This is a genomic window from Methylobacterium jeotgali (genome assembly GCF_022179345.1).
Lineage (GTDB): Bacteria > Pseudomonadota > Alphaproteobacteria > Rhizobiales > Beijerinckiaceae > Methylobacterium > Methylobacterium jeotgali.
Genome location: NZ_BPQR01000011.1, coordinates 56,494 through 109,471 on the forward strand (window position 1 = coordinate 56,494; position 52,978 = coordinate 109,471).

Sequence of the window (52,978 nt, forward strand, 5' to 3'; positions counted from 1 at the left end):
GGCTTCACGTTTTCGCGCAGGACCCGACCGGACGGTATGAGCGACACCCGCGCGATCCTCCTCGGCGAGGCCGAGACCCTGGTACGCCGGCAGGGCTACTCTGGATTCAGCTATGCGGATCTCTCGGCCGCGGTCGGCATCCGCAAGGCCAGCATCCACCATCATTTCCGGACGAAGGAGGACCTCGCGACGGCCCTGCTCGCCGCCTACGAGGCACGCTACCGGACGGCGCTCGACGGGATCGAGAGAGAGGCCTCGAACGGGCTGTCGGGGATCCTCGCCTACGCGCGCCTCTATCTCGGCGGCGCCGAGCAGGGGCTCGGCTGCCTCTGCGCGGCCTTCGCGACGGAGGGCGAGCGCCTGCCGGAGGGGTTGCGCCGGGAGGTCGGCGCCTTCTTCGCCCGTCACATCGCCTGGATCGAGACGCGGCTGCGCCAGGGGCAGGCGGATGGCAGCGTGCGTGCGAGCCTCGAGCCGGCCGCGCAGGCGCGGCTCGTCGTGGCGGGGCTCGAAGGCGCGCTCGTCACCGAGCGTCTGCTCGGCGGGGCGGAAGGGTTCGGCGTGGTGATCGAGGCCCTGCGCGAGAGCCTGACGGGTCAGGCCTCCTCGGCGACGAACCGCGCGTAGCCGTCCGCCCGTAGGCGGCAGGCGGGACAGGTGCCGCAGCCGTAGCCCCAGTCATGCCGCGTGCCGCGCTCGCCGAGGTAGCAGGTGTGGCTCTCCTCGACGATGAGGTCCACGAGCGCCCCGCCGCCGAGCTGCTGCGCGAGCCGCCAGGTCGCCGCCTTGTCGATCCACATCAGCGGCGTGTGCAGGACGAAGCGGCGCTCCATGCCGATGTTGAGCGCCACCTGGAGCGCCTTGATCGCGTCGTCGCGGCAGTCGGGATAGCCGGAGAAGTCGGTCTCGCACATGCCGCCGACGATGTGGCGCAGGCCTCGCCGGTAGGCGAGCGCGGCGGCGAAGGTCAGGAACACGAGGTTGCGGCCAGGCACGAAGGTGTTCGGCAGGCCGTCCGCCGCCAGGGCGATGGCGGTGTCGCGGGTGAGCGCGGTATCGGAGACGGCGCCGAGCGCATCGAGCGACAGCGTGTGGTCCGGCCCCAGGCGCCGCCCCCAGGACGGCTCGATCCCCACGATCCGGTCGCGGATCGTGGCGCGGCCGTCGAGCTCGATGCGGTGGCGCTGGCCGTAGTCGAAACCGAGGGTCTCGACCTGCGGGAAGCGGTCGAGCGCCCAGGCGAGGCAGGTCGCCGAATCCTGCCCGCCGGAGAACAGGACCAGTGCGCCCTCGGCCTCCGCCATCGCCCTACTCGCCCTCGTACTGCGCCCAGGACATCGGCGTCTCGTAGAGCCTCACCGAGGCCAGCGCCGGCAGGTCCGGCTTCGTGCGATGCCAGATCCAGGCCGCGATGTTCTCGGCGGTCGGATTCTCCAGCCCCGGCACCTCGTTGAGGCAGTGGTGGTCGAGCCGCTCCAGGATCGGCGCGAAGACGCGCTCAACCTCGTAGAAGTCGACGATCCAGCCCGTGACCGGATCGACCGCACCCTTCAGCGTTAGCTCGACCCGGTAGGAATGGCCGTGCATCCGCGCGCAGCGGTGCCCCTCGGGGACATTGGGGAGGCGGTGGGCCGCCTCGAAGGTGAAGGCCTGGGTGATCTGCATCGTGGTCGCGTTCGATGGACCGGCGGAAGCGCTCCGCGCCGGCAGGGGCGATATGTCATCGAACGCACCGAAATGCACCCTTGCCCCGAACCGGGCCGCCCCGCGCCCAGTGAAGGTCAGGGGATGCCGATGATCTTGTGCGTCTGGAGCGAGAGCCGCCAGCGGGCGTCCGTGCGGCAATACGCGACGGCGGCCTCGGTGTGCGCGGCCCGGTCCGGACCGTCCATCGGCTGGAGCCAGCGATGGTCGAAGGAAAGATCGACCAGGGCGGCGGGGTCGACGCCGGCCTGCGGGAAGACGAGCTTCAGCTCGTGCCCGCTCTTCTGGACCAGCGGGTTGCGGCCCTTCGGGCTGACGCAGATCCAGTCGATGCCCGGTGGGGCCGGCAGGGTGCCGTTGGTCTCCACCGCGATGGCGAAGCCGCGGGCGTGGACCGCCGCGATCAGCGTCTCGTCGAGCTGGAGCAGCGGCTCGCCGCCGGTGAAGACGACGTAGCGGTGATGCGCGCCGCCCGCCCAGGCCGCCGCGATGGCATCCGCCAGCGCCTCCGCGTCCCGGAAGCGCCCGCCGCCCTCGCCGTCGAGCCCCACGAAATCCGTGTCGCAGAAGGTGCAGGCCGCCTCCGCCCGGTCCTCTTCGCGGCCGGACCAGAGATTGCAGCCGGCAAAGCGGCAGAACACCGCCGCGCGCCCCGCCTGGGCGCCCTCCCCCTGCAGGGTGTGGAAGATTTCCTTGACCGCGTAGCTCATGATCCGCCGCACCGGGCGACCGGCTCCTGCCCGATCGCAGGCACATAAGCCGGGAAAACCGCCCGCGCCACCGGCCCTTGCACAGGAACCGCCATGCTCTCGCCACGGAGATCGCCTTGATCGGTGGCGTCGACGGCCCGGTCGGGCCAAGGTTCGCAGGGCGGGTTCCTTCCGGCTCGGGGCGCGGGGGCGGTCCCGCCCGGCGTCGCGCCATCCCGTTCCCCACGTCGTGACGCGGTCGATCCCCGCGCAGACGCCTTCGAGACGAGATCCGATGCTACACGCACCCGCGAGGCGCTTCCTGCTCGGGCTCGCCGCGACGCTCGGCCTGACCGGGGCGGCGCAGGCGATCCAGACGCCGACGCTGGTGGTCGACGCGGATTCCGGCAAGGTCATCTACCAGCGCGCCGCCACGGACCCGTGGTATCCGGCCTCGATCACCAAGCTGATGACGACCTACGTCGCCCTCGACCTCGTCCGCCAGGGCCGCGCCTCCCTCGACACGATGATCACGATCTCGCCCGAGGCGGCCGCCGAGGCGCCCTCGAAGATGGGCTTCCGGGCGGGCACGCAGCTCACCCTCGACAACGCCCTCAAGATCATCATGGTCAAGTCGGCCAACGACGTGTCCCACGCCATCGGCGAGAGCCTCGGCGGCTCGATCGAGGGCTTCGCCGAGATGATGAACCAGGCCTCGGCCCGCCTCGGCATGCGCGAGAGCCGCTGGTTCAACCCGCACGGCCTGCCCGATCCGCGCCAGTGGACCTCGGCCCGCGACATGGCGATCCTCGGCCGCGCCCTGATGCGCGACTTCCCCGAGCGGCACGACCTGTTCTCGATCAGCGCCATCCAGTTCGGCACCGCCGTGATGGCCAACCACAACGGCCTGCTCGGGCGCTACGCCGGCGCGGACGGCATGAAGACCGGCTTCATCTGCTCCGGCGGCTTCAACGTGGTGGCGAGCGCCACCCGCGGCGGCCGGCGCATCATCACCGTCGTCATGGGCCAGCCGAGTGCCCGCGAGCGCGACCTCAAGGCCGCCGACCTGTTCGACTACGGCTTTACGCAGAGCGCGGGTTGGACGAGCGACAGCGTCGAGGCGCTGGCGCCCTCCGCCGTCGCCGAGCCGCCGGACATGCGTCCCTACGTCTGCCAGCGCAGCAAGCCGATGCCGATCGACGAGGGGCCGGGTGCGATCGCCGCCCCGGCGCCCGGCACCGGCGACCAGACGCACGCGCAGCTCGCGGGCGCCACCGGCGCGTCCTCGGCGCTGGCGCTGGCGACCTTGAACAACGGGCAGCTGCGCACCCGCAGCCTGCCGCCGCGGGCGCCGCTCCAGCCCATCGCGGTCTGGATCGGGCGCAGCCCCGCCGAGGGCCAGGCGATCCTCGCCCAGCAGGCCGAGGCGGCGAAGGCCGAGCAGGCCGCCGCGCGCAACGCCCGCGCCGAAGCCCTGAAGGCCAAGCGCGAGGCCTCCCGTCAGGCCAAGCTGGACGCGAAGGCCAAGGCCGACGCCCGCAAGGCCGAGGCGAAGGCGTCCGTCCCCGCGCCGAAGACCAAGGCCGCCGCGCTGCCGAAGAACGCGGCCGCCTACACGGCGGCGGAGGGCGGCAATCCCGGCATCCCGCAGGCCGGAATCGGCAAGCCGCTTCCGAAGGGAAAGCCCGCCGCGAAGGCTGCCGAGCCGAAGAAGCCGGCGCCCAAGGCCGCCGCTGCCGCCAAACCGACGACCGCCAGGTCGGCCTCGGCGCGCAAGCCCGCCGCCGCCGACGAGTAGCGTGAGCGCCAACCCCTCCGGCCTCGGCGCGGACACTTCGCGCCGGCCCGAGCCCATTCCGCTGACGGTGCTGACCGGCTTCCTCGGAGCCGGCAAGACGACGCTGCTCAACCGGTTGCTGCGTGATCCGGCGCTCGCCGACACCGTGGTCATCGTCAACGAGTTCGGGGAGATCGGCCTCGACCACCTCCTCATCGAGCGGGTGGACGAGGACATGATCCTGCTCGGCGCGGGCTGTCTCTGCTGCAGCGTGCGCGGCGATCTGGTGGCGGCCCTGGAAGACCTCCTGCGCCGACGCGACAACGGCCGCATCACGCCGTTCCGCCGAGTCGTCATCGAGACCACCGGGCTCGCCGATCCCGCCCCGATCCTGCACGCGGTGCTCGGCCATCCCTACCTGTCGCTGCGCTACCGGCTGCAGTCGGTGATCGCGGCGGTCGACGCGCTCCACGGCCTCGCCTCCCTCGACGCGCAGCCGGAGGCCGTCCGGCAGGCGGCGATGGCCGACCGGATCGTGGTGACGAAGACCGATCTCGCGGGCGGCATGCCGGACGCGCTCGTCGCGCGTCTGCGGCGGCTCAATCTTGGGGCGCCGATCACCGGAACCGACGTGCCGGTGGCCGAACTGCTCGGCGGCGCCTTCGGCCTCGACGGCAAGATCGCCGAGGTGCGCGACTGGCTCGGCGAGGAGGCCGTCGCGGCGAGCGGCAGCGCCCAGGAGCCGGGGCTCCGCGACCGCCACGACGCCTCGGTGCGCGCCTTCGCGCTCACCAGCGACACGCCGGTGCGGCCGGCGGCGCTCGAGATGTTCCTCGACCTCCTGCGCTCGGGTCACGCCCGCGCGATCCTGCGGCTGAAGGGCCTCGTGGCGCTGAGCGACGATCCCGCGCGGCCGCTCCTCGTCCACGGGGTCGGGCACACCCTGAGCGCGCCGGTCCGGCTGGCGGAATGGCCCGATGCGGACCACCGCTCGCGGCTCGTCCTCATTGTGCGCGACCTCGATCCGGCCTTCGTCGGGACGCTGTGGGACGCCTTCCTCGGCAGGCCCCGCGTCGACGCGCCCGACGCCGAGGCGCTGTCGGACAACCCGCTCGCGCCTCCGGGTTTCTGACGGAGGCCGTCCCGTCGCGAGGCTCCCGCCTTCGGCATTGTCCTTGAACCGTCCTCTCCAGACGGCGCGGATGCGGCGCCGAGGCGTCCCGATTCGGGACGGATGGCAGGGATCGGGACGATGGCGGGACGGTTCAGGGTGATCGACGGCGGGATGACGGCGACCGAGAGCGCCCTGGCTCTTCCCGTTATGGTCCGCGCCGCCAATGCACCGGCGGAGGCGCGCTACGCCGACCACGTCGCGGCGGCGCTGCGGACGGAGATCGTCCGGGAGACATCCGGTCGTACGACCGCGCGGCGCGCTGCGAGCGAGCGCCGCCAGCCGATCCCGGCCGCCAACCTCATCGAGGTCGGCGCGGCCTGACCCCTACTCGTCCTCGCCGAAACGGTCGGCGAGAAGCGCCTCGATGGCATCGAGGCAGGCGGCGGCATCCGAGCCCACCGCCGTCACGCCGATGACCGTGCCCTTGGCGGCGCCCAGGGTGAGCAGGCCCATGATCGAGCGGCCGCCGACCGTCTCGCCGGCCCGCGTCACCGCGACCGTCGATTCGAAGCGCTCCACGGTCTGCACGAACTTCGCCGAGGCGCGCGCATGCAGCCCCTTGCGGTTGACGATGGGCAGCATGCGCAGGAGGCCGCCTTCCGGAACCGGGATCTCGGAGGGCTCGTCGGTGTAGGTGGTGTCGTCCATCGCCGTGCGGAGAACCTCGGTCGGGCAGGCGGGCGGACCGCCGGAATGGGCGCCGGCTCCTGCGAAGCGCGGCTTCAGCAGACCCGTCAATCCACTGAGGACAAGGCGAAAGTCGGGCGCGGCGCCCGGCGCTACTTGCCCGCCAGCACGCGGGAGGCGACGTTGATGTACTTGCGCCCCGCCTCCTGGGCATGGAGCACCGCCTCGCCGAGGCTCTCCTCGTCGCGCACGCTCGCGAGCTTGATCAGCATCGGCAGGTTGATGCCGGCCACGACCTCGACGGCGCCACCGTTCATGCAGGACAGGGCGAGGTTCGAGGGCGTGCCGCCGAACATGTCGGTCAGCACGACGACGCCGGCGCCCGAGTTCACCCGGCCCACGGCCGCGATGATGTCGCGGCGGCGCAGTTCCATGTCGTCCTCGGGCCCGATCGTGATGGTCTCGATCTGCTCCTGAGGTCCGACGACGTGCTCCAGCGCGGCCTTGAACTCGGTCGCCAGAAGGCCGTGGGTGACGAGCACCATTCCAATCATCGAAGCGTGTTCCGACGCCCTGTGAGAACGGGGCCGCCATGTTGTGCGCCGCACGGGGCAACGCAAGGCGGTCGCGACGTTTTGCTCATAACGTCCGCATCCATAATGCCATGTGGAACCATTCCGCGCTACGGGCGCAGGTCGAGAACCATCTCGCCGGTCCGGGAGTGCGGCTGCGAAGACACGGCGAGCGCCCGCAGGACCAGCAGCGGCGCGAGCCCTGACCGGCAGAGCCCACGCTCGAGCACGAGGCGCCGCAGGCGGACCCCGTGGAGCGCCACCGTCCCGTCGTCCTCCGGCACGCGCGGGGCGCTCGTCACGAGGTCGACGACGAGACGCAGCGGCGCCTGCGCGCAGGTCTCGACCCGGCAGAGGCCGACGCCGCGCATCTCGATGAGCCCCTCGATCGCCGGATGGCCGCGCGCGACCACCACCGCGCCGACCGTCTCCAGCGCGACGCGGTCGTCGCCGACGAGGGCGGCGGGAACGCCGTCGCCGCGGCAACGCTCGAGGAGCTGGAGCGCCAGCACCGACTTGCCGGCGCCCGGCTCGCCGCGAATCAGGATGCCCTCGCCGGCGACGGCCACGCAGGTCGCGTGGATCGTCGGCACCGCGGCGGTCATTCCGCCGCGATCTGGCGTGGCGCCAGGGGCAGGCGGACGATGAAGCGGGCGCCGCGCACCGTCGGTTCACCGTCCTCGTCGGCGGGGCCCGGCCGGTTCTCGGCCTGGATGGTGCCGCGATGCGCCTGGACGATCTGGCGGGAGATCGACAGGCCGAGCCCCGAGTTCTGGCCGAAGCCCTGCTCCGGGCGGTCGGTGTAGAAGCGCTCGAAGATGCGCTCCAGGGCGTGCTCGGGGATGCCCGGCCCCTCGTCCTCGCAGACGAGCTCGACATGGCTCTTCGTCCGCCGCAGGGCGACGCGGACCTTCGCGTCCGGCGGCGAGAAGGAGCGGGCGTTGTCGAGGAGGTTGTTGACGACCTGCCCGAGCCGGCTGTCGTGCCCGACGATGGCGAAGGGGCCGTCGCCCTCCGCGGTCGGCGTCTCGATGTCGAGCTGGATCGTAGCGTCCTTCGGCCGGCGCCGCTCGTTGGCCACCGAGACGACCGTGGTGATGAGGCGGCGCATGTCCACGCGCCGCGCCTCGGCCCGGGACAGCTCGGCGTCGAGCCGCGAGGCGTCGGAGATGTCGCTGATCAGCCGGTCGAGGCGCTTCACGTCGTGCTGGATGATCTCCAAGAGCCGGCCGCGGGATTCGTCGCTCCTGGCGAGCGGCAGGGTCTCGACGGCACTGCGAAGCGAGGTCAGCGGGTTCTTCAACTCGTGGCTGACATCGGCCGCGAAGCTCTCGATGGCGTCGATGCGCCGGTAGAGCGCCTGCGTCATGTCGCGCAGCGCGCCCGAGAGGTGGCCGATCTCGTCGGTGCGGTAGGTGAAGTCCGGGATCTCCTGGCGGGACTTGATGCCCTGCCGCACCCGCTCGGCGGCGTCGGCGAGGCGGCGGACCGGCCCGGCGATGGCGCCGGCGAGCAGGATCGAGAGCACCACCATCACCGCGGCGGCGATCAGGAAGACCTGCAGCAGCCCGAAGCGCTCGGAGGCGATCACCCGGTCGATGGCATCGCCCTGCGTCGAGACCATCAGGGCGCCCCGCACCGTGCCGGCCCGCTGGATCGGCACGGCCACCGAGACGATCGTCTCGCCCCGCTCGTTCCGGCGCACGATGGAGCCGCGGGCGCCGTTGAGCGCCATCTGCACCTCGCGGAGCGACCGGCCGTTGGCGGGGCCCGCCTCCTCCGTCGACGGGCGCCGGTCGAAGGGTGCGAGCAGCCGCTCCTGAAGGTAGGTGTAGGCGCGCTCGATGAAGCTCGGCGTCGGGGGCTTTGCCGCCTGCGGCTCGCCCTTGGCGATCTCGGGCCGGGCCGGCAGCGTGCGCGTGTCGAACAGGAGGCCGCCCTCCTCGTCGTACACGCGGGCGCGGTTCCCGGTCGGTGTCACGAGGCGGCGCAGGAGCGGCGCCACCTTCTCCGGATTGAGGGAGAAGGCGAGCGGCGACGGCTTCTCCTCGCCTTCCCCCGCCTGAAGCTGGAGGAGCTTGTCCGGATCGATGCGGATCGTATCGGTGTCGACGGAGGCCGAGGAGGCGATGGCGCTGGCGATGATCTCGCCCTGGATCGCGAGGCTCTGCACCCGCGCCTGGATCAGCCCCTGGCGGAACTGGTTCAGGTAGAGGAACCCCAGCAGCAGGACGATCAGCCCGACGAGGTTGAGGACGACGATGCGGCGCGTGAGGCTGGAGGCGGCCCGCTGGCCGATCGACCGCCACAGGGCGCGCGGCCAGGCGAGCAGGCCGGCGCGCTCCTTCGGCTCATCGTCGGTTTCGGGCGCGGCGGCGCGCAGGGGGCTCGATGACACGGGCGGAGGGTTCCGGCGTCTGCGTGGCGGTCCCTCAGGCCTCCTTGAAGCGGTAGCCGACGCCGTAGAGCGTCTCGATCATGTCGAAGTTGTTGTCCGTCACCTTGAACTTCTTGCGCAGCCGCTTGATGTGGCTGTCGATGGTGCGGTCGTCGACATAGACCTGATCGTCGTAGGCCGCGTCCATCAGGGCGTTGCGGCTCTTCACGACGCCGGGCCGCTGCGCCAGCGCCTGGAGGATCAGGAACTCGGTGACGGTGAGCGTCACCGGCTCGCCCTTCCAGGTGCAGGTGTGGCGCTCCGGGTCCATCATCAGGGCGCCGCGCTCGAGCGAGCGGGCGGCCGCGTCCGCCTCGCGGTTGGCAGTGCCGGCCGGGTCCTTCGGGGCGAAGCGGCGCAGGACGGCCTTGACCCGCTCGACGAGGAGGCGCTGCGAGAACGGCTTATGGATGAAGTCGTCGGCGCCCATCTTGAGGCCGAACAGCTCGTCGATCTCCTCGTCCTTCGAGGTCAGGAAGATCACCGGAAGGTCGGATTTCTGCCGCAGGCGCCTGAGAAGCTCCATCCCGTCCATGCGCGGCATCTTGATATCGAAGATCGCGAGGTCCGGCGGGGAGTGCTTGAGCCCGTCGAGGGCCGAGGCGCCGTCCGTGTAGGTCTGGATCCGGTAGCCCTCGGTTTCCAGGGCGATGGAGACCGAGGTGAGGATGTTCCGGTCGTCGTCGACGAGGGCGATGGTCGGCATGCGCGTTCCTTGAGTCAACGGTGCGGCGGGGGTCTCTTGTCGGACCGCCCGCGTGTCCGCCTCCGGCCCCGGGGGCTGCGGCGCGTGAGAGGCCGCGCATGGGAACTGCGCCGATCCTGCTTCGCGCCGCGAAGAACCGTCACTTATAAACATCACCCGCAAAAAAGCGAGCGCCCGGCGTAGCTTGGCCGTGTGGGGGCGATGGGCCGCGCCGGGCGGGGCTCGCGGAGCGTCCTACCGGCGGACTATGCTGCGGGCGGATCACGGGTTTCTACGGGGGCGGGCATGGCGGCGGAGGATGCGATCGGACCCGTCCGGAAGGGGCCGGCGGAGCCTTTCCCGGCAGCGCAGGCGCCCTTCGATGCGATCGGAATGGCCCGAGGCTTGCTGCGCTCCGTCCCCTCCGGCGCCCTGGCGACTCTCGCGACCGACGACGGCGCGCCCTTCGCCTCCCTCGTCACCATCGCCACCGACGCGGACGGCACGCCGCTGATGCTGCTGTCGCGCCTCTCCGCCCATACCCGCAACCTCGAGGCCCACCCGCGCTGCTCCCTGCTCTTCTCGAAGGGCGGCAAGGGCGATCCCCTCGCCCACCCGCGGCTAACGGTGACGGGCCGCGCCGAGCGCACCGACGACCCGCGCGTCCGCGCCCGCTTCCTCGCCCGTCACCCGAAGGCCGAGCTCTACGCGGGCTTCCCCGATTTCGGCTTCTTCGCCCTGCGCCCGTCCGCCGGCCACCTCAACGGCGGGTTCGCCAAGGCCGCGACGCTGACCGCGACGGAGCTTCTCCTCGACCTCGAAGGCGCAGAGGCCCTCGTCGCGGGCGAGGCCGGCGCCGTCGCACATATGAACGCCGACCATGCCGACGCGCTGGGGCTCTACGCGGCAGCTGCGGGCGAAGGCCCCTGGCGCCTCACCGGCCTCGACCCGGAGGGCATGGACCTCGTCTCCGGCGAGCGCACCGCCCGCGTCCTCTACCCGGAGCCGGTCCGCGACATGGGCGCGCTCCGCAAGAGCCTCGTGGCGATGGCCGCCGCCGCGCGGGAGGGACGGTAGCGCCCACGCTTGGCCTTATCCGGCCGCGCTGCTATCTGCGGACCTGAATTTCCCGACATGCCGCGGTGACGCCGGCGCCGCCTCGACAGGCGCGCGGCCGGACGCGCCGGAGCCGAGACCCGATGACCACCTCGCCCATCGAGAACATCCGCAACTTCTCCATCGTCGCGCATATCGACCACGGCAAGTCGACGCTCGCCGACCGGCTGATCCAGGCCACCGGCACCGTGGCGCTGCGCGACATGAGCGAGCAGATGCTCGACTCCATGGACATCGAGAAGGAGCGCGGCATCACCATCAAGGCGAACACCGTCCGCCTCGAGTACAAGGCCGAGGACGGCAAGGACTATGTCCTCAACCTGATGGACACGCCCGGCCACGTCGACTTCGCCTACGAGGTCTCCCGGTCGCTCGCGGCCTGCGAGGGCTCGCTGCTGGTGGTCGACGCGAGCCAGGGCGTCGAGGCGCAGACGCTCGCCAACGTGTACCAGGCCCTCGACGCCAACCACGAGATCGTGCCCGTCCTCAACAAGGTCGACCTGCCGGCGGCCGAGCCCGAGCGGGTGAAGGAGCAGATCGAGGAGGTGATCGGCCTCGACGCCTCGAACGCGGTGCCGATCTCGGCGAAGACCGGTCTCAACATCGAGGCGGTTCTGGAGGCGATCGTCACCCGCCTGCCGCCGCCGAAGGGCGACCGCGACGCGCCGCTCAAGGCCCTCCTCGTCGACAGCTGGTACGACGTCTATCTCGGCGTCGTCGTGATGGTGCGCATCGTCGACGGCGTGCTCAAGAAGGGCATGACCATCCGCATGATGGGGGCGGATGCCGCCTACGGCGTCGACAAGATCGGCGTGTTCCGCCCGAAGATGGCCGACATCGGCGAGCTCGGCCCCGGCGAGGTCGGCTTCCTCACCGGCTCGATCAAGGAGGTCGCCGACACCCGCGTCGGCGACACCATCACCGAGGACAAGCGCCAGACCGCCTCGATGCTGCCGGGCTTCAAGGACGTGCAGGCGGTCGTCTTCTGCGGCCTGTTCCCCGTGGACGCCGCCGAGTTCGAGAACCTGCGCTCGGCCATGGGCAAGCTGCGCCTCAACGACGCGAGCTTCTCCTACGAGATGGAGACGAGCGCCGCGCTCGGCTTCGGCTTCCGCTGCGGCTTCCTCGGGCTCCTGCACCTCGAGATCATCCAGGAGCGGCTGGAGCGGGAGTTCAACCTCGACCTGATCTCGACGGCCCCCTCCGTGGTCTACCGCCTCCAGATGACGGATGGGACCACGAAGGAGCTGCACAACCCGGCCGACATGCCGGACGTGATGAAGATCGACACCATCGAGGAGCCCTGGATCCGGGCCACGATCCTGACGCCCGACGAGTATCTCGGCGGCGTGCTCAAGCTCTGTCAGGACCGGCGCGGCGTGCAGATCGACCTCAACTACGTCGGCAAGCGGGCCATGGTCGTCTACGACCTGCCGCTCAACGAGGTGGTGTTCGATTTCTACGACCGGCTGAAGTCGATATCGAAGGGCTACGCGAGCTTCGACTACCACGTCTCCGACTACCGCGAGGGCGACCTCGTGAAGATGTCGATCCTCGTCAACGCAGAGCCGGTCGACGCCCTCTCCATGCTCGTCCACCGCACCCGCGCCGAGAGCCGGGGGCGCGCCATGTGCGAGAAGCTGAAGGACCTCATCCCCCGCCACCTGTTCCAGATTCCGGTCCAGGCGGCGCTCGGCGGCAAGATCATCGCCCGCGAGACCATCCGCGCGCTGTCGAAGGACGTGACGGCCAAGTGCTACGGCGGCGACATCTCCCGCAAGCGCAAGCTCCTCGACAAGCAGAAGGAGGGCAAGAAGAAGATGCGCCAGTTCGGCCGCGTGGAGATCCCGCAGGAAGCCTTCATCGCCGCGCTGAAGATGGACGATTGAGCCCCTCGACGACTTCGCGCAGGGTCTCCGCCAGCACCGGCGCCACGGCCGCCAGGCTGTAGCGCTCTTCCACCACGCGGCGCCCCTCCGCTGCGAAGCGGGCGTGGAGCGCGGGGTCCTCGGCGAGGCGGGCGATGGCCTCGACCCACGCGTCCTCATTCGTGGCGAAGAAGCCGGAGCGGCCCTCCTCCACGATGTCGCGGTTGGCGCCGACCGGGCTGCACACCACCGGCACGCCGAGGCTCATGTACTCGATGAGCTTGAAGCCGCACTTGCCCTTGGCCTCCTCGTCGTCGGCGAGCGGCATCAGCCCCACGTCGAAGGCGCGGATGTCGTCGACCTCCGTGTCGAGGCGCCAGGGCGGGAAGCTCACGGGCAGGCCCTCGCAGGGGAAGGGCTCGGCGCCGATCAGGGTGAAGCGGATGCCGGGCACCCGCTCCTTCAGCCGCCGCATGGCGCCGATGAGCGGGTGCAGGTAGCTCGTGCCGCGCGGCGTGCCGATCCAGCCGACCGTGAAGGGCCCATCCGGGCGCGGCACCGGGGCGGGGCGGAACACCTCCGTGTCCACGACGGTCGGCAGCACCGTGACCCGGCCGGGGGCGTGCGCCTCGGCCCAGTCGGCGAGATAGTGGCTGCCGGCGAGGATATGGTCGGCGCGGGCGACGATGCGGGCGGTCTTGCCCCAGTCCCGCAGGCGGTCGAGGGGATTCCGGTAGGCGGTGGACGGCACGTAGATCGCGTCGTCGAAGTCGAAGATCAGCCGGCCGGACGCGGCCTTCAGCAGCGTCTCGAAGAAGGCCGGGCCGAAGGGAAATGCCTCGCGCAGCACGAACACGGCGTCGTAGCAGGTGGCGCGCAGCACGTCGCCGAGCCGGCGCAGGGTCGCCTTGAGCGTCAGCGCCACCTTCGCCGCTGTGCCGCCCGCGCCGTAGATGATCGGCGCCTCGGCGGAGGTCAGGAAGGGCCGGACCTCCGCGTCGATCCCGTGCGCGGCGAGAGTCGGCAGGAACTGGTAGACCCGGAACCGGCTCGACGGCCCCTCGATCGGATGGGGCACGATGAAGAGGACGCGCAGCCGCCTCACGGGGCTCGCTCCCAGCGCTTCGGCAGCAGCGGCATCAGCCGGGCGAGCGCGGCCGCGGCGCCGGGCGCAGGTTCCGGCGCCGCGCGGCGCTTGGCCAGCGTGGCAGGCAGCTCTCGCAGGGCCGCTGCGACGCCGGAGCCATAGGCGGAGAGGTTCGCCCGCAGCCAGGCCGGGCGGCCGGTGAGCAGCGACTTTGCCAGGACGGCGCCCTGCGAGGCGAGCGCCAGGGCGAGCACGCCGGGCACCATCCACAGGGGTAGGGTCTTGAGGATCAGCGCGAAGAGGTTGCGGGTCGTCAGGCGGATCGCGAAGGGGGAGGCCGGGCCGCCGCTGGTGGCGCTGCCGACATGGTAGACGATCGCCTCGGGCACCGCGAAGCATCGGTAGCCGGCGAGCCGCGCGCGGATGCCGAGGTCGACGTCCTCCATGTAGGCGAAGAAGTCCTCGTCGAAGAGCCCGATCGCGTCGAGCATCTCCCGCCGGTAGAGCGAGGCCGCCGCGCAGGCGCTGAGCACCTCGAAGGGCTCCCGGAACTGTCCGGTGTCACGGGAGCCGGCGCCGATCTTGTAGGAGAGGCCGAGCCGGCAGTAGCCGTCGCCGACCGAGTCGATCACCGTCCGGTCGGAAAAATCGAGGATCTTCGAGGCGAGGAAGCCGACCTCCGGCGGCTGCCGGTCGATCTCGGCCACCAGCGCCGCGAGCCACTCCGGATGCGCCTCGGTGTCGTTGTTGAGGGCGGCCACCAGCGGCTCCTCGCAGGCGCGGATGCCGATGTTCATCGCCGCCGCGAAGCCGAGGTTCGTCGGGTTCGCGACGACCTGCACCTCCGGGTAGCTCTCACGCAGCAGGGCGAGCGAGCCGTCGACCGAGCCGTTGTCGACGACGACGACGTGGAAGTCGCGAAACGTCTGGCGGCGGAGCGAATCGAGGCAGGGCCTCAGCCAGCGCTCGCCGTTCCAGTTCGGGATGACGACGGCGACCCTGGTCATGGGGACGTCTTCACCGGGCGCACCTTCACCGCGACGACCGCGAAGGTGTTGCAGAGCCGCGCCCCGTGCCAGAGCACGGCGTGGAACAGGCGCAGCAGGCGGCCGGACGCGCCGAACACCGGCCGCCACTCGGCCACCTCGAATCCATGCCTGCGGAGCGACGCCATCACGTCCTCCCGGCGGTAGCGGCGATAGGCCTTCTCCTTGCCGAGCATCCGCCAGAGCCGCCGGGTGCTCTCGTTCATGGCGTCGAGATAGACGAGGCCGCCGGGCTTCAGGGTCGGCGCGAAGCGCTCGAGCAGGTCGTCCAGGTCGAGCCCGGTCTCGTAGAGGACGTCGTGGATGACGATGGCGTCGAAGCTCTCCGGCCGGAAGCCGACGCTGAGCGCATCCGCCCGCAAGAAGGCGGTCTTGGTCAGGTGCCCGTCCGCCCGGAACACGGGGTAGAACGGCGCGAACTCGGCCGTGTAGTCGAAGGAGACGATCTGCTGGCCCTGCAGCGCCCGCACGAAGATCTCCGTGGCGAAGGGCCCGCAACCGATGTTGAGCACGGTCAGCCCCCGGCCCTTCAGGTGCCGATCGAGCAGGCCGGAGAGCGTGCGCAGCCGGTTGAGGTTGCCGAAGAAGTCGCTGAACGGCGTCCAGCCCTCCGGCAGGCGGCTGCGCAGATGCGCGACGTAGGTGTCCCGGTAGCCGAGATTGGCGAGATGTCCGGCGCGCTCAGACGACATCCATGTCGCCCCAGGTGACGTGCCAGTCGGTGACCGCCGGAACCGCACCGGCCAGCGGCAGCCCGACGAGCACGAAGGGCTTCGGGTTGAGGCGCTCCGGCACCTTCAGGAACCCGGCCTTGCGGAGCGCTCCTTCGAAGGCCGAGCCCGGTACGACCTGCGCGCCGAGGATGCCGACGCCTTCCTTGGCTGCGCGGCGGGCGAGGTCGGCGGCGAGCACGGCGAGGAGACCGGTGTCGGAGGGCGCGGCCCAGCCGTCCACGACGAGCAGGCTCTCAAGCCCCATGAGGCTGCGCGGGCTGGCGACGAGATAGGCGGCGATCTCGTCGCCCCGCTCGAAGGCGAGGATGCGGTAGCGGTAGGCCGGGTGGCTCGTGTAGCGCCAGGAGAGCGTGGCGGCGTCCCGCAGGAAGGCGGCGGGGGCGCGCTCCGCCTCGCGGTGCCAGAGGGCGTCGAAGCGGGCGTCAAACCCGTCGAGCTCCACGATCCGGCCGGGGGGCGCCTTCGGTGGGCGCTTCAGCAGGGAGAGGCCGGCGGCGAGCGCGCGTCCACCGAGATTGGCGAGGAACGGCGGCAGGCCGCCGGGTGGTCTCTCGGTGAAGCGCAGGCCGGGCAGCGGTCGCACCAGGAAGGACGGGCGCAGGATCGGCGTCCAGCCGAGGCGGTCGGAGGTGAGGAGCCGTACCGAGTTGGCGTTGGGGAAGTTGATGCCGAAGGCGTGGCCATCCTCGCGGCTCGTCTCCGCCCAGGCGGAGGCGAGTTTCACGGCGTAGCTGCCGGCGAGCCGGCCGCGGAAGGCCGGCGCCACCATGTAGTCGAGGCCATGGGCGACGCGAATCGTGTCCGTCCCGACGCGAAGCCTCCGAGGCGTGCCCCCGGCGAAGCCGATCAGCTCTCCGCCCTTGCGGATGAGGACGCCGCCGCCCCGCCCGGCCGGGTTGCGCTCGAACAGCCACGCGTAGAAGGCGGGCGTCCCATGGGGATGGCCGGCGCCCCAGACGGAGGCCCGCATCGACAGGATCTCCGCCTCGTCGCGGCCGGGAACGTAGCGGTCGATGCCGTCGCTCATCGTCTGCCCCGCTCCCGCAGCACCTCTTCGTAGAGGGCGAGCGTCCGCGCCACCATCGTCTCCGGCGAGAACGCCGTGCGCACCCGCTCGCGCCCGGCCTCGCCCATGCGGGCGCGCAGGTCCGGATCGTCGAGGAGTCGCAGCAGCGCCGCCGCCAGCGCGCCTGGATCGCGCGGCGGCACGACGAACCCGGTCTCGCCCTCTGTGACGAGTTCCGGCACGCCGCCGACCTCGGTCGCGACGACGGCCCGGCCCGCGGCCATGGCCTCGAGGATCGAGATCGGCAGGCCCTCGGAGACCGAGGGCAGCACGAAGAGATCGCAGGCGGCGAGACAGTCCGGCACGTCGGTCCGCTCGCCGGCGAAGACGATCGCCTCGCGCACGCCCAGCGCGGCGGCCTGCGCCTCCAGCTCGGTCAGCAGCGGGCCGGCGCCGACGACGACGAGCCGCGTCGCGGGATGTCGCGCGATCACGGCGGGCAGCGCCGCGACGAGACTGTCGAGACCCTTGAACCAGACGAGGCGGGCGACGCTGAGGAGCAGCGGGGCCTCGGACGCGATCCCGAACTCGCTCCTCAGCCGGTTGGCCTCGGAGGAGCGGCCCTCGAAGCCGGTGATCGCGAGGCCGTTGTGGATCGCCACCGTGCGGTCGGCGGGGAAGAGGCGGCCGTCCACAGCGCCGCAGCGCACACGCTCCGAGACGGTGATGACCCGGTCGATGGCGAGCGAGAACAGCGCCCGGTCGTAGGCCCAGAACAGGCCGCGCAGCAGCTTCCGGCGCAGCGCCAGGAAGCCGAGATTATGAGCGGTGTTGACGATCGCCGGCACCCGCGCGAGCCGCGCGGCGATCGTGCCTACCAGCGCCGCCTTGGACATGTGGGTGTGGACGACGTCGAAGCGCCGGTCCCGGAACAGACGCAGGCATCCGGCGAAGGCCCGCACGTCCCCGGCCGGGTGCAGGAGACGGCGGAAGTCGACATGCTCGACCCCGACGCCGGCCTCGGCCAGCGCGGCGGCGTTGCGGGTGTCGATGCTGCCGCAGACCACGGTGACCTCGTGGGAGGCGGCGAGCCCGCGCGCCAGCGTCAGCACGTGCTCGGGCACGCCGCCGACATCCATGCGCGTCACCACCTGAGCGATGCGCAGGCGCCGTCCGTTCTCGGCCCGTGCTGCCATCCCCTCAGGCCCTCGCCCGCACGAGGGGCATCATCATTCGGTTGACGGTCTGGAGGAGGCGCCGGAACCAGGCCGCCTCCTTGAAGGCGAGCCAGTCGAGGGCGCCGGCGAGCTTCATGCGGAATACGAAGGGGCTGTCGCTCGCCGAGACCTCCGTGCGCCGGAGCACCAGGGGCCGGCTGCCGACGGGATTCACGCCGGGCACCGTGGTGAAGGCGAGCGCGTAGCCGGCCTCCGCCGCCCGCGCCTCGACGGCTGCGTCGGTGTCGCCGCCGGGATAGGCGAAGGCGGTGACGGGCGTGCCGAGCATGGCTTCGAGGGCGCGGCGGGAGTCACTCAGCTCCCGGCGCTGCACCTCGGCCGGCACCTGCGTGAGGAGCGGATGGGTCATGGTGTGGGAGCCGATCTCGATCCCGTTCGCGATGAGGCGCGCAAGATCGCCCTCGCCCAGGAAACGGCCGAGGCCGGCCGGGTCGGCGTGCGGCCAGACCTCGCCGGTCTCGCGGCCGAGGAAGCCCGGCACCGCGAAGACCACCGCCGGGATGCCGTGGCGGGCGAGGATCGGAGCCGCGACCTCCCAATTGTCGGCGTAGCCGTCGTCGAAGGTGACGAGCACGGCCTTCCTGTCGAGGCGTGCGCGACCGCTCAGCATCGCCTCGAATTCGGCGAGCGTCACCCCCCGGAAGCCCTTGGCACGGAGATGGGCCATCTGCCGCTCGAAGGCCGCCGCGCCGACGCTGATCTCGCGGGAGACGGGCCCGAGCGCCGCGAAGGCGTGGTCGTTGACGCGGTGGTAGAAGAGCACCCGAAGTCCGGCCCGCTTCGGCAGCACGAGGCCGGGCAGCGCCAGCGCCGTCTTCAGCCAGCGCTTCAGGCCGATCCTGAACCGGGACAGCGCGACGCCGCTCACGCCCGGCTCCGGGCCGCGGCGAGCTCGCCCGCGTAGACCGCATCCATCCGCGACCAGGGGAAGTCCGCCAGCAGGCGCCGCAGCTTGCCTTCCATCCGGTCGAGGTTGACGTAGTGGCGGAAGCGCGAGCGCCCGCCGACATCGGCGCGGGGCTGGCCCGGATCGACCTCCCAGGGGTGGAAGTAGAAGTTCAGCGGCAGCCCCTCGCCACGGCTGACGCGCCCCAGCGCGAAGCGGAACAGAGCGTAGGGTAGGAGCCGGAAGTAGCCCCCTCCCCCCGCCGGCAGCCGGCGCCCGGCGAGCGTCGCCGTGGTGATCGGGATCTCGAGGAAGCCCGGCAGCGGCTCGAAGGGCGCGCGGGGAGCGTCCGGCACGCCGTAATGGTCGTGGCGGATCGGGTTGACGCTGGAGCTGTAGCGGAAGCCTTCCGCGGCGAGCGTCTCGAAGGCCCACCATGTGCTGCGGTCGATGGAGAAGTTCGCCGCCCGGTAGCCCTGCACCGCCTGCCCGCTCGCGTCCTCGACGGCGGCCTTGGCGGCGCGGATGTCGCGGGCGAAGACCTCCGGCGTCTGCTCGGTGACGCGGTAGTGTCGATCGCCGTGGCTCGCGACCTCGTGGCCGGCCTCGGCGATCGCCCGTACCAGGGCGGGATGCGCCCGCGCGACGCTGCCCAGGATGAAGAACGTGCCCGTGGCGCCGCCCGCCGCGAAGAGGTCGAGGATGCGCCGCGTCGCGTCCTCGACCCGCGAGGGCAGCTCGTCCCAGGCGGAGCGGGGATAGGCCGAGCCGAGCGCCGCGGCGTGGTAGTAGTCCTCCACGTCGACGGTGATGGCGTTACGGGGCGTGGCGCTCACGGCACGGGCTCAGGATGAAGGGCCGGCAGGCTGTAGCTCTCGTCCTTGCGCAGCACCAGGGTCGCGCTCGACACGTAGCGCAGCGCCATCGCCGCGAGCCCGTGCAGGGCGCCCGGCACCGCGTAGCGGTAGCGCGCCGGCTTGCCCGCCATCGCACGCAGCTTCGCCGTATAGTAGTGCGGCGTATAGCGGAACGTTGCGTGGAGCTTCGCCCGCTTCGCCTCGGCGATCAGCGTGGCCATGGTCCGGTAGTTCGTGAAGCGGACGAGGAAATCCGCGTGCGCTCGCGCGTAGCGGTCGAGGTCGGTCTCCGCCGCCGCGCGGAAGCGCCCGATGCCGAGGCGGTTCGACCAGCGGATCGCATCGGCGATCGCATCCGAGCCCCCGAACCAGTGGGCGAAGGGCACGTGCAGGTGCGGCTCCACCGCGACGTGGCCGAGCGGGAAAAGATGCACCGAGACCCCGCCCGGCCGCAGCACCCGCGCCGTCTCGGCGAAGAAGCGGCCGTGGTCGGCGACGTGCTCCAGCACCTGATTCGAGACCACGGCGTCGAGGGAGGCGTCGGCGTAGGGCCACGGGTCCCGCTCGGAGATCAGGGCCAGCCGCTCGCGCCAGGAGACGCCGGTGGCCGCGTCGAGATCGGCAATGGTGCGGTCGAAGTAGCCCGCCTGCTGCACGCCGTGGTCCCCGACGTCGAAGCCATGGAGATCGAGCTCGGCGCCCGGCCGCAGGATCGGCAGCGCGCGGGCGAGATAGCCGAGCAGCAGCCCGTCGCCGCATCCGGCATCGAGCAGCGAGAGCCGGCCGCCGGGCGAGCGTCCCGCAAGCTCGCTCTCGACCACGGCGAGGATGTGCTGATGCGTCAGGCTCAGCGCCGCCGGCATCGCATCGACTCGCGATGAAGGCACGAACGAAGTGTTCACCACGCAATTCATTCGTTCTCGAGCCATCGACAGGTGCGGCGCAGCAATCCGAGCGTGCTCTGCACTACAAGGCGCTATGCAACGGGGATGACCGCGGTACGTTAACTTGTTGGCAAGCTGCGCCCGCGACCGTGGGGGCCACGATGGAGGTCGAGGCCACGATGCAAGTCCCGCTCGTTTCAGGGTCGGCTGGTTTCCTGCCGCCGACCGCCGCTGACGATGCCTGGTCACGCCGCCGGGCTGCCGCTGCCATCATCGGTGCCTCCGTCGCCCTCTGGTCCGGCATCGTCTACCTGCTCGCCTGAGACCTCAGCGAGAACCTTCCGCCAGCAGCACGACCCGCACCGTCTGGACGAGGATGACGAGGTCGAGGATCACGCTGCCGTTCTTCAGGTAGTAGAGGTCGTAGGCGGTCTTCTGCTCGGCGTCGGCGAGGCTGGCGCCGTAGGGGTAGTTGATCTGCGCCCAGCCGGTGAGGCCCGGTGGCACGAGGTGCCGGTGCGCGTAGAGCGGGATCGCCGCCTCCAGCTCCGCCACGATCTGCGGCCGCTCGGGGCGGGGGCCGACGAGGCTCATGTCGCCGCGCAGGACGTTGAGGATCTGCGGCAGCTCGTCGATGCGCGACTTGCGCAGGAAGCGGCCGACCGCCGTCGTTCGGCGGTCCCCGGCGACGGCCCAGCGGGCCACGCCGTCGGCCTCCGCGTCGACGCGCATGGTACGGAACTTCATGATGCGGAAGCTCCGCCCGCCGAGCCCGACCCGCTCCTGCCGGTAGAACATCGGCCCGCGGTCGCAGAGCACCACCGCGAGCCCGGCGAGCAGCATCAGCGGCAGGGTCGTGAGCAGGATCGCGAGGCTCGCCGTCACGTCGAGGATGCGCTTGACGAGGCGGCTCGCCGCACCGCGCTGCGAGCCCTCGGAGAAGATCAGCCGGAGGGCCTCGCGGTCGTCGACCTCGATCTGCCGTGTCTCGCGCTCGACGAAGGTGCCGAGCGTCTCGACGCGGGCGCCGGCGAGCCGGGCGCGCAGGAGCACGTCGGCCAGCGCCCCCTCGGGCTCTCCGGCGATGTCGAGGACGATGGCGTCGATGCGCGAATCCCGGAAGGCGCAGGCGACGGCCTCGGCTCCGCCCTCCGCCGGGATGAAGCCGGCCTGGACGAAGCGCGCCGGGCGGGCCCGCGCCTCGATCTCGGCGAGCCGCCGCCCGGACCGGTCGTCGCCGATGAGCAGCACGCGGCTCTTGAAGGTCGGCGTCTCGGCGAGACGGCAGGTCACGAGCCGGTTGAGCACCAGCGCCGACACGCCGGCCAGGCTGAGCGCGGCGGCCGTGAGGTCGAACCGGTCGAGAAGGCCCACCTCGGAGGCGAGAGCCTGGAGGAGCACGGCGGCGGCGAACACGCTGACCGCACGGGTGGGCAGCCGATGCAGCCCCAGGAACGAGCGCTGGTAGAGCCCCATCGCGAAGGCGGGGATGACGATCGACCAGAGGAGGACTGCGGGCCCTGCCGCCGAGACCGGTCCGAAGCCGGTGGACTTCGCCGCCAGGACCACGGCGCTCACCGCGGCCACGTCGACCGCCGCGAGGAGCACGGCAAGGCGCGGCACTTCGACGTGATAGATACGCATCGCCCCGCCCCGCCCATCGCCTCGACCGCCGACGCTTCAGGCGCCTCGACGGTCGTGCCTTCCTACGCAGAGGAATGCCGCCCGGCAGTGCGGGGCGGCACGTCCGCGTTAACCAAGTCCGGTGCCTCGCATGGGCTTCGCGCCGAGCCTTCGGCAGCGTGCAACCTCGCGGACCCCGAACCAGACTTCACTGTGAGGCGCTTCTAGATTAACGATAACAGACTGTAAACACGCGCACGATGACTTGACTTAGCGTCTCACGACATCGCGCCTTGACAACTTCCAAGGATACGCACTCTGACTTCGCAGTTGAGGGCGCAGAGCGGCTAAGCTGACATCATACCGCCGCGAAGGTGAGAGCTTCGATCGACGATGCATGCGTTCGACGTCAGCGTCGTAATCCCGACCTACCGGCGCGCTGCGATCCTGCATCGCACGCTGATGCTCTATGGAGAGCAGCGGGCGGCGGGACGCTTCGAGATCATCGTCGTCGACGACGCCTCCGGCGACGGGACGCCGGTCATGCTCGGGGACATCGCGGGTTCGCTGCCCTATCCGCTCCGCTTCTTCGTCCAGGACGCCAACTGCGGCCCCTCCGCCGCGCGCAACCGTGCCCTGCGGGAGGCGCAGGGCCGGATACTGTTGATCGCGGGCGACGACATCCTGCCCGAGCCGAACCTGATCGCCGAGCACTCGGCGTGGCACGACTCGCGCCATCCCGAGGCGGCGGTCGCGGTGCTCGGCCGCATCCTCTGGGCCGAGCCGCCGGAGGTGACGCCGCTGATGCGCTGGCTGGAGACGAGCGGCAGCCAGTTCGGCTACGGCCGCATCCGGCACGGCGAGGCGGTCGATTACGGCTACTTCTACACGAGCAACGTCTCGCTCAAGCGCGATTTCCTCCGCGAGACCGGCCAGTTCCTCGACGAGCGCCTGCGCTTCTGCGAGGACTCCGAATGGGGTCAGCGGCTGTTCGCGCGGGGCCTGAGCCTGCGCTACAACGCCGAGGCGCTCGGCCGGCATCTCCACCCGATCACCCTGCCGGAATCGCTGCGGCGCATGGAGCAGGTCGGACGCGCAGTGCGGGCCCTGCGCAGCATCAACCCCGAGAACTTCGCCCGGCTCACCGGCGGCCTCCTGGAGCCCGGACGAGCCGGCAAGCTCGCGCTGCTGCGCCTCCTTCTTCACCCGGCCGTCGACGCCGCCGTCTACGCGCCGCTGGCGCGCCTGTGCGAGCGGCGGGTCGTCGCCGACAAGATCTACGCCGCGAGCCACGCCTCCCATCTCATGAGGGGCCTTCTCGCCGAGCCCGCGCCGGAGTCCCCGTGAGCCTGATCGAGAGCCTGCGCGAGCTGCGCGAACGCTCCGCCGAGGTGCCGCTGCACCGCCTGGGGGCGCGCATCCTGCTCTGGAAGGCCTATCGGATGGCGAGCGCCCGGCCGGTGGTGCCCCTCCACGGCCGCTCGCGGATGCGCCTCCAGGCGCGGCCCGGCGAACACGGCATCCGCGCCGGCATCTTCCTCCTGCGCGATGCCTACGAGCCCTCCGTGCGCCACGCCATCGACCGGTTCGTGAAGCCGGGCGACCGCTGCTACGACATCGGCGCGAACCTCGGCCTCTGGACGTTGCGCATGGCCGAGCGGGCCGGGCCAACGGGCCGCGTCGACGCCTTCGAGCCGGGGCCGGAGACAGCCGCCGCGCTCGCCGAGGCGCTAGAGCTGTCGGGGCATGCCAGCGCCCATGTCCACACCACGGCGCTCGGCGAGAGCGAGGGCCGCGCCACCCTCTACGTGCCCGACGATGTCGGCCGCGGCGCACTGGCCCCGGAGAGCGAGCGCGACGGCGCGGTGAGCGTCGGCGTGCGCCGCCTCGACGATGTCTGGGAAACGCAGGGGAAGCCGGCGGTCGCCTTCGTGAAGATGGATGTCGAGGGCGCCGAGCCCCTGGTGCTGCGCGGCGGCAGCGCCTTCCTCGCCGCGACGCGGCCGGTCGTGTGCTGCGAGATCAACCCGCCGAAGCTCGCCAACATGGGCTTCCGGGCCGGCGACGTGCTCGAACCTTTCGCCCGGCTCGGCTACGCGGCGCTGGCCTGGGATGCGCCCGCAGCGGCGCTGGTGCCGGTGGCGATGGAGGGCGACCCGGAGGCGGTGCGCGATCTCGTCCTTCTGCCGGACGCGCCTTGATACCGTGCGCCTCAGCGCGGCGGGGCGACCGCCTTCGAGACCGCGAGGATGTCGCCCCAGGCGGGCGACTCGGCCTTGGCGATGAAGCTCGTTCCCCAGAACACCACGATTTCCGCGCCGCCCGCCACGGCGGCATCCGTCATCGCGCGCAGCTCGGCCTTCGTCGGCGGGCGCACGATATCGAGGATCGGCGAGCCCTTCATGCCGGCGACCACCGCCGGGTCGTACTGGTCGGCGTAGGAGAAGCCCTGGAGCACCATGAAGCGGCGCTTGTCGGGCAGCTCGCGGGCGACCCAGTCGGCGTAGGCGCGCACCGTCTCGGCGGGTCCCGCCTGCGCCACGTCGAGGGCGGGAAGCGCGGTCTGCGCGAGCTCCTGCGGGATCGGATAGACGTCGAAGCCGACCATGTTCGCGAAGCGGCCATGCGCCTTGACCTCGTCGAGGTAGCGCTTGCGGCCGATTCGGGTCTGAAGCTCGGGCCGGTCCATCACCAGCGGCGCGTGGACCATCATCACCGGCAGGCTCGCGTCGATGGCCTTCACCCGCCTGTAGAGCGCCTCGGAGGCCGAGAGCTTCACCCCCTGGTGCGGCGGCTCGTCATAGGCGACGACTCCGGCGATCCCGTCGCGGCCGGTGCAGGCGATGAGCGCCCGCAGCGGGTCGGCCTCGCCGGCGGCCGGCATCGCGTCGGCCGGGTAGAGCAGGCCGCCCGGCGCCAGCAGGCGGATGCCGTGCCGGCGCATCGCCGCGAAGGCCGGGGCGTCGGGTTTGCAGGGCGGCACGAACTCGGTCTCGAAGCCGAGGCTCTTGGCCTCCGGCTGCTCGACATACTGGAAGGTCGGGAAGAAGGCGGTGACGCCGTTCGCCCTGAGATCGGCGAAGATGCGGTCCCAGTCCCGCGTCTGCGCGAGGTCGCGGGGCACGCCCGAGACGGCGACCACGGGCTCGGCCCGGGCGGCCGAGGGCAGCGCCAGCGCGCAGAGCAGGGCGAGGAGGCGCAGGCGCATTCGGTAGAGCCCCCGGATCAACGGCCGCGGCCTTGTATGCGATGCTGGCGGCGCTCGAGCGGCCGGCCACGACGGGCATCGGCGCGGCGGCGGGCCGCCTCCGCACGCCTTTCGGGGCCGGTTAGCATCACAGAAGCGGCCTGCGGGCAAGCGGGGAGAGCGAGAGGTTGAGTGCGCCGAGCGGCATCCTGGGCGGCGAGACGGCCTGGCGGCCGGCGGCGACCCTTGCCGCCGTCGCGGGCGCGGTGCTGCTCGGCGCGGCCTTCTCCTTCCAGCCGGTGCTGCCGGCGCTGATCCTCGCCGCCGGCCTCTACGTCGTGCTGTGCTTCGTCTCTCCGCCCTGGGCGCTGGCGCTCTACGCCTTCGTGCAGCTCGCCGTGCCGCTCTACGTGCGCCCGCCGCCGATCGGTCCGCTGCCGCCGCCGCCGGTGGCGCTGACCATGCTGCTGACGCTCCTCGGCTGCCTGATCTTGAAGGCCATGGCCGCGCCGCACCCGGCGAGCCGACCGGGCCTTCTCGACAGGCCGGCCCTGCGGCCCTTCCTCGCCTTCGCCTTCGTCGCGGCCCTGTCGCTGATCGATCCGGGCACGGGCTCGGAAGGCATCAACATGTGGCTGAAGGCCTTCGCCTTTCCGCTCGCCACCTTCGTCGCCATCACGGTGATCGTGCGCGAGCGGGCGGACGTGGAGCGGGTGCTTGCCGCGCTTCTCGCCGCGGCCGTCGCGATCTCGCTCTACGCAATCTACGAGTTCCGGGTCGGCGAGAACTGGCTCCTCCAGAACATCCTCATCCCGCAGGGCAAGGAGGACTGGTCGACCTTCTACTTCACCGGCGACCAGCTCGGGGCGGACATCGCCTACCGGAGCTTCAGCGTCTTCAGCCAGCCGATCGAGTTCGCGACCTGCGTGGGCATGGTCTACCCCTACGCGGTCGTCCGTTTCGGCACGGCTCCGGGCTGGCGGCGGCGCCTCGTCTACGGCGCGGCCGCCGCGATCTGCCTCGTCGGCCTCGCCACGAGCTTTTCCCGCACGGCGACGGGAGCGGCGCTGCTGGCGACGGTGATCGCCGGCCTGACCGTGCCCGCGCTCCGCCGCTGGCTTGCGACCGGCGCGATCGGCCTGGCGCTCGGCGGCCTGCTCGCCTGGCCCTGGCTCGGAGCCCGCGTCTCGGAGCGGCTCAACGACATGGACAACGTGACGCTCCGCCAGAAGCTCTGGGAGACCGCCGCCTCCCTGTTCCGCGACCATCCGCTCCTCGGCGTCGGCTTCGGCAACTTCCCCGAATATTATCTCGACGCCATGCGTGCCCACCGGATCGGCCCAGTGAACGAGTTCGGCGCCGATGCCGTCGAGCGCATCCGCGTGGCCGAGAGCTTCTACCTCCAGCTCGCCGCCGAGACCGGCATCGTCGGAATCGTCGCCTTCGCCGTCTTCCTCGTGGCGCTGGCGCGGGTGATGCTCCGCGTGGCGCGGGCACCCTACCCGGACACCTCGGCGCTCGGGGTCTCGGTGCTGCTCGGGACCCTCGTCTACCTCCTCAACGCCGCCACCGTGACGGCCTACACGCATTTCTCGAGCACGCTGCTGCTGTTCGGGTTCCTGTTCCCACTGGCGATCATTCTCGATCGCCCACGCCAGCCTTCCGTCGAGCGCGGCGCCGACCGCGCGGAGTATCCTCGATGAGTCTCGTCTCCGGCACGCTGGCGGCGCTGCGCCGCCGCCCGTTCCTCGCCTTTCTCGTCTTCGCCGGCTTCTTCGGCGCGGCGATGGCCGGGATCTACCTGAAGAAGCCCGCCTACGAGTCGGTCGGCAAGCTCCTCGTCAACTTCGAGGGGCGCGGCGTGTCGCTGTCGCGGGCGGACGTGCAGTACAACAGCACCCAGCTCCAGGCGGTCGAGGCGGTGACCTCGCAATCCGAGATCCTGCGCTCCCACGACCTCGTGGTGGCGGTGGTGGACAAGCTCGGCATGGACGCCTTCCGTGATCCCGAGCCGAGCTCGGCGTTGATGCAGGCCATCGCCGGCACGATCCGCACCGTGAGCGAGGCGATCAACGGCGTGCTGGTCTCGGCGCGGCTCGTCGAGCCGGTCGATCCCCGCGAGGCTCTGATCGAGGCGGTGGAGAAGTCGCTCCAGGTCTACCCCGTGCGCCAGACGCAGGTGATCTCGGTGGCCTTCCGCTGGCGCAACCCGCGGGTGCCACCGCTGGTTCTCGACGCGCTGATCGAGCTGTTCCAGGCCAAGGTCGGCGAGCTGAACGGATTGTCGGACGGCTACGACCTCTTCGTCGAGCAGTCGAAGCGCGCCCGCGACGAGCTCGACAAGGCCGAGCGTGACATGAGCGCGCTCGGCCAGCGCTACAAGATCGTCGACCTCAAGCGCGAGAAGACCTTCCTCCTCGACCGCATCGAGAAGCTCGGGCCCGTGGCCGACATCGCTGCCGCGAACGGCGCCGACACGGCGCTCGACGGCACCGGCGCCGGCCAGGGCGATTCCACCATCGTCGGCGGGCAGATCTCGGCGCTCCAGGCGCAGCTCAACACGATGCGCGTCGACCGCGCCCGCCTCCTCGTCTCCGTGACGCCCGACAGCCGCGAGGTGCGCGAGCTCGACCGGCAGATCGCCACCGTCGAGGCGGCGCTCGCGCGGGAGAGCCGGATCGTGCGCGAGACGCTCGCCGCCTATCGCGAGCGGCTGCGCACGCTCCAGGGCGTCGAGAGCGACTTCAACCGCGCCGGCCGCAATCTCGAGATCGCCTCGGAGGCCTATCAGACCTACCGCAAGGCCTCCGAGGACCGTCGGGTGATGAAGGCGCAGGAGGTGAAGATCCGCATCCAGGTCATTGACCCGCCGACCCGGCCGGTGCTGCCGACGGGGCCCAGCCGGCTGATCCTGGCGCTCGCGGCGCTGGTGGCCGCCCTCGCCCTGATCCCGGCCTTCGGCCTGCTGCTGTGGTGGCTGGAGGAGCGGCGGATGGCCGCCCGCTTCCCCGGCCTCCACGAGACGGGCGGTCGCCCGCTCCGGCCGCAGCTCGCCGCGGAGGGCGGCTCGGGACGGCTGCGCTAGGACGTCAGGCCGGCGCGGTTTCCCGGTAGGCCGGCAGCGGCAGGCCGAGCGCCACGATCCCGCCGATCGCCGCGAAGGCGATCAGCGCGGCGACGGGCTGGCCGAGGAGCGCCAGCCCGAGGAGTACGGCGCCGGCCGCGAGCGGCGGCAGGATCGCCTGCCCGAGCCGCGCCCCGCGCATGAACCAGCGCCAGACGCAGAGCGTCGAGGCGATGCCGGAAACGACGTTGATCGCGAGGAAGGCCAGCGCCGCGCCGTCGGTGCCGAGCTGCGAGACCAGGGTCGCGCTGATGCCGACCTGAAGCGCCAGCAGCCCGGCGACGAGGGCGAGCGTACCCCGCTGCCGGTCCGAGCCGAGCAGCAGGCCGATGTTGAGGCAGTGCGCCGCCGCGAAGGGGAAGGCGGCGAACATCACGCGCAGCAGCTCCTCGAGCCCGGCGTAGCGGCCGCCGACGAGGCCGTTCGTGACCGGCCCGACCACAAGCCCGGCGACGAGCGCGCCGGGGATCGCGGCGAGCAGGCCGAAGCGCAGCACGCGCAGGTAGAGGCTCGCGAGCTCCTCGCCCGTGCCGGCATGGTGGCGGGCGAAGGTCGGCGCGACGACGATGCCCAGCGTGACGGGCGCGAGCAGCGCCGCCTCCATCAGCTTCAGGGCGATGCTGTAGGCGCCGAGATCGGCGCCGGCCGCGAACCAGCCGAGCACCAGAAGCTCGACGCGGGTCGAGAGGATCGAGAGGATCGCCATCGCTCCGTAGGCCGCCGACTGGACGAGGCACGCGCGCCAGAAGGAAGGCGCCACGGTCGGGCTCAGGACGATCCCGGCGCGGCGGAGCCCGACGAACACGATGGCGCAGTAGGCGCCGTTGGTGAGGATCGCCGTGCCGGCGATGGCGAGCGCGCCGCCTCCGGCGCCCAGGACGAGAAATCCTGTGGCGGCCTGGAGCAGGCTCAGGGTGAGATGAGCCAGGGAGACGAAGCCGAAGCGCTGGCGCACGTGCAGGGCGCTCTCGAAGAGCATCGAGCTGCCGGTGAAGACGAGACCGAGCCCGGACAGCGCGATCATCGCCGTGACCTCGGCGGGATATCCGCCGAACCAGGCGAAGGCGACACTGCCGGCGTAGCAGAGCGCGGCGGTGAGCGCCTTCAAGACCGAAAGCGCGCTCAGGTAGCGCGACGCGGCCTCGGGATCGCGCGACATCTCCCGCAGGGCGAGCCGCGACAGGCCGAGATCGGCGCAGGTATCGGCGATGACGAGGACCGAGAGGGCGAGGTTGAGATGCCCGAAGGCGTCCGGCACCAGCGTCCGCGCCAGGACGAGCAGGTAGCCGAAGTTGATCAGCCGGGCGAGGAGCTGCGCGCCGTAGAAGGCGGTGGTGTTGGCAAGGAGGCGTCGCATCGGCGGCCGGGCTTCACGCGGCGCGCCCCGCCAGTGCGAAGGGCCGCGCCGCCGCTCCTAGCGCAAGGATCGGCGCGCGCGAAGGCCGGACGAGCGCGTAGCCGGGCTACTCCGCCGGCGCGACCTTGCCGGGCGCGGCCCCAGCCGCGGGCTCGTCCAGGGGGGCCGGCGGCGCGTCGGAGATCTGCGTGCCGATCGCGACCGGGTGCGCCATCACCTGGTTGAGCTTGTCCTTGTCGAGCTCGCCCTCCCAGCGGCTGACCACGACGCAGGCGACGCCGTTGCCGACGAGGTTCGTCAGCGCCCGGCACTCGGACATGAACTTGTCGATGCCCAGCACCAGCGTCATCGCCGCGACGGGCACCGGGTTGTTGGGGATGGCGGCGAGCGTCGCGGCCAGCGTGATGAAGCCGGCACCGGTGACGCCCGAGGCGCCCTTCGAGGTCAGCATCGCGACGAGGATGATGGTGGCGTACTGCCCGATGGTGAGATCGGCACCGACCGCCTGGGCCAGGAACAGGGTCGCCAGCGTCATGTAGATGTTGGTGCCGTCGAGGTTGAACGAGTAGCCGGTCGGCACCACGAGGCCGACGACGGAGTCCGAGGCGCCGAGGCGGCGCATCTTGGCCATGATGTGCGGCAGCACCGTCTCGGAGGACGAGGTGCCGAGCACGATGAGCAACTCGTCCTTGATGTAGGCCAGGAACCGGAAGATCGAGAATCCGGAGAAGCGCGCGATGGTGCCGAGCACCACGATCACGAACAGCAGCGCCGTGACGTAGAAGGTGCCCACCAGCCAGGCGAGGTCCACGACCTTGCCGATGCCGTACTGCCCGATGGTGAAGGCCATCGCGCCGAAGGCGCCGATGGGCGCGAGCTTCACGATGAGGCCGATGATCCGGAAGAAGATCTGCCCGGCGGTGTCGATGGCGTGGGAGACGCCGGCCGCCCGCTCGCCCAGACCGGTGACGACGACGCCGGTGAGGATCGAGATCAGGAGCACCTGGAGCAGGTCGCCGGTGGCGAAGGCGTCGAAGAAGCTCTTCGGGATCAGCCCCAGGATGTGCGCCACGGTCGAATCCGCGGCGGCCTTGCTGGCGTAGCCTTCCACCGCCTTGGCGTCGAGCTTGGAGACGTCGGCGTTGAAGCCGGCGCCGGGCTGGATGATCTCGCCGACGAGGATGCCGATCAGCAGCGCCAGCGTCGAGACGACCTCGAAGTAGATCAGCGCCTTGAGGCCGACGCGGCCGACCTTCTTGAGGTCGCCGATCGAGGCGATGCCGTGGACGATGGTGCAGAAGATGATCGGCGCGATCATCATCTTGATGAGCGCGATGAAGGCGTCGCCGAGCCATTTCACCGACTTGCCGGCCTCGGGATAGAAGTAGCCGAGGGCGACGCCGAGGACGATGGCGATCAGGACCTGGATGTAGAGGACCTTGTACCAGGGCTCTTGGGCGGGAGGAGCGCCGTGGGCGGCCTCGGCCGGAATCGTTGCCTGCGCCATCGTCTCTGATCCCTGCGCTCGCGGCGCGGCCTCCCGTTATCGGTCGACGCTAGCGAGTTTGGCGAGCACGCTCAACGCACCTGTCCTATTCCAGCGGCACGAAGCGGTGACAAACGTTCCGATCCGCCGTTGCCGCGATGCGACGCTTCTCGCGGCCGCCAAACGGAAACGCCCGCTCTCGCGAGCGGGCGTCCGGGGTCCAAACACGGGCGTGAAGCCGGGGATCGTCTCAGTTCGGGGTGAGGTTGCGGCGCGGACGCACCGTCCAGCGCTCGAAGGAGGCGCCGGGGTCCTCCTCGGCCTTGGCGGCCGGCGCCGGAGCGGCGGGCTGGATCGCGGCGCCGAGCGCCTGGGAGAGGCTCTCGAAGACGTCGTCCATGCGGGCATCCGCGTCCTTGGCGGGCTTCGCCTCCGGCTGCGGCGCGGGCGCCTCGGCGGGCTTGGCCTCGGGAGCCTTGCTCTCCGCCGGCTTCGGCTCCGGCGGCTTCTCCGGTGCCTTGGGCTCCGGTGCCGGTGGCTCGGGGGCCTTCGCCTGCGGCAGAACCTCAGGCTCCGGCGGCTCGACGGGCGCCGCGACGGGTGCCGTGGCGGCGGCCGGCTGCGCGGCCGGGCCGGCCATGCGGCGCAGGGCGGCGGACGGGTCCTCGTCTCGGGAGCCCGTCTCGGGAGCCCGTGATCCGCCGAAGCGGCCGAAGCCGAAGCGGGGCTCGATGAGGTCGAGCACGGCGTCGAGGGCGGCGTTGGTCAGCCCGACCTCGCCGGCCTGCGGAGCACCCTGCAGGGCGACGGTGTGCCGGTCGTAGGCGTTGTCCGAGGAGACCTCGCGGCCGAACCACAGGGGTGGCGAGAAGCCGGTCGCCTCGTTCTCGGCGTCGAACGCGACCGAGACGATGTCGAGGGGCGCTGGGGCCACATAGCGGTCGATCAGGGCCTCGCGGCCGCCGACCTGCACGGCGGTGCGCTCGTAGGAGGCCTTGCCCGAGCAGACGTCGAGCAGCGCGTCGCCATGGGCGCGCGGCACCTCGGTCCGCTCCTCGACGCTCTTGCCGTCGGCGCCGGGAGCCACGAGCACGAGATGGCAGACCTGACCGTCGACGCGCACGAAAGAGGTGCGGCCCGATTGCGGCGCGAAGTAACCCTCGGTGATGCGGGTGCTGCCGCGCTCCTTGCGGATCAGACGCACAAGGGATGGCGCTACGAGAAACCGTCGAACGACGCTCATACTCAACCTCCGTCGACCTTCGACAGCCTGCGGCGGCCGGTCGCGACTACCTCAGATAGCCTTAGGGACTACGGCAAACCGTGCCGAAATCAAGGCCGTCCCGCCATGGGCGCACATGGATTGACGCCTCGGCGGGCGATCCGCATCGTGCGTGGATGCCGCCGCGCCTGACCGGACTCTCCGCCTTCCCGATCACGCCGGCCTCGCCGGAGGGCACGGTCGACGCGCCCACCCTGCGCCGGCTCGTCGCCCGGCTCGCGGCGGCTCCCGTGGACTCGATCGGCCTGCTCGGCAGCACCGGCACCTACGCCTACCTCGCCCGCCAGGAGCGCCTTCGCGCGCTGGAGGCCGCGGTCGAGGAAGTGGCCGGACGGGTTCCGATCCTCGTCGGCGTCGGGGCGCTCCGCACCGACGAGGCGATCGCGCTCGCCCGCGACGCGAATGCGGCGGGGGCGTCGGCGGGGCTCCTCGCGGCAGTCTCCTACACGCCGCTGACGGAGGACGAGGTCTTCGACCATTTCGTCGCCGTCGCGGAGGGAAGCGGGCTGCCGCTCTGCATCTACGACAATCCCGGCACCACGCATTTCCGCTTCACGCCGGCCCTCGTCGGCCGCTTGAGCCGGGTGCCGGGCATCGTCGCCCTGAAGTCGCCCTCGCCGGCGCCGAGCGAGGCGGCGGCGCATCTCGACACCCTCCGCCGGGCGGTGCCGGACGGCTTCCCCCTCGGCTACAGCGTCGACTGGCACGCGGCCGAGGCCCTGATCGCCGGCGGCGACGCCTGGTACGGCGTCGCCGCCGGCCTGTTTCCCGACTCCTGCGCCGAGATCGTCGCTGCGGCGCGGTCCGGCCGCGCCGATGAGGCGCGGCGGTTGAATGGGCGGCTCGAACCGCTCTGGGCGCTGTTCCGGGAGTTCTCGAGCCTTCGGGTGATCTACGCGGCGGCTGAGGCGCTCGGTCTCTGCGCGACGGCGCCGCCGCGCCCGATCCAGCCGCTTTCCGTCGAGACACGGCGCAGGGTCGTCGCCACGCTTCGGGAGATCGGGCTCGCTTGAGGCCTCAAGCCTCTTCGGAGGGCTCGAAGGTCAGCGCGATGCCGTTCATGCAGTAGCGCAGGCCGGTGGGCGGCGGACCGTCGTCGAAGACGTGTCCGAGATGGCCCTTGCAGCGGGCGCAGTGGACCTCGGTGCGCACCATCCAATGGCTGCGGTCGCTCTGCGTCTCCACGGCACCGTCGAGGGGCTCGAAGAAGCTCGGCCAGCCGGTGCCGGACTCGAACTTCGTGCCCGTGGCGAAGAGCGGCGTGCCGCAGCCGGCGCAGTGGAAGGTGCCGGGGCGCTTCTCCGGCAGGAGGCAGCTGGTGCCGGCCCACTCCGTGCCGTGCTCGCGCAGCACGTGGTACTGCTCCGGCGTGAGAATGGCGCGCCACTCCTCCTCGGTGCGGGTCTCGGGCGCGCTGACTTCGCGGACGCTCATCGATCGTCTCCCCTATCGTGTTGTTATCATATGGGGTTCCGCGCCCTCGTCGGCGAGAGGAGCCTCAGGTCGCGGCGCCCACGGTGTCGGCCATGCGCGCCTCCCGGGCCCCGAGGGGGAGCTCGGCGCCGGTCGTCGTGTCGCGCCCGGTCTGGTGCTCGACCTCGGCGTTGATCTCGCCGCCGAGGAGCACGATGGTCGAGGAGATCCAGATCCAGGTCATGAAGCCGACGACGGCGCCGAGCGAGCCGTAGGTCTCGTTGTAGGTGCCGAAGCTGGCGACGTACCAGGAGAAGAGCAGCGATCCGCCGATCCAGAGAAGCGCGGCGACGACGCTGCCGAGGCCGACCCAGCGCCAGCGCGCCTTCTCCCGGCTCGGCCCGTAGCGGTAGAGCACGGAGAGCGCGCCGAGCATCACCAGGAGCAGCACCGGCCAGCGCAGCAGCGCGACGAGCCACGCACCGTCGCTGATGCCGACGAACTTGAACACGACCGGCAGGACGACGATGCAGGTGAGCGCCAGCATCGTGAAGATGAGCGCCCCGCCCGTGAAGGCGAGCGAGCGCAGGTTGAGCATGACGAAGGAGCGCTTTTCCTCCTCGTCGTAGACGATGTTCAGGGCGTCGAACATCGCCTTCATGGCGGCGTTCGCGCTCCAGAGGGAGAGCGCGAGGCTGGTGAAGAAGGTCAGGCCCAGGGTGCCGCCTCCCTTGGCGGCGATGCGCTTCACCTGCTCGCCGATGATGTCGATGGCGCCGGAGGGCAGCACGCCCTGGAGCGTGGCGAGGTGCTCGTTGATGACCTGCACGTCGGCGAAGAGGCCGTAGCAGGAGACGAGCGCCGCGACCGCCGGGAAGAGCGACAGCAGCGAGTAGAAGGTCACGCCGGCCGCGACCGAGAGCACGCGGTCCTTGTTGAACTCCATATAGACGCGGGTGAGCACGTCCCGCCAGCCGCGGGGCGGAATCTGCACCGGGCTCGCGGCGTGGCGGCCGCGATCCCTCTGCGTCGCCGCGACGAGCTCGGCGCTGCGGCCCTCGTGGGAATGGGCGCCCTCTCCGCGCCGCTCCGGCCGGCCCGGCGGATAGCGGTGCCGCTCGCGCCGACGCGCGCCCGCCAGGGCGACGAGGGCCGTCCCGAGGGCGAGCGTCCAGAGGAGCGAGCCCCCGCCCTCGCTGGCGGGGCGGGGCGGCGGAGCGGTGGCGGCCATCGGGTCTCGGGGGGTAAGGAAGCGCGGCTTGGGAACCCGGCTCCCGAGGGGATGTTCCCGTCCCCTCCCCTACGTGGCGTAGAGACCGGAGAGGCGCTCGCGCAGCAGGTTCTTCTGGACCTTGCCCATGGCGTTGCGGGGCAGATCCTCGGCGAAGATCACCCGCTTCGGGCATTTGTACCGGGCGAGCCGCCCCTCCAGGGCCGAGAGGATGCCGGCCTCGTCCGGGGCGCCCTCCCCGGCGACGACGACGGCGGTGACGCCCTCGCCGAAATCCGCGTGGGGCAGGCCGATCACGGCCGACTCGACGATGCCGGGCATCGCGTCGATCTCGGTCTCGATCTCCTTCGGGTAGACGTTGTAGCCGCCGGTGATGATGAGGTCCTTGCCCCGCCCGACGATGTGGACGTAGCCCTGCGGATCGACCTTGCCGAGGTCGCCGGTGATGAAGAAGCCGTCGGCCCGGAACTCGGCCGCCGTCTTCTCCGGCATCCGCCAGTAGCCCGTGAACACGTTCGGGCCCTTCACCTCGATCATCCCGACCTCGTCGGTGCCGAGCACGCGGCCGGTGTCGGGATCGGTGACGCGCAACGCCACGTCCGGCAGGGGGAAGCCCACGGTGCCGGCGATGCGCTCGCCTTCGTAGGGGTTTGAGGTGTTCATGTTGGTCTCGGTCATGCCGTAACGCTCGAGGATGGCGTGGCCCGTGCGGGCCCGCCACTCCCGATGCGTCTCGGCGAGCAGCGGCGCCGAGCCCGAGACGAACAGGCGCATCCCGGCCGCCGCCTCGCGGGTCAGGCCGGGCTCCTTGAGGAGGCGCGTGTAGAAGGTTGGCACGCCCATCATCGCGGTCGCCCGCGGCATCAGCGACAGGATCAGCCGCGCGTCGAGCCTCGGCAGGAAGAGCATGCCGCCGCCGGTCGCGAGCACGATGTTCGTCGCCACGAACAGGCCGTGGGTGTGGAACACCGGCAGGGCGTGGATCAGCACGTCGGCGGCGGTGAAGCGCCAGAGCGCGGCGAGCGTCACCGCGTTCGAGGCGAGGTTGCGGTGCGTCAGCATCGCGCCCTTCGAGCGCCCGGTGGTGCCGGAGGTGTAGAGGATCGCAGCGAGGTCGTCGGGCCCGCGGGGCACGTCGGCGAAGTCACCCGCCGCGGCGTCGGCAGCCTCGGCGATGGTGCCCTGGCCCGCCGCGTCGAGGGTATGCACGCGGGGCACGCCCGCCTGCGCCGCCACCGGCTCCAGCGCCTCGCGACGGCCGGGGTCGCAGACGAACAGGGCGGCCTCGGCGTCGGAGAGGAAATAGGCGATCTCCGGCGCGGTGTAGGCGGTGTTGAGCGGCAGGAAGACCGCGCCCGCCCGGACGGCACCGAGATAGAGGAAGATCACCTCGGCGCTCTTCTCGACCTGCGCGGCCACGCGGTCGCCGGGGCGCACGCCCATCGCCGTCAGCGCCGCGGAGTAGGCGGCGGAGCGGGCCATGAGGTCCGCGTAGCTGTAGCGGCATCCCTCGGCGGTCTCGATGAAGGTGCGGGCGGCCGGCTCCGCCGGCAGCGCCCCGCGCACCAGGGCGAAGAGGTGGTTGCTCATCCGCGGCGAACTAGCACATCGCGCGCGGTTGGGGAGAGACCGCGCTCAGGCGTGATGCGGACAGGGCTGCACCTCGACGGTGACGTGGCTCAGATCGCGGATGCCGGCGAGGCGGGCCTTGTAGGCGGAGGGCGGCTGCGGGCGGTCGGTGACGATCGCGACCACGGCCGCCCGATGCCCCGGACCGATCTGCCAGAGATGGAAGTCCGTCACGCGGTCGCCATCGGTCTCCAGACGCTGGCGGACCTGATCCTCGATCTGCCCGCTCGGGACGATATCGAGCAGCACCGCCCCCGCCGACCGGATCAGGCTCACCGACCAGGCCGCGATCACCGCCGCGCCGACGAGGCCCATCAGCGGGTCGAGCCAGACAAGGCCGAGATACCGGCCGCCGAGCAGCGCGGCGATCGCCAGGACCGAGGTGAGCATGTCCGCGAGCACGTGGACGTAGGCCGCGCGGTAGTTCGTATCGTGCTCATGGCCGTGAGCATGCCCCTCGTGGTGGGAGGCGTCGGCGTGGTCGTGGTGATGATCGTGATCGTCGTGGAGGAGCCAGACGCTCGCCGCGTTGACGAGAAGGCCGGCCACCGCGATCGGCAGGGCCTGCCCGAAATCGATGGCGACCGGCGCGACGAGGCGATGGGCGCTCTCGACGCCGATGTAGAGGGCGATCATCCCCAGGATGATGGCGCTGGCGAAGGCCGCGACGTCGCCGATCTTGCCCGTGCCGAACGAGAAGCGGCGGTCGTTCGCGTACCGCCGCGCGAAGCGGTAGGCGAGCGCGGCGATACCGAGGGCTGCTGCGTGCGTGGCCATGTGCCAGCCGTCCGCGACGAGGGCCGCCGAACCGGCGAGGGTACCGCCGACGATCTCGGCCACCATCGTGACCGCGGTCAGGATCACGACCGCCCAGGTCCGACGCTCGTGGCGCTCGTGTCGGCCGCCGAGGAAGACGTGGTCGTGGGTCCAGGGCTCGATCGAGCGGCTGTGCATCCGGCGCGTCTCCCGGGTCAGGCGTCCGCGAGCGCGACGGCGCGGGGCGGCGGCAGGTTCGCGCGCAACTCGCGGCTGACGACACTCGACGCCGCCACGGTGCCGAGATTGGCGAAGGTCTCGTGGTTCTTCTCGATGGCCGAGAGGTCGTAGAGGTAGTTCACCATCAGGCCGTAGGACTGCTTCAGCCCTTTGGCGGAGACGTCCCCGAGAAAGTTCAGCCGCTCCAGGCGGGCGCCGTTGCCGAGGTGGAAGCGCGCCACCGGGTCGAGGGGGCGCCCACGCTCGTTCTTGGCACGCAGGAAGTAGGCGGCGGCCGCCGGCAGAAGGGCCTTGCGGACGGTGTCGGCGATCGGCTTGTCGGTCGCCCAGTCCGGCCGGTCGAGGAGGCGCAGCGTCTCGACATCCTCGCGGGTCAGGCCCTGAGGCGCGTCGGCCCGGCGCTCCCGGTCGAGCCAGCGTGCGAAGCCGGGCACCGGAGAGAGCGTCACGAAGGTCTTCAGGGTCGGGATCTCACGGGCGAGATCCTCCACCACCTGCTTGATCAGGAAGTTGCCGAAGGTGACGCCGGCGAGCCCCCGCTGGCAGTTCGAGATCGAGTAGAACACCGCGCAGGTGGCGGAGCGGGCCGGCAGCACCGCGCGCTCGTCGGCCAGCACGGGAGCGATGGCCGGGGCGATGCCGGAGGTCAGCGCCACCTCGACGAAGATCAGCGGCTCGTCGACCAGCGCAGGGTGGAAGAAGGCGAAGCAGCGCCGGTCCTGCGGCTCGATGCGCCGGCGCAGGTCCTCCCAGCCCTGGATCTCGTGGACCGCCTCGTAGCGGATGATCTTCTCGAGGATGTGCGCCGGGGTCGTCCAGTCGATGTGGCGCAGCACCAGGAAGCCCCGGTTGAACCACGACGCGAACAGGTGCTCGAAATCATCGTCGAGGCTCTCGGCGGCATCGATCAGGGCCCGGTCCGGCCGCTCCTCGTCGCCCAATGCCTTGCGCAGGTCGAACAGGTCCTCGCGCATCCGCACGAGGGACAGGGTGCCCTCGCGGGCGAGGTTGAGGCGGCGGATCAGCTCCTGGCTGCGCGGCTCGGCGACGTTGTGGAGCGCTCCGAGCCGGGCGCGGGTCGGCTTCTCGCGATAGGCGGCGATGGCCTGCTCGACGGCGCCGTGGTCCGCGTCGAACTCCACGGCGATGAGCCGGAGGAAGGCGTGGCGGTCCTCCCGCGGGAAGCTCGCGTAGCGCTCAAGGATGACCCGCGCCAGGGCGACGCCGGAGGCCTCGCCGCGCCGGGAGATCAGGTCGTCGCAGAGCTTGGCGAGCTCGGCGGGGCTCGCCCGCTGCGCCATGTCACCTCGGGCGAGGCCGATGAGGTCGCGGCCGCGCTCGCCGATCGTCTGGAGGAGATCGCCGAAGAAGGAGCTTGCCGCCATCGCGTCGAGACCGTCGGCTCCCCGAGCACCGGACCGCCCGCGGCGGCCCGTCCGACAATCTAGCGGCCCTGAGCCGGCAGGGCCAGCGCCGCGGACACGCCGCGACCGGTCAGACGCCCGCTGCCGCGACCTCGGCCCGGTCGGCGCGCTCGCGCCAGTCGTGGAGCCCGTGCTGGCGCGCGAAGCGCAGCTCGGCTGCCCGGCGGGCGCGCTCGGCGCTCCTTGCGCGGGCGATCTCCACCGAGCCGACGGTGAAGGGAACTCCGAGAATCTCCTTGGCGAAGCTGATGCGATAGGTCGACATGCAAATCCCGCGTTCGAGGCCCCGTGCGCGTCGATCGTTCGAGGCGGTTGCGCGACTCAGCCGGCGGACCGGATTAGAAGCGGAAACAAATCCAGCTCCAAGAGGCATTTACCGCCTCGGCGGGTGCCATCCCCGGTTCCGTCGGCCGGCGACACCCGATATGGGAGCGCCCGACGAGGGCCGGAAGACGGGTGCGACCTTCCGAGCCTGTGCGACGGGTCGGGACGCGTCCGCCGGAAGATCGGGAAAGCGACGTGACGCAGAGCCAGGGCGCGACGCCGCGCCTCACGAGCCGGGCGCGGATCGGCCTCACGCTCATCGCCGGCGGCGCGGTCGCCAACATCTACTACAACCAGCCGCTCCTCGCGATGCTCGTCACCGAGTTCGGCGCGCGGGCGGCGCTCTGGATTCCGGCGGCCTGTCTCACGGGCTACGGGCTCGGCATCCTGCTGCTGGTGCCGCTCGGGGACGGGCTGCCCCGGCGCAGCCTCATCGTCTGGCAGCTCCTCGGGCTCGCGGTCGTGCTGGTCGCCGCGGCGCTGGCAGGCAACCTCCCCGTCCTGGCGCTGGCGAGCCTCCTGATCGGCTTCCTCGCCTCGGCCGCGCAGCAGGCGGTGCCCTTCGCCGCCGAGCTCGCCCCGGATGAGAGCCGGGGACGCGTCGTCGGGCAGGTGATGACCGGGCTCCTCAGCGGCATCCTGCTGGCCCGGACCGTCAGCGGATTCGTCGGCGCGCATCTCGGCTGGCGGGCGGTGTTCCTGGCGGCGGCCGGCGTGGCCCTCGGCATGGCGGCGATCGCCGCGGCGACGCTTCCCGCGACGGGGCGCGCCGCGAAGCTGCGCTACCGGGCCCTGATGCTCTCGATCCTGCATCTCGTGCGCACGCAGCCGGTGCTGCGGGTCGCCGCACTGACGCAGGCGCTGCTCTTCGCGAGCTTCAACGCCTTCTGGACGAGCCTCGCACTGCTCGTCGAGGCGCCCCCCTTCGGGCTGACGGCGGCGGGCGCCGGGCTGTTCGGGGTGATCGGCGTCGCGGGCGCCCTCGTCGCGCCGCTCTCGGGCGGCTTCACCGACCGGCGCGGGGCGCGGCCGATGGTGCTCACCGGGTGCGTCCTGACGGCCGCGGCCTTCCTGGTGCTGTGGGCCGTCGGGCAGCGCTCGCTCGTCGCGATCGGGGTCGGCGTGCTCCTCATCGATATCGGCATCAACGCGGCGCTCATCGCCAACCAGACTCGCGCCTACGCCCTCGTCCCGGGCGCGCGGGGGCGGATCAACACGGTGCTGTTCACGACGATGTTCGTGTTCGCGGCGATCGGCGCCTTCGCCGGCTCCCAGGCCTTCCTGACCGCCGGATGGCCGGGGGTCTGCGCGGTGGGCGGCGCCTTCGCCGGCCTCGCCCTGATCGTGGCGGTCCTCGACCGCTCCGGCAAAGTCTCTTCTAGCCAAGTCACTTGAGGACGCGGGAGAGACGGCACCAATCCTCGCGGGTCGCCGGCAGGCCGAAGCGGAGTCGCTGCGGAGCCTGCTCGAAGCGGCGGACGTAGATTCCGGCTAGGCCGAGCCGCGCGAAGGTGCCGGGGCCGTCCTCGAAATCGGCGGTGCGGAACAGCGCCGTGCCGCCGACGACACGGCCGCCGCCCCGGAGGATCATCCGGTCGAGGCGGCCGGCATCGGCGAGGCGCGCCGTCGCCGCCTCCGCACGCCAGCCGAGGTCGGAGAGGGCCGCCGCGCCGACGAAACCCGCCGGCCCCGACACGGCCCAGGGCCCGAGCGCCCGCGCCACGGCCGTGACGAGGGCCGGTTCGGCGAGCGCGAAGCCGAGGCGCAGGCCGGCGAGCCCGTAGGTCTTGCCGAAGGAGCGCAGCACCGCGAGGCCGGGACGCAGGTCGCCGCAGAGGCTGTCCTCCGGCTCCAGATCGGCGAAGGCCTCGTCCACGACGAGGAGCCCGTCCCGCGCGGCCATGTCCGCGGCCAGTGCGAGCAGGGTGTCGCGCGATAGTCGCCGGCCGTCCGGATTGTTGGGGTTCACGACGACCGCCACGTCCGCCTCCGCCAGCGCATCGAGGGCGGTCACGGCCTCCACGGCGTGCCCGCCTCGCGCCCAGGCGGCGGCGTGCTCGGCATAGGTCGGCCCGAGGACGGCGACGCGGCCCGGCCTCCGCAGGCGCGGCAGGGTCTCGATCAGGATCTGGGTGCCCGGCGCCGCGACGATAGAGGCCGGGTCGGAGGCGCCGTAGGCCAGCGCCGCGGCCGCGCGCAGCCGGCGATCGTCCTCGGCGGAGGGCAGGCGCGCGAGACGGCTTGGCGGCAGCGCCGGGCAGGGGTACGGGACCGGGTTGATGCCCGTCGAGAGGTCGAGCCACGGCTCGGGCGCGCCGGGAAACAGCGCCCGCGCTGCGTCGAGATCGCCCCCGTGGGCGACCGGCGCATCCCGCGTCCCGAGCCCGCTCCCCCGATGTCCTGGACCGACCTCGCCCATCCGCCGCACACGCTGCCGATCCTGGCGCTCGCCCTCGCCGTCGAGGCCGCCTGCGGCTACCCGCAGGGGCTCTACAGGGCGCTCGGGCATCCTGTCACCTGGATCGGCCGGCTGATCGCCGCCCTCGACCGGGGACTGAACCGGGGCGACGCCCGGCAACGCCGGGCCGGCGGGGTCTTCGCGCTCGCCCTGCTCCTCGCGGTGGTGGGTACGGTCGGGCTCGGTCTGACCCGGCTCGCGGCCCTCGCCGGCCTTCTGCCCGGCATCGTCATCCTGGCACTCTTGGCGGCGAGCCTGCCGGCGCAGCGCAGCCTGCACGAGCACGTCGCCACCGTGGCGCAGGGCCTGCGGGCGGAGGGGCTCGCCGGGGGACGCCACGCGGTCTCGATGATCGTCGGGCGCGATCCCGAGACGCTCGACGAGGCCGGTGTCTGCCGCGCCGCCATCGAGAGCCTGTCCGAGAACTTCTCCGACGGTATCGTCGCGCCGGCGTTCTGGATCGGCGCCGGAGGGCTCGCGGGCGGCGTCCTCTACAAGGCGGTCAACACCGCCGACAGCATGGTCGGCCACCGCACGCCGCGCCACGAGGCCTTCGGCTGGGCCTCCGCCCGGCTCGACGACCTCGTGAACCTGCCGGCCTCGCGCCTCTCGGCGCTGCTGATCGTAGCGGCGGCGGCCCTCCATCGCGACGCCTCTGCGAAGGGTGCCATGCATGCCGTGTGGCGGGATGCCGGGCGGCACCGCTCGCCGAACGCCGGCTGGCCCGAGGCGGCCATGGCCGGGGCGCTGGGCCTGCGCCTCGCCGGACCACGGGTCTACGGCGGCACGCGGGTCGCCGATGCCTGGATGGGCGATGGCCGGCCCGAGGCCACCGCGGCGGATGTCGAACGGGCGCTGCGCCTCTACCGGACCGCCTGCCTGCTCCTCGCCGCGACGGCGGCCGTGCTCGCCGCGCTCGGCCTCACAGGCAGGGGGTGACGATGGTCTTCTTTCCGTCCCTCACCGCGTCGCGGACGTTGGCCAGCGGGTAGGTCTCGGCGGCGTCGAGGCTCGGATACTCGACCGTAAACGTCCGCGCCCTGCTGGCGACGAGCGCCTGCGCCATCCGCTGGAGTTCGAGGCGCGCGCCGCGGGCATCCACCGGGCCGTAGCCGTCCTTGATCCGGAAGACGTGGTTCTCGCCATCGACGATCACCTGCACGTCGACCGGCTGGCCCTTCGGAGCCTTGGCGGCGACGCCCTCCAGGATGATCCCGGAGCGCTTCTCGTCGGTGCCCGAGCCGCAGAAGAGCGTGAAGCGGCCGCCGTCCTTGTTGCGGATGCTCGCCTCGACCGTGCCCTGGCCGGTGCCGACCACCCAGCGGTAGTCGACGGCCCAGGCCGGCGCGGTGGCGAAAAGGGTGAAGGTGGCGAGGACCGTCGCGAGCCGCATGGTGCTCCCTGAACGCACGTGGAAAGGGGCCAGGGTCGGCGGAAGCGGGGCCGCGGGTCAACCGCCCGCCAGCGCCAGCAGCCGGTCGCAGTCGAGATGGCGTTCGAGATGCGCCGCCAGGGCGTCGAGGGTGCTCTCGACGCCGGCCTCGTAGGACGCCCCATCTGAGGCGCCCCCGAGCCGGGCGAGCCAGGCCGCCCTCTGCCGGTCGTCGGCGAAGAGGCCATGGACATAGCTCCCCGCCACGCGCCCGTCCGCGGAGATCGCTCCGTCCTGCCGCCCGTCCGCGAGGCGCAGCAGCGGCCGGGCGGTATCCGGCCCGGTGGTCTCGCCGATATGCATCTCGTAGCCGGCAAATGATGCCGCGTCGGCAAGGCTCGTGCCGCTCACCGCTTCGAGGCGCTTCAGGGGCGTCATCATCGTCTCGACGTCGAGGAGGCCCAGGCCCGGCACGCTGCGGGGCTCGCCCTCGATGCCGTCGGGATCGCTCAGGATCCGGCCGAGCATCTGGTAGCCGCCGCAGAGACCGAGCACCCGGCCGCCCCGGCGCAGATGGGCGCGGATGTCGATCTCCCAGCCTTCCGCACGCAGCGCTTCGAGATCGGCGATAGTGGTCTTCGAGCCAGGCAGCAGCACGAGGGCGGCGTCACCCGGAATCGCCTGTCCCGGATGCACCAGCACCACCTCGACGCCGGATTCCGCCCGCAGGGGGTCGAGATCGTCGAAATTGGCGATGCGCGGCAGCACCGGCACGGCGATCCTGAGGCGCCGTCCCTCGCCCGGTGCGGAGCCTGAGAGCCCGAGCGCATCCTCGGCGGGGAGCCGGGCGGCTTCGGGCAGATGCGGCACGAGGCCGAGCGCCTCCCAGCCGGTAAGCCTCGCGATCATCGCCATGCCGTCCGCGAACAGGCTCGGGTCGCCGCGGAAGCGGTTGACGATGAAGCCGCGGATCATCGCGGCGTCCTCCGGATCGATCACCACCTTCGTGCCAACGAGGCTCGCGATGACCCCGCCCCGGTCGATGTCGCCGACGAGCACCACCGGCGTCTGCGTGGCGCGGGAAAAACCCATGTTGGCGATGTCGCCCGCCCGCAGGTTGACCTCGGAGGCCGAGCCCGCGCCCTCCACCAGCACGAGGTCGGCTTCGGCCCGGAGACGGCCGAAGCTGTCGAGCACCGATTCGAGAAGGCGCGGCTTCCAGGTCTGGTAGTCGCGGGCCCTCACCGTCGCGACCATCCGGCCCTGCACCACCACCTGCGAGCCGACCTCGCTCTGCGGCTTCAGCAGCACCGGGTTCATATGGACGCTGGGCGCCACGCCGGCCGCCCGCGCCTGAAGGGCCTGGGCGCGGCCGATCTCGCCGCCGTCGGCGGTGACGGCGGCGTTGTTCGACATGTTCTGCGGCTTGAACGGGCGCACCCGCAGTCCCTTTCGCGCGAAGACGCGGGCGAGGCCGGCGACGATCAGCGACTTGCCGACGTCGGAGCCCGTGCCCTGGATCATCAGCGCGCGTGGGCGCATCAGAACTCGATGCCTTCCTGCGCCTTCACGCCGGCCGAGAAGTGGTGCTTCACGCTGCCCATCTCGGTGACGAGGTCGGCGGCCTCGATCAGCGGCGGCTTGGCGTTGCGGCCGGTGACGACGACGTGGAGGTCGGGCCGGCGCGCCCGCAGCGCCGCGACCACGCTCTCCAGGTCGAGGTAGTCGTAGCGGAGCGCGATGTTGAGCTCGTCGAGGACGAGGAGGCCGAGGGAGGGATCGGCCATCAGCTCCACGGCCTTCGCCCAGGCATGCTCGCAGGCGGCGACGTCCCGGGCGCGGTCCTGCGTCTCCCAGGTGAAGCCCTCGCCGAGCGTGTGCCAGGCGACCCGATCGCCGAAGCTCTCGAAGGCGTGCTTCTCGCCGGTGTCCCAGCCGCCCTTGATGAACTGCACGCAGGCGACCCGCCGGCCGCGGCCGAGCATGCGCAGCATCAGGCCGAGCGCCGCCGTGGTCTTGCCCTTGCCGGGGCCGGTGTTGACGATGAGAAGCCCCTTCTCGATCGTCTTCTCCGCGACCTCCGCGTCCTGCGCGGCCTTGCGCTTCTCCATCTTGGCGCGGTGGCGCTCGGCATCCCCGGTCATCGGCACTCCTTCACGGTCATCGGCAGGCCCGCCACGGTGAGCACCACCCGGTCGGCGATGGCCGCGAGGCGCTGGTGCAGGCGCCCGGCCTCGTCGCGGAAGCGGCGGGCGAGCGCGTTCTCCGGCACGATTCCGAGGCCGACCTCGTTGCCGACGAGCACCAGGGGGCCGGGCGCCGCCCCGCAGGCGTCGAGGAGCGCGCCGAAGGCCGGTTCGAGCTCGGCTTCCGACAGGATCAGGTTGGTCAGCCACAGGGTCAGGCAGTCGACCAGCACCGGCCCTCGCGCGTCCGAGATCGCCTCCGGCAGCGCCAGCGGCACGTCGAGCGTCCGCCAGCCCTGCCGACGGCGCTCCCCGTGGAGGGCGATGCGCGCGCGCATCTCGTCGTCGAAGGCCTGACCGGTGGCGAGGTAGAGCCAGGGCGACGGCTGCGCCTCGATCAGCGCCTCGGCGTAGCGGCTCTTGCCGGAGCGCGCGCCGCCGAGGACGAGGGTCATGCGAGGCGGGGCGACGAGCATCGGGCCGCTTTGCCCGAAAGGAGAGGCGGAGGTCAAAGCTTTCGGCGGGCCCAGCGCGTTGTGCCGTCCGCGGCGGCGCGCTACAAGGCCAGCGACGGTGCCCCGGCGACGGGGTGAAAAGGGAATGCGGTGGCGGGCCTCGGCCCGGATTCCGCGGCTGCCCCCGCAACTGTGAGCGGTAAGCTCCTGCCGATGGCCACCGGACCTGATGTCCGGGAAGGCGGCAGGCGCGGCGACCCGCGAGCCAGGAGACCTGCCGTCACACGGGACAACCATCGATGCCGCCGGTGGGGCGGCGGGAGAGACCTGACCATGGCGACCAGCGTTCAGACCCTCGGCCAGACCACCGCCCGCGCCGGCGACCGACTCTCGGCCGTCGCCATCGCGGCCCTGCTCGGCCTGGGCCTCGTCTTCGTCGCGGGCTTCGCCCCGGCCACGGTCCTGCACAACGCCGCCCACGATTTCCGGCACACGCAGAACTACCCCTGCCACTGAGCCTCCGGCGCAGCGGCTCCACCCCGATGATCCTCCGGCTTCTGTCGGCGGCGCTCGCCGCCGGCTTCCTCGCGGCCGTCGTCGCGACCGGCCTTCAGCTCGTGCTGACCTCGCCGCTCATCGTCGCGGCCGAGCGCTACGAGACCCAGGCCTCGGCGCCCTCCGCGCCGGGGCTGATCCAGCCCGCGCATGTGCATCTCGCCCACGATCACGGACATGCCGCGCCCGGCGAGGCCCGCGAGTGGCAGCCGGCGCCCGGCCTCCAGCGGGCGGCCTTCACGGGGCTGGCGACGCTCGTCGGAGCGGTCGGCTACGCGCTGCTGCTCGGTGCCGTGATGCTCGCCGTCGGGCGCGAGCCGACGCCGGAGAGCGCGCTGGGCTTCGCCGTGGCGGGCTTCCTCGCGGTCGCGCTGGCGCCGGCGGTCGGCCTGCCGCCCGAGCTCCCGGGCAGCGAAGCGGCGCCGCTGGCCGCCCGGCAGGCCTGGTGGGTGATGACGGCGGTCTCCACCGCGCTCGGCCTCTACCTCATCCTGGTGCGCCGGGTGGCGATCACCATCCTCGGCGGCCTCGTCCTGATCGTCGGGCCGCATCTCGCCGGGGCGCCGGAGGCGGCGGAGACCAAGACGGCGCTTCCCGCCGGGCTCGCCGCGCAGTTCGCGGCCCGCTCGCTCGGCGTCTCCTTCGTGACCTGGGCGGTGATCGGCCTCGCCTTCGGCTGGTGCTGGCAGATGTTCGGGCGGGAGCGGGCGAATGCCTGAACCGGTGACGCTCTACGTCTGCACGACCTGCCGCGCGGCCGGCGACACCGCCGAGCCGCGAGCGGGCACGCGCCTGCTCGCAGCCCTGGCGCAGGCGCTGGAGGAGCGGCCCGGCGCGGAGATCCGCCTGGAGGCGGTCGAGTGCCTCTCCGTCTGCAAGCGCCCCTGCACCGTCGCGGTGGCCTCGGCCGGCCGCTGGACCTACGTCTACGGCGACCTCGACCCGGTGGAATCCGCCGCGACCATCCTCGACGGCGTGACCCGCTACGCGACGACCGGCGACGGCATCGTGCCCTGGCGGGAGCGGCCGCAGGCCTTCAAGTCCGGCGTCGTCGCCCGCATCCCGCCCTTTCCGAATCCCTCGCCGAACCCCTTGCCAAAGGCCGCCGAATGACCCTCCTCGCCAAGGTGCCCTGCACCATCGTCACCGGGTTCCTGGGCGCCGGAAAGACGACCCTCGTGCGTCACGTCGTCGAGAATGCAGGCGGGCGCCGGCTCGCCATCCTCGTCAACGAGTTCGGCGATGTCGGCTTCGACCGCTCGTTCCTGGCCGCCTGCGGGGTCGAGGGCTGTACGGAGGACTCGATCGTGGAGCTGCCGAACGGCTGCATCTGCTGCACCGTCGCGGACGACTTCGTGCCGGCGCTGACGAGCCTCCTCGACCGGCCGGAGCCGCCGGAGCACATCCTCATCGAGACCTCCGGTCTCGCCCTGCCGAAGCCCCTCGTCCAGGCCTTCCAGTGGCCGGCGATCCGCTCGCGGGTGACGGTCGACGGCGTGGTCGCCGTGGTCGACGCGCCGGCCGTGGCCGAGGGCACCTTCGCCGACGACCCGGAGGCGCTCGCGGCGCAACGCGCGTCCGACACGAGCGTCGACCACGACAACCCGCTGGAGGAGGTCTTCGAGGATCAGCTCCTCTGCGCCGACCTCGTGGTGCTCAACAAGACCGATCTCCTCGACGCGGACGCCATCGCCCGCGTGCGCGCCGACATCGCCGGGCACCTGCCCTGCGCCGTGAAGACCGTCGAGACCGCGCAGGGGCGCATCGAGCCCGCCGTGCTGCTGGGCCTCTCGGCGGCGGCCGAGGACGACCTCGCCAACCGCCCCTCACATCACGGCGAAGGGGAGGACCACGACCACGACGACTTCGAGACCGTGGCCCTGCCCGTCAGCCCGGCAGGCAGCCCGACGGATGTCGCCGCGCGTGTTGCCGCCGCGGCCGAGACCGAGGGCGTGCTGCGCATCAAGGGCTTCGTCGCCGTGGCCGACAAGCCGATGCGCCTCGTGGTCCAGGGCGTCGGGCGCCGGGTGAGCCACCATTTCGACCGGCCCTGGCGCAGCGGAGAGCCCCGCGACGGCCGCCTCGTGGTGATCGGCCTCAAGGGCTTCGACCGGCAGGCCGTCGCCACGGCGCTCGCGGGATAGGCGGGATGAGCGCCCTTCCGACCCTCCTGCGCGGGTTCGCCCTCGCCCTCCTGCTGGCAGCGGGCGGCTGCGCGGATCGGGACGCGGGCACGGCATCGCCCGAGATCCGCGGTCTCGCGGCGTCGCCGGCGCTGGGGCGCAATCAGGACGTCCAGCTCGCCTACCGGCACAGCCTCACCATCGGCCTGCGCTCGGACCGGGTCGCCGCACGCTTCGCCGCCGCCCGCGACCGCTGCAACGGCGAGGCCGAGAAGGGCTGCGTGCTGCTCGAATCCTCGCTCAGCGAGGGCCGCGGCCCGTCGGGCCGGCCGAGCGCGTCGCTGCAGGTCCGTCTGCCGCATGACGCGGTGGCGCCCTACGTCGCCTTCGTCACGGCGCCGCTCCCCGGCGAAGCGGCCGGGGACGTGGTGGTCCGCGATCAGTCGACCCGCGCCGACGACGTGACGCGGGTGATCCAGGACGGCACCCGCCGCATCGCGCAGCTCGGCGACTACCGCGCGAAGCTGACGGCGCTCTCCGAGCGGCCCGACATCAGCGTCGAGAGCCTCATCAAGGTCGCCGACGAGCTGGCCAAGGTGCAGTCGCAGATCGAGGAGGCGGAAGCCGCTCAGCGGGGTGTGCGGCAGCGGGTCGAGACCGAGATCGTGACGATCTCGCTGCGCTCCGACGAGACCCGCACCGGGCCCTTCGCCCCGGTCTCGGACGCCTGGGCGCAGAGCGGGCGCATCCTCGGCGAGAGCGCCGGCACCGCCCTGCGCGTCGCGGTGGCGAGCCTGCCCTGGATCCCGCTCGTTCTGATCGTGTTCCTGATATTGCGCGCCCTGTGGCGCCTGCGCCGCCGGCGCCGGGCGCGACCGCCGCGCCTGCAGGTGGAGGAGCGGCCGTGACGGCCGGGGCCCGGCCATGCATCTGATCCGGATCGATACCGTCTCCCTTGACGAGGGCGAGGCGGCGGTCGATCTCGGTCAGGCGCCGGGCGAGGTCGTGTTCCTCTCCTTCACCGATTCGGACCTCGCTGGCCTCGCCCGCGCCTACGCGGCAGAGGAGCCGCGCTTCTCGCTTCGGCTCGCCAAGCTCGCGCGCCTGCGCCACCCGCTCTCCGTCGACCTCTACGTGGACGGCGTGATCGCCAAGGCGCGGCTCGTCGTGATCCGCTGTCTCGGCGGGCTCGACTACTGGCGCTACGGGATCGAGCGGGCCTCCGAGGTCGCCCGCGCCAACGGCATCGGCCTCGTGCTCCTGCCCGGCGACGACCGGCCGGACCGCCGCCTCGATTCCTACGCGACCCGCCCCGAACTCGCGCCCGTCCTCGACGGCTACTTCCGCGCCGGGGGCGAGGCGAACCTGCGCCGGATGCTCGGCCGGCTCGGCCTGGAGCTCGGACATCGGGGGCAAGCCGAGCCGCCGCAGGCGATGCCCCGCGCCTTCCCCTGGACGCCCGATGGGGTCGCCGTGCCGGAGGATTCGGCGCGGGCGCTGGTGCTCGCCTACCGCTCGGCCGTGCTCGGGGGCGACACCGCGCCGGTTCAGGCGCTCTGTGAGGCGCTCGCCGCCCGCGGCCTCGCTCCGCAGGTGCTCGCCGTGTCGAGCCTCAAGGATCCAGAGGCGGTCGCCGTTCTTGCGCAGGCCCTCGACGCGCGCCGGCCCGACATCATCCTCGCCGCCACGGCCTTCTCGGCGCGGGACGATGCCGGCTTCGTCCTCGACCGGGCCGGCTGCCCCGTACTCCAAGCCTTCACCCTCGGCAGCGCGCGGGCCGCCTGGGAGGGCTCGGCCCGGGGCATGAACGCAGCCGACCTCGCCATGCAGGTGGCGCTGCCGGAGTTCGACGGGCGCCTCTCCGGCTTCCCGATCTCCTTCAAGGAGGAGGCGCCGGAGATCGAGGGCTTTTCCGAGCGCCGGGCCGTTCCCTACCCCGAGGGCATCGCCGCGCTCGCCGAGCGCGCCGCCGCCTGGGTGCGTCTGGCCCGCCTGCCCCGTGGGGAGCGGCGGTTGGCGATCGTGCTCTCCGACTATCCCGCCCGCGGCGGCCGGGCCGGCTACGCCGTCGGGCTCGACACCCCGGCGAGCGCGGCCGCCATCCTCTCCGATATCGCGGAAGCCGGCTACACAATCGAGGGCATCCCGGAGCCGGTGGCGCTGATGCGCGTGCTCACGGAGGGCGAGCAAGGCTTTCGCGTCGGGCTCGCCGCCTATGAGACCTGGCTCGCGACGCTGCCCGAAGCCTCCCGCGACGAAGTTTCCGCCGCCTGGGGCGCGCCGGAGGCCGACCCGCATTGCCGGGACGGCGCCTTCCGCTTCCGCGCCCTGGAATGTGGGGGCGGCGCGACGCTGTTCCTCCAGCCCGACCGGGGCCGCTCACTCGAGCGCAAGGACAGCTACCACGACCCCGATCTCACCCCGACGCACGCCTACCTCGCCTTCCATCTCGGCCTGCGGCAGCGCTTCGACGCGCTGGTCCAGCTCGGCACCCACGGCACCACCGAGTGGCTCCCCGGCAAGGCGGTCGCGCTCTCGCTCGACTGCTGGCCCGCCCGTGCGGTCGGGACCCTGCCGGTCGTCTATCCCTTCATCGTCGACGATCCCGGCGAGGCCGCCCCCCTCAAGCGCCGCCTCGGCGGGGTCGCCCTCGGACACCTCACGCCCGAGACCGCGACGGCTGCGCTCGATGCGGAAGGCGCCCGCTTGCGCGAGCTCGTCGAGGAGTATTCCGCCGCCAGCGTCCTCGATCCGCGCCGGGCCGGGCTGATCGCCCGCGCCATCCTCGACGAGGCCGAGACCGCCGGGCTGCTCGATGCGGCGGGCATCGCGCCCGGCACGGCCATGGCCGACGCGCTCACCGCCCTCGACGCCCATCTCTGCGACCTCGGCGAGACCAGTTTTCGCGATGGGCTCCACGTCTTCGGCCGGGCGGCGCAGGAGGCAGACACAGCCCGGCAAGCGTGCGCCGAGGCCGAGCGCGACGGACTCATCGCCGCCCTCGACGGGCGCTTCGTGCCCCCTGGCCCCGCCGGCTCGCCCTCGCGAGGCCGCCGCGACGTGATGCCCACGGGGCGCAACCTCGCCACCCTCGACCCCCGCAGCCTGCCGACCCGCGCCGCGAGCCTGCTCGGCGAGCGGGCGGCGGAGGCGGTCGTCGCCCGCTACCTCCAGGACGAGGGCAGCTACCCGGCCCGCATCCTCATGGACCTCTGGGCCTCCCCGACGCTGCGCACCGGCGGCGAGGACGTGGCCCATGCGCTGGCCCTGATGGGCGTGCGCCCGACCTGGGACCACGCCACCACCCGCGTCACCGGCTTCGAGGTGCTGCCCCCCGCCCTCCTCGGCCGGCCGCGCATCGACGTGACGGTTCGGGTCTCCGGCGCCTTCCGCGACACCTTTCCCGAGACCCTCTCCCTCCTCGACCGGGCCGCCCGCGCGGTCGCCGCCCGCGAGGAGGAGGACGAGGACAACCCGCTGGCCGCCGCCCGCCGCCGGGGCGAGGCGCCGGCCCGCGTCTACGGCGCCGCCCCGGGCCGCTACGGCGCCGGCACCGCGGGCGTCGCCCTCGACGGCGCCTGGGAGGCCCGCGACGACCTTGGCCGGGCCTATCTCGCCGCCACCTCTCACGCCTACGGCGATGCCGAGGAAGCCGCCCCCGACGCCTTCGCCGGCCGCGTCGCGTCGGCCGACGCCTACGTCCACGCCTTCGACGTGGCCGAGCGCGACCTCCTCGACGGCGACGCCGCCGTCGACGCCATGGGCGGCTTCGCGGCCGCCGCCGCGCTCACCGGCGGCGCGACGCCGCTCTACAGCCTCGACACCGGCAACCCGGAGCGCCCCAAGGTGCGCACGGCCGCCGAGGACGCGCGGCGACTGATCGCGGGCCGCCTGACCAATCCCCGCTGGATCGCCGCGCAGCTCCGCCACGGCTATCGCGGCGCGCAGGAACTGGCCCAGGGCGTCGACGCGCTCTTCGTGCTCGCGGCCGCCAGCGACGCGGTCGGCAGCGCGGAGATCGACCGGCTCTACGCCGCCACCGTGAGCGACCCGGACGTCTTCGAGCCCTTGAGCGCGGCGAATCCGGCGGCCGCCCGCGCCATCCTCGACCGCTTCGAGGGGGCCCGCCGCCGCGGCCTCTGGCAGAGCCGCCGCAACGCCATGCCGCCGGAGGCGCTTCTGCCGGAGAACGCGGCATGAGCGCCTTGCCCCGCCGCGTCGCGCCACAGGCGCCGGCCCGCCGCGGCTGGTGCCCGAGCCTGATGCGGCCGATGCCGAGCGGCGACGGGCTCCTCGCCCGCGTCCACCCGCGCCTCGGCATCCTTTCGGCCGCACAGCTACGAGCGCTCGCCGAGGCCGCCCGCCG

Annotated in this window: 53 protein-coding genes and 1 riboswitch; of the genes, 21 read left to right on the plus strand and 32 right to left on the minus strand. The window is 72.1% G+C overall.

The annotated features are described in order from the left end of the window. The first annotated feature begins 36 nt into the window (after nt 1-36). Nucleotides 37-627 carry a TetR/AcrR family transcriptional regulator gene (locus MFF04_RS03750; protein ID WP_238274128.1) on the plus strand — a complete coding sequence of 197 codons (591 nt, stop codon included), beginning with the start codon at nt 37-39 and terminating at the stop codon, nt 625-627. On the opposite strand, the gene queC is transcribed toward MFF04_RS03750, so the two are convergent. The 3 genes from queC to queE form a co-directional block, all read right to left on the minus strand. After that, nucleotides 597-1,304 (minus strand): 7-cyano-7-deazaguanine synthase QueC, encoded by a 708-nt coding sequence (gene queC, locus MFF04_RS03755; protein ID WP_238274129.1) that lies wholly within the window; start codon nt 1,302-1,304, stop codon nt 597-599. The genes MFF04_RS03750 and queC overlap by 31 nt on opposite strands. 4 nt (nt 1,305-1,308) lie before the next feature. After that, nucleotides 1,309-1,665, minus strand: coding sequence for a 6-carboxytetrahydropterin synthase QueD (queD, locus tag MFF04_RS03760; protein ID WP_238274130.1), 357 nt, complete (start codon nt 1,663-1,665; stop codon nt 1,309-1,311). Between the two features lie 116 nt (nt 1,666-1,781). After that, nucleotides 1,782-2,414 carry a 7-carboxy-7-deazaguanine synthase gene (gene queE, locus MFF04_RS03765; RefSeq protein WP_238274131.1) on the minus strand — a complete coding sequence of 211 codons (633 nt, stop codon included), beginning with the start codon at nt 2,412-2,414 and terminating at the stop codon, nt 1,782-1,784. Nucleotides 2,415-2,688: 274 nt separating this feature from the next. On the opposite strand from queE, the gene MFF04_RS03770 reads away from it, so the two are divergent. The 3 genes from MFF04_RS03770 to MFF04_RS03780 all read left to right on the plus strand — a co-directional run bounded on the left by MFF04_RS03770 (nt 2,689) and on the right by MFF04_RS03780 (nt 5,665). After that, complete coding sequence (locus MFF04_RS03770) at nt 2,689-4,191, plus strand: D-alanyl-D-alanine carboxypeptidase family protein (protein WP_238274132.1); 1,503 nt, start codon at nt 2,689-2,691, stop codon at nt 4,189-4,191. A 1-nt stretch (nt 4,192) separates the two neighbouring features. Further along, nucleotides 4,193-5,302 (plus strand): CobW family GTP-binding protein, encoded by a 1,110-nt coding sequence (locus MFF04_RS03775; RefSeq protein WP_238274133.1) that lies wholly within the window; start codon nt 4,193-4,195, stop codon nt 5,300-5,302. 120 nt (nt 5,303-5,422) lie between these two features. Further along, a complete protein-coding gene (locus MFF04_RS03780; protein ID WP_238274134.1) occupies nt 5,423-5,665 on the plus strand; it encodes a hypothetical protein in 243 nt (80 codons plus the stop codon). A 3-nt stretch (nt 5,666-5,668) separates the two neighbouring features. Here MFF04_RS03780 and MFF04_RS03785 read toward each other — a convergent pair whose 3' ends face one another. The 5 genes from MFF04_RS03785 to MFF04_RS03805 form a co-directional block, all read right to left on the minus strand. Continuing rightward, a complete protein-coding gene (locus MFF04_RS03785) occupies nt 5,669-5,992 on the minus strand; it encodes an HPr family phosphocarrier protein (RefSeq protein ID WP_238274135.1) in 324 nt (107 codons plus the stop codon). Between the two features lie 131 nt (nt 5,993-6,123). Further along, nucleotides 6,124-6,525 (minus strand): PTS sugar transporter subunit IIA, encoded by a 402-nt coding sequence (locus MFF04_RS03790; protein WP_238274136.1) that lies wholly within the window; start codon nt 6,523-6,525, stop codon nt 6,124-6,126. Between the two features lie 128 nt (nt 6,526-6,653). Further along, entirely contained in the window at nt 6,654-7,148 is a 495-nt protein-coding gene (locus MFF04_RS03795; RefSeq protein ID WP_238274137.1) for an HPr kinase/phosphorylase, read from the minus strand. Further along, nucleotides 7,145-8,926: a sensor histidine kinase gene (locus MFF04_RS03800; protein ID WP_373319951.1), complete on the minus strand. Its 1,782-nt coding sequence runs from the start codon at nt 8,924-8,926 to the stop codon at nt 7,145-7,147. Before MFF04_RS03800 ends, MFF04_RS03795 begins: the two co-directional genes overlap by 4 nt. A gap of 49 nt (nt 8,927-8,975) precedes the next feature. Next, nucleotides 8,976-9,686 carry a response regulator transcription factor gene (locus MFF04_RS03805; protein ID WP_238274138.1) on the minus strand — a complete coding sequence of 237 codons (711 nt, stop codon included), beginning with the start codon at nt 9,684-9,686 and terminating at the stop codon, nt 8,976-8,978. Between the two features lie 285 nt (nt 9,687-9,971). Between MFF04_RS03805 and MFF04_RS03810 the strand changes: the two genes are divergently transcribed. Further along, nucleotides 9,972-10,742, plus strand: a complete 771-nt coding sequence (locus MFF04_RS03810; protein WP_238274139.1) for a HugZ family pyridoxamine 5'-phosphate oxidase — start codon at nt 9,972-9,974, stop codon at nt 10,740-10,742. 122 nt (nt 10,743-10,864) lie between these two features. Then, nucleotides 10,865-12,670 carry a translation elongation factor 4 gene (gene lepA, locus MFF04_RS03815; RefSeq protein ID WP_238274140.1) on the plus strand — a complete coding sequence of 602 codons (1,806 nt, stop codon included), beginning with the start codon at nt 10,865-10,867 and terminating at the stop codon, nt 12,668-12,670. Here lepA and MFF04_RS03820 read toward each other — a convergent pair. From MFF04_RS03820 to MFF04_RS03855, 8 genes are read right to left on the minus strand one after another with little or no spacing between them, the layout of a single operon-like run. Beyond that, a complete protein-coding gene (locus MFF04_RS03820; RefSeq protein WP_238274141.1) occupies nt 12,642-13,754 on the minus strand; it encodes a glycosyltransferase family 4 protein in 1,113 nt (370 codons plus the stop codon). The genes lepA and MFF04_RS03820 overlap by 29 nt on opposite strands. After that, complete coding sequence (locus tag MFF04_RS03825; protein WP_238274142.1) at nt 13,751-14,743, minus strand: glycosyltransferase family 2 protein; 993 nt, start codon at nt 14,741-14,743, stop codon at nt 13,751-13,753. Before MFF04_RS03825 ends, MFF04_RS03820 begins: the two co-directional genes overlap by 4 nt. After that, nucleotides 14,740-15,474 (minus strand): class I SAM-dependent methyltransferase, encoded by a 735-nt coding sequence (locus MFF04_RS03830; RefSeq protein ID WP_238274143.1) that lies wholly within the window; start codon nt 15,472-15,474, stop codon nt 14,740-14,742. The genes MFF04_RS03825 and MFF04_RS03830 overlap by 4 nt, the downstream gene beginning before the upstream one ends. Beyond that, nucleotides 15,464-16,543 (minus strand): GNAT family N-acetyltransferase, encoded by a 1,080-nt coding sequence (locus tag MFF04_RS03835; RefSeq protein WP_238274144.1) that lies wholly within the window; start codon nt 16,541-16,543, stop codon nt 15,464-15,466. Before MFF04_RS03835 ends, MFF04_RS03830 begins: the two co-directional genes overlap by 11 nt. Further along, nucleotides 16,540-17,718, minus strand: coding sequence for a glycosyltransferase family 4 protein (locus tag MFF04_RS03840; protein ID WP_238274145.1), 1,179 nt, complete (start codon nt 17,716-17,718; stop codon nt 16,540-16,542). The genes MFF04_RS03835 and MFF04_RS03840 overlap by 4 nt, the downstream gene beginning before the upstream one ends. 4 nt (nt 17,719-17,722) lie before the next feature. Then, nucleotides 17,723-18,628, minus strand: a complete 906-nt coding sequence (locus MFF04_RS03845) for a polysaccharide deacetylase family protein (protein ID WP_238274146.1) — start codon at nt 18,626-18,628, stop codon at nt 17,723-17,725. Then, on the minus strand, nt 18,625-19,482 hold the full coding sequence (locus MFF04_RS03850) for an XrtA system polysaccharide deacetylase (RefSeq protein ID WP_238274147.1): 858 nt from the start codon (nt 19,480-19,482) through the stop codon (nt 18,625-18,627). Before MFF04_RS03850 ends, MFF04_RS03845 begins: the two co-directional genes overlap by 4 nt. Next, on the minus strand, nt 19,479-20,390 hold the full coding sequence (locus tag MFF04_RS03855; protein WP_238274148.1) for a class I SAM-dependent methyltransferase: 912 nt from the start codon (nt 20,388-20,390) through the stop codon (nt 19,479-19,481). Before MFF04_RS03855 ends, MFF04_RS03850 begins: the two co-directional genes overlap by 4 nt. Before the next feature lie 158 nt (nt 20,391-20,548). Between MFF04_RS03855 and MFF04_RS03860 the strand changes: the two genes are divergently transcribed. Next, the gene (locus MFF04_RS03860; RefSeq protein ID WP_238274149.1) at nt 20,549-20,710 is read left to right on the plus strand and encodes a hypothetical protein; all 162 of its coding nucleotides are present in this window, start codon (nt 20,549-20,551) and stop codon (nt 20,708-20,710) included. 4 nt (nt 20,711-20,714) lie between these two features. Here the strand turns inward: MFF04_RS03860 and MFF04_RS03865 are convergent, their stop codons facing one another. Then, complete coding sequence (locus tag MFF04_RS03865; protein ID WP_238274150.1) at nt 20,715-22,031, minus strand: exopolysaccharide biosynthesis polyprenyl glycosylphosphotransferase; 1,317 nt, start codon at nt 22,029-22,031, stop codon at nt 20,715-20,717. A 372-nt stretch (nt 22,032-22,403) separates the two neighbouring features. On the opposite strand from MFF04_RS03865, the gene MFF04_RS03870 reads away from it, so the two are divergent. Both MFF04_RS03870 and MFF04_RS03875 read left to right on the plus strand, forming a co-directional pair. Next, a complete protein-coding gene (locus MFF04_RS03870) occupies nt 22,404-23,357 on the plus strand; it encodes a glycosyltransferase family 2 protein (RefSeq protein ID WP_238274151.1) in 954 nt (317 codons plus the stop codon). Continuing rightward, nucleotides 23,354-24,211 carry an FkbM family methyltransferase gene (locus tag MFF04_RS03875; protein WP_238274152.1) on the plus strand — a complete coding sequence of 286 codons (858 nt, stop codon included), beginning with the start codon at nt 23,354-23,356 and terminating at the stop codon, nt 24,209-24,211. The genes MFF04_RS03870 and MFF04_RS03875 overlap by 4 nt, the downstream gene beginning before the upstream one ends. Nucleotides 24,212-24,222: 11 nt before the next feature. On the opposite strand, the gene MFF04_RS03880 is transcribed toward MFF04_RS03875, so the two are convergent. Next, nucleotides 24,223-25,218, minus strand: a complete 996-nt coding sequence (locus tag MFF04_RS03880) for a hypothetical protein (RefSeq protein WP_238274153.1) — start codon at nt 25,216-25,218, stop codon at nt 24,223-24,225. A 167-nt stretch (nt 25,219-25,385) separates the two neighbouring features. Here MFF04_RS03880 and MFF04_RS03885 point away from each other — a divergent pair, with 167 nt between their 5' ends. After that, nucleotides 25,386-26,900: an O-antigen ligase family protein gene (locus tag MFF04_RS03885; RefSeq protein WP_238274154.1), complete on the plus strand. Its 1,515-nt coding sequence runs from the start codon at nt 25,386-25,388 to the stop codon at nt 26,898-26,900. After that, the gene (locus MFF04_RS03890) at nt 26,897-28,282 is read left to right on the plus strand and encodes a GumC family protein (RefSeq protein WP_238274155.1); all 1,386 of its coding nucleotides are present in this window, start codon (nt 26,897-26,899) and stop codon (nt 28,280-28,282) included. The genes MFF04_RS03885 and MFF04_RS03890 overlap by 4 nt, the downstream gene beginning before the upstream one ends. A 4-nt stretch (nt 28,283-28,286) precedes the next feature. Here MFF04_RS03890 and MFF04_RS03895 read toward each other — a convergent pair whose 3' ends face one another. The 3 genes from MFF04_RS03895 to MFF04_RS03905 form a co-directional block, all read right to left on the minus strand. Continuing rightward, nucleotides 28,287-29,678 (minus strand): oligosaccharide flippase family protein, encoded by a 1,392-nt coding sequence (locus MFF04_RS03895; RefSeq protein ID WP_238274156.1) that lies wholly within the window; start codon nt 29,676-29,678, stop codon nt 28,287-28,289. 106 nt (nt 29,679-29,784) lie between these two features. Further along, entirely contained in the window at nt 29,785-31,185 is a 1,401-nt protein-coding gene (locus MFF04_RS03900; protein ID WP_238274157.1) for a dicarboxylate/amino acid:cation symporter, read from the minus strand. 229 nt (nt 31,186-31,414) lie between these two features. Continuing rightward, nucleotides 31,415-32,407: a CYTH domain-containing protein gene (locus MFF04_RS03905; RefSeq protein ID WP_238274158.1), complete on the minus strand. Its 993-nt coding sequence runs from the start codon at nt 32,405-32,407 to the stop codon at nt 31,415-31,417. A gap of 155 nt (nt 32,408-32,562) precedes the next feature. On the opposite strand from MFF04_RS03905, the gene MFF04_RS03910 reads away from it, so the two are divergent. After that, nucleotides 32,563-33,459 (plus strand): dihydrodipicolinate synthase family protein, encoded by an 897-nt coding sequence (locus MFF04_RS03910; protein WP_238274159.1) that lies wholly within the window; start codon nt 32,563-32,565, stop codon nt 33,457-33,459. Between the two features lie 4 nt (nt 33,460-33,463). Here MFF04_RS03910 and msrB read toward each other — a convergent pair whose 3' ends face one another. The 6 genes from msrB to MFF04_RS03940 form a co-directional block, all read right to left on the minus strand. Continuing rightward, entirely contained in the window at nt 33,464-33,880 is a 417-nt protein-coding gene (msrB, locus tag MFF04_RS03915) for a peptide-methionine (R)-S-oxide reductase MsrB (RefSeq protein ID WP_238274160.1), read from the minus strand. Between the two features lie 64 nt (nt 33,881-33,944). Further along, nucleotides 33,945-35,090, minus strand: a complete 1,146-nt coding sequence (locus MFF04_RS03920; protein WP_238274161.1) for a YihY/virulence factor BrkB family protein — start codon at nt 35,088-35,090, stop codon at nt 33,945-33,947. A 69-nt stretch (nt 35,091-35,159) separates the two neighbouring features. Further along, nucleotides 35,160-36,680: a malonate--CoA ligase gene (locus MFF04_RS03925; protein WP_238274162.1), complete on the minus strand. Its 1,521-nt coding sequence runs from the start codon at nt 36,678-36,680 to the stop codon at nt 35,160-35,162. A gap of 45 nt (nt 36,681-36,725) precedes the next feature. Further along, a complete protein-coding gene (gene dmeF, locus MFF04_RS03930; RefSeq protein ID WP_238274163.1) occupies nt 36,726-37,673 on the minus strand; it encodes a CDF family Co(II)/Ni(II) efflux transporter DmeF in 948 nt (315 codons plus the stop codon). Between the two features lie 17 nt (nt 37,674-37,690). Further along, a complete protein-coding gene (locus MFF04_RS03935) occupies nt 37,691-39,100 on the minus strand; it encodes a malonyl-CoA decarboxylase (RefSeq protein WP_238274164.1) in 1,410 nt (469 codons plus the stop codon). A gap of 109 nt (nt 39,101-39,209) precedes the next feature. Beyond that, the gene (locus MFF04_RS03940) at nt 39,210-39,404 is read right to left on the minus strand and encodes a hypothetical protein (RefSeq protein ID WP_238274165.1); all 195 of its coding nucleotides are present in this window, start codon (nt 39,402-39,404) and stop codon (nt 39,210-39,212) included. A gap of 254 nt (nt 39,405-39,658) precedes the next feature. On the opposite strand from MFF04_RS03940, the gene MFF04_RS03945 reads away from it, so the two are divergent. Continuing rightward, nucleotides 39,659-40,858, plus strand: coding sequence for an MFS transporter (locus MFF04_RS03945; RefSeq protein ID WP_238274166.1), 1,200 nt, complete (start codon nt 39,659-39,661; stop codon nt 40,856-40,858). On the opposite strand, the gene cobD is transcribed toward MFF04_RS03945, so the two are convergent. After that, nucleotides 40,851-41,882, minus strand: coding sequence for a threonine-phosphate decarboxylase CobD (gene cobD, locus MFF04_RS03950; RefSeq protein WP_238274167.1), 1,032 nt, complete (start codon nt 41,880-41,882; stop codon nt 40,851-40,853). The two genes, MFF04_RS03945 and cobD, sit on opposite strands and share 8 nt — an antisense overlap. Between cobD and cbiB the strand changes: the two genes are divergently transcribed. Further along, complete coding sequence (gene cbiB / locus MFF04_RS03955; protein WP_238274168.1) at nt 41,859-42,860, plus strand: adenosylcobinamide-phosphate synthase CbiB; 1,002 nt, start codon at nt 41,859-41,861, stop codon at nt 42,858-42,860. The genes cobD and cbiB overlap by 24 nt on opposite strands. Here the strand turns inward: cbiB and MFF04_RS03960 are convergent. The 4 genes from MFF04_RS03960 to cobU are packed head-to-tail and all read right to left on the minus strand — an operon-like array spanning nt 42,844 to nt 45,955. Further along, nucleotides 42,844-43,314, minus strand: a complete 471-nt coding sequence (locus tag MFF04_RS03960) for a YfjT/YkfB family phage-associated protein (protein ID WP_238274169.1) — start codon at nt 43,312-43,314, stop codon at nt 42,844-42,846. The two genes, cbiB and MFF04_RS03960, sit on opposite strands and share 17 nt — an antisense overlap. 57 nt (nt 43,315-43,371) lie before the next feature. Further along, the gene (locus MFF04_RS03965) at nt 43,372-44,835 is read right to left on the minus strand and encodes a cobyric acid synthase (protein ID WP_238274170.1); all 1,464 of its coding nucleotides are present in this window, start codon (nt 44,833-44,835) and stop codon (nt 43,372-43,374) included. After that, a complete protein-coding gene (gene cobO, locus MFF04_RS03970) occupies nt 44,835-45,437 on the minus strand; it encodes a cob(I)yrinic acid a,c-diamide adenosyltransferase (protein ID WP_238274171.1) in 603 nt (200 codons plus the stop codon). The genes MFF04_RS03965 and cobO overlap by 1 nt, the downstream gene beginning before the upstream one ends. Beyond that, the gene (gene cobU, locus MFF04_RS03975; RefSeq protein ID WP_238274172.1) at nt 45,434-45,955 is read right to left on the minus strand and encodes a bifunctional adenosylcobinamide kinase/adenosylcobinamide-phosphate guanylyltransferase; all 522 of its coding nucleotides are present in this window, start codon (nt 45,953-45,955) and stop codon (nt 45,434-45,436) included. The genes cobO and cobU overlap by 4 nt, the downstream gene beginning before the upstream one ends. A 78-nt stretch (nt 45,956-46,033) precedes the next feature. Continuing rightward, a riboswitch (cobalamin riboswitch) is annotated at nt 46,034-46,230 on the plus strand. 37 nt (nt 46,231-46,267) lie between these two features. On the opposite strand from cobU, the gene MFF04_RS03980 reads away from it, so the two are divergent. The 7 genes from MFF04_RS03980 to MFF04_RS22115 form a co-directional block, all read left to right on the plus strand. Further along, nucleotides 46,268-46,450: a CbtB domain-containing protein gene (locus MFF04_RS03980; protein WP_373319950.1), complete on the plus strand. Its 183-nt coding sequence runs from the start codon at nt 46,268-46,270 to the stop codon at nt 46,448-46,450. Between the two features lie 26 nt (nt 46,451-46,476). Further along, nucleotides 46,477-47,208, plus strand: a complete 732-nt coding sequence (locus MFF04_RS03985; RefSeq protein ID WP_238274173.1) for a CbtA family protein — start codon at nt 46,477-46,479, stop codon at nt 47,206-47,208. Further along, nucleotides 47,201-47,602 (plus strand): DUF1636 family protein, encoded by a 402-nt coding sequence (locus tag MFF04_RS03990; RefSeq protein WP_238274174.1) that lies wholly within the window; start codon nt 47,201-47,203, stop codon nt 47,600-47,602. Before MFF04_RS03985 ends, MFF04_RS03990 begins: the two co-directional genes overlap by 8 nt. Further along, nucleotides 47,599-48,633, plus strand: a complete 1,035-nt coding sequence (gene cobW, locus MFF04_RS03995; RefSeq protein WP_238274175.1) for a cobalamin biosynthesis protein CobW — start codon at nt 47,599-47,601, stop codon at nt 48,631-48,633. Before MFF04_RS03990 ends, cobW begins: the two co-directional genes overlap by 4 nt. Before the next feature lie 5 nt (nt 48,634-48,638). Further along, nucleotides 48,639-49,520, plus strand: a complete 882-nt coding sequence (locus tag MFF04_RS04000; RefSeq protein ID WP_238274176.1) for a DUF4349 domain-containing protein — start codon at nt 48,639-48,641, stop codon at nt 49,518-49,520. Between the two features lie 16 nt (nt 49,521-49,536). After that, entirely contained in the window at nt 49,537-52,812 is a 3,276-nt protein-coding gene (gene cobN / locus MFF04_RS04005) for a cobaltochelatase subunit CobN (protein ID WP_238274177.1), read from the plus strand. Next, a partial coding sequence (locus MFF04_RS22115; RefSeq protein WP_505744203.1) for a ferredoxin-like domain-containing protein occupies nt 52,809-52,978 on the plus strand: 170 nt, incomplete at its 3' end. The genes cobN and MFF04_RS22115, both read left to right, overlap by 4 nt.

Excerpts from the sequence above, each read along its gene's own strand:
- MFF04_RS03750 (WP_238274128.1), top strand. The coding sequence starts at position 37 with ATGAGCGACACCCGCGCGATCCTCCTCGGCGAGGCCGAGACCCTGGTA.
- queC (WP_238274129.1), bottom strand. The coding sequence starts at position 1,304 with ATGGCGGAGGCCGAGGGCGCACTGGTCCTGTTCTCCGGCGGGCAGGAT.
- queD (WP_238274130.1), bottom strand. The coding sequence starts at position 1,665 with ATGCAGATCACCCAGGCCTTCACCTTCGAGGCGGCCCACCGCCTCCCC.
- queE (WP_238274131.1), bottom strand. The coding sequence starts at position 2,414 with ATGAGCTACGCGGTCAAGGAAATCTTCCACACCCTGCAGGGGGAGGGC.
- MFF04_RS03770 (WP_238274132.1), top strand. The coding sequence starts at position 2,689 with ATGCTACACGCACCCGCGAGGCGCTTCCTGCTCGGGCTCGCCGCGACG.
- MFF04_RS03780 (WP_238274134.1), top strand. The coding sequence starts at position 5,423 with ATGGCGGGACGGTTCAGGGTGATCGACGGCGGGATGACGGCGACCGAG.
- MFF04_RS03785 (WP_238274135.1), bottom strand. The coding sequence starts at position 5,992 with ATGGACGACACCACCTACACCGACGAGCCCTCCGAGATCCCGGTTCCG.
- MFF04_RS03790 (WP_238274136.1), bottom strand. The coding sequence starts at position 6,525 with ATGATTGGAATGGTGCTCGTCACCCACGGCCTTCTGGCGACCGAGTTC.
- MFF04_RS03795 (WP_238274137.1), bottom strand. The coding sequence starts at position 7,148 with ATGACCGCCGCGGTGCCGACGATCCACGCGACCTGCGTGGCCGTCGCC.
- MFF04_RS03805 (WP_238274138.1), bottom strand. The coding sequence starts at position 9,686 with ATGCCGACCATCGCCCTCGTCGACGACGACCGGAACATCCTCACCTCG.
- MFF04_RS03810 (WP_238274139.1), top strand. The coding sequence starts at position 9,972 with ATGGCGGCGGAGGATGCGATCGGACCCGTCCGGAAGGGGCCGGCGGAG.
- lepA (WP_238274140.1), top strand. The coding sequence starts at position 10,865 with ATGACCACCTCGCCCATCGAGAACATCCGCAACTTCTCCATCGTCGCG.
- MFF04_RS03825 (WP_238274142.1), bottom strand. The coding sequence starts at position 14,743 with ATGACCAGGGTCGCCGTCGTCATCCCGAACTGGAACGGCGAGCGCTGG.
- MFF04_RS03830 (WP_238274143.1), bottom strand. The coding sequence starts at position 15,474 with ATGTCGTCTGAGCGCGCCGGACATCTCGCCAATCTCGGCTACCGGGAC.
- MFF04_RS03835 (WP_238274144.1), bottom strand. The coding sequence starts at position 16,543 with ATGAGCGACGGCATCGACCGCTACGTTCCCGGCCGCGACGAGGCGGAG.
- MFF04_RS03840 (WP_238274145.1), bottom strand. The coding sequence starts at position 17,718 with ATGGCAGCACGGGCCGAGAACGGACGGCGCCTGCGCATCGCTCAGGTG.
- MFF04_RS03860 (WP_238274149.1), top strand. The coding sequence starts at position 20,549 with ATGGAGGTCGAGGCCACGATGCAAGTCCCGCTCGTTTCAGGGTCGGCT.
- MFF04_RS03865 (WP_238274150.1), bottom strand. The coding sequence starts at position 22,031 with ATGCGTATCTATCACGTCGAAGTGCCGCGCCTTGCCGTGCTCCTCGCG.
- MFF04_RS03870 (WP_238274151.1), top strand. The coding sequence starts at position 22,404 with ATGCATGCGTTCGACGTCAGCGTCGTAATCCCGACCTACCGGCGCGCT.
- MFF04_RS03880 (WP_238274153.1), bottom strand. The coding sequence starts at position 25,218 with ATGCGCCTGCGCCTCCTCGCCCTGCTCTGCGCGCTGGCGCTGCCCTCG.
- MFF04_RS03890 (WP_238274155.1), top strand. The coding sequence starts at position 26,897 with ATGAGTCTCGTCTCCGGCACGCTGGCGGCGCTGCGCCGCCGCCCGTTC.
- MFF04_RS03895 (WP_238274156.1), bottom strand. The coding sequence starts at position 29,678 with ATGCGACGCCTCCTTGCCAACACCACCGCCTTCTACGGCGCGCAGCTC.
- MFF04_RS03900 (WP_238274157.1), bottom strand. The coding sequence starts at position 31,185 with ATGGCGCAGGCAACGATTCCGGCCGAGGCCGCCCACGGCGCTCCTCCC.
- MFF04_RS03905 (WP_238274158.1), bottom strand. The coding sequence starts at position 32,407 with ATGAGCGTCGTTCGACGGTTTCTCGTAGCGCCATCCCTTGTGCGTCTG.
- MFF04_RS03910 (WP_238274159.1), top strand. The coding sequence starts at position 32,563 with ATGCCGCCGCGCCTGACCGGACTCTCCGCCTTCCCGATCACGCCGGCC.
- msrB (WP_238274160.1), bottom strand. The coding sequence starts at position 33,880 with ATGAGCGTCCGCGAAGTCAGCGCGCCCGAGACCCGCACCGAGGAGGAG.
- MFF04_RS03920 (WP_238274161.1), bottom strand. The coding sequence starts at position 35,090 with ATGGCCGCCACCGCTCCGCCGCCCCGCCCCGCCAGCGAGGGCGGGGGC.
- MFF04_RS03925 (WP_238274162.1), bottom strand. The coding sequence starts at position 36,680 with ATGAGCAACCACCTCTTCGCCCTGGTGCGCGGGGCGCTGCCGGCGGAG.
- dmeF (WP_238274163.1), bottom strand. The coding sequence starts at position 37,673 with ATGCACAGCCGCTCGATCGAGCCCTGGACCCACGACCACGTCTTCCTC.
- MFF04_RS03935 (WP_238274164.1), bottom strand. The coding sequence starts at position 39,100 with ATGGCGGCAAGCTCCTTCTTCGGCGATCTCCTCCAGACGATCGGCGAG.
- MFF04_RS03940 (WP_238274165.1), bottom strand. The coding sequence starts at position 39,404 with ATGTCGACCTATCGCATCAGCTTCGCCAAGGAGATTCTCGGAGTTCCC.
- cbiB (WP_238274168.1), top strand. The coding sequence starts at position 41,859 with ATGTCCTGGACCGACCTCGCCCATCCGCCGCACACGCTGCCGATCCTG.
- cobD (WP_238274167.1), bottom strand. The coding sequence starts at position 41,882 with ATGGGCGAGGTCGGTCCAGGACATCGGGGGAGCGGGCTCGGGACGCGG.
- MFF04_RS03960 (WP_238274169.1), bottom strand. The coding sequence starts at position 43,314 with ATGCGGCTCGCGACGGTCCTCGCCACCTTCACCCTTTTCGCCACCGCG.
- MFF04_RS03965 (WP_238274170.1), bottom strand. The coding sequence starts at position 44,835 with ATGCGCCCACGCGCGCTGATGATCCAGGGCACGGGCTCCGACGTCGGC.
- cobO (WP_238274171.1), bottom strand. The coding sequence starts at position 45,437 with ATGACCGGGGATGCCGAGCGCCACCGCGCCAAGATGGAGAAGCGCAAG.
- cobU (WP_238274172.1), bottom strand. The coding sequence starts at position 45,955 with ATGCTCGTCGCCCCGCCTCGCATGACCCTCGTCCTCGGCGGCGCGCGC.
- MFF04_RS03980 (WP_373319950.1), top strand. The coding sequence starts at position 46,268 with ATGGCGACCAGCGTTCAGACCCTCGGCCAGACCACCGCCCGCGCCGGC.
- MFF04_RS03985 (WP_238274173.1), top strand. The coding sequence starts at position 46,477 with ATGATCCTCCGGCTTCTGTCGGCGGCGCTCGCCGCCGGCTTCCTCGCG.
- MFF04_RS03990 (WP_238274174.1), top strand. The coding sequence starts at position 47,201 with ATGCCTGAACCGGTGACGCTCTACGTCTGCACGACCTGCCGCGCGGCC.
- cobW (WP_238274175.1), top strand. The coding sequence starts at position 47,599 with ATGACCCTCCTCGCCAAGGTGCCCTGCACCATCGTCACCGGGTTCCTG.
- MFF04_RS04000 (WP_238274176.1), top strand. The coding sequence starts at position 48,639 with ATGAGCGCCCTTCCGACCCTCCTGCGCGGGTTCGCCCTCGCCCTCCTG.
- cobN (WP_238274177.1), top strand. The coding sequence starts at position 49,537 with ATGCATCTGATCCGGATCGATACCGTCTCCCTTGACGAGGGCGAGGCG.